The 53,318-nt window shown below is 61.1% G+C and carries 50 protein-coding genes and 4 pseudogenes; 33 read left to right on the forward strand and 21 right to left on the reverse strand.

What is annotated here, in order from left to right:
• Positions 1-639: 639 nt before the first annotated feature.
• Entirely contained in the window at positions 640-1,698 is a 1,059-nt protein-coding gene (locus tag NKI29_RS24825; RefSeq protein WP_352692795.1) for a LacI family DNA-binding transcriptional regulator, read from the reverse strand.
• Between the two features lie 161 nt (positions 1,699-1,859).
• On the opposite strand from NKI29_RS24825, the gene NKI29_RS24830 reads away from it, so the two are divergent.
• The 7 genes from NKI29_RS24830 to NKI29_RS24860 all read left to right on the forward strand — a co-directional run bounded on the left by NKI29_RS24830 (position 1,860) and on the right by NKI29_RS24860 (position 8,764).
• Positions 1,860-2,849: an autoinducer 2 ABC transporter substrate-binding protein gene (locus NKI29_RS24830; protein ID WP_352692793.1), complete on the forward strand. Its 990-nt coding sequence runs from the start codon at positions 1,860-1,862 to the stop codon at positions 2,847-2,849.
• 86 nt (positions 2,850-2,935) lie between these two features.
• Complete coding sequence (locus NKI29_RS24835; protein ID WP_352692791.1) at positions 2,936-4,450, forward strand: sugar ABC transporter ATP-binding protein; 1,515 nt, start codon at positions 2,936-2,938, stop codon at positions 4,448-4,450.
• Positions 4,443-5,444, forward strand: coding sequence for an ABC transporter permease (locus NKI29_RS24840; RefSeq protein WP_352692789.1), 1,002 nt, complete (start codon positions 4,443-4,445; stop codon positions 5,442-5,444). Before NKI29_RS24835 ends, NKI29_RS24840 begins: the two co-directional genes overlap by 8 nt.
• Positions 5,441-6,436, forward strand: coding sequence for an ABC transporter permease (locus NKI29_RS24845; protein WP_352725095.1), 996 nt, complete (start codon positions 5,441-5,443; stop codon positions 6,434-6,436). Before NKI29_RS24840 ends, NKI29_RS24845 begins: the two co-directional genes overlap by 4 nt.
• A 5-nt stretch (positions 6,437-6,441) precedes the next feature.
• Positions 6,442-7,290 (forward strand): sugar phosphate isomerase/epimerase family protein, encoded by an 849-nt coding sequence (locus NKI29_RS24850; RefSeq protein WP_352453096.1) that lies wholly within the window; start codon positions 6,442-6,444, stop codon positions 7,288-7,290.
• 75 nt (positions 7,291-7,365) lie between these two features.
• Positions 7,366-7,950, forward strand: a complete 585-nt coding sequence (locus NKI29_RS24855) for a class I SAM-dependent methyltransferase (RefSeq protein WP_352725093.1) — start codon at positions 7,366-7,368, stop codon at positions 7,948-7,950.
• 139 nt (positions 7,951-8,089) lie between these two features.
• On the forward strand, positions 8,090-8,764 hold the full coding sequence (locus tag NKI29_RS24860) for a protein-L-isoaspartate(D-aspartate) O-methyltransferase (protein WP_352797472.1): 675 nt from the start codon (positions 8,090-8,092) through the stop codon (positions 8,762-8,764).
• 65 nt (positions 8,765-8,829) lie between these two features.
• Here the strand turns inward: NKI29_RS24860 and NKI29_RS24865 are convergent, their stop codons facing one another.
• The 3 genes and pseudogenes from NKI29_RS24865 to NKI29_RS24875 all read right to left on the reverse strand — a co-directional run bounded on the left by NKI29_RS24865 (position 8,830) and on the right by NKI29_RS24875 (position 12,045).
• Positions 8,830-9,264: a ParB/RepB/Spo0J family partition protein gene (locus tag NKI29_RS24865; protein WP_352692856.1), complete on the reverse strand. Its 435-nt coding sequence runs from the start codon at positions 9,262-9,264 to the stop codon at positions 8,830-8,832.
• Positions 9,265-9,410: 146 nt separating this feature from the next.
• Positions 9,411-9,572 (reverse strand): annotated as a pseudogene (locus NKI29_RS24870) (hypothetical protein); the annotation flags it as partial.
• A gap of 727 nt (positions 9,573-10,299) precedes the next feature.
• Positions 10,300-12,045, reverse strand: coding sequence for an adenylate/guanylate cyclase domain-containing protein (locus NKI29_RS24875; protein ID WP_352692781.1), 1,746 nt, complete (start codon positions 12,043-12,045; stop codon positions 10,300-10,302).
• A gap of 1,928 nt (positions 12,046-13,973) precedes the next feature.
• Between NKI29_RS24875 and NKI29_RS24890 the strand changes: the two genes are divergently transcribed.
• Positions 13,974-14,090, forward strand: a complete 117-nt coding sequence (locus NKI29_RS24890) for an SH3 domain-containing protein (RefSeq protein WP_352692850.1) — start codon at positions 13,974-13,976, stop codon at positions 14,088-14,090.
• A gap of 131 nt (positions 14,091-14,221) precedes the next feature.
• Here the strand turns inward: NKI29_RS24890 and NKI29_RS24895 are convergent, their stop codons facing one another.
• The 5 genes from NKI29_RS24895 to NKI29_RS24915 form a co-directional block, all read right to left on the reverse strand.
• Positions 14,222-14,881 (reverse strand): cysteine hydrolase family protein, encoded by a 660-nt coding sequence (locus NKI29_RS24895; RefSeq protein WP_352692779.1) that lies wholly within the window; start codon positions 14,879-14,881, stop codon positions 14,222-14,224.
• A gap of 657 nt (positions 14,882-15,538) precedes the next feature.
• On the reverse strand, positions 15,539-17,866 hold the full coding sequence (locus NKI29_RS24900; RefSeq protein ID WP_352756869.1) for a hybrid sensor histidine kinase/response regulator: 2,328 nt from the start codon (positions 17,864-17,866) through the stop codon (positions 15,539-15,541).
• A 786-nt stretch (positions 17,867-18,652) separates the two neighbouring features.
• Positions 18,653-18,862 carry a hypothetical protein gene (locus NKI29_RS24905; protein WP_352797474.1) on the reverse strand — a complete coding sequence of 70 codons (210 nt, stop codon included), beginning with the start codon at positions 18,860-18,862 and terminating at the stop codon, positions 18,653-18,655.
• A gap of 25 nt (positions 18,863-18,887) precedes the next feature.
• Positions 18,888-19,160, reverse strand: coding sequence for a hypothetical protein (locus tag NKI29_RS24910; RefSeq protein ID WP_352692775.1), 273 nt, complete (start codon positions 19,158-19,160; stop codon positions 18,888-18,890).
• Between the two features lie 265 nt (positions 19,161-19,425).
• Positions 19,426-19,638 carry a DUF982 domain-containing protein gene (locus NKI29_RS24915; protein WP_352797476.1) on the reverse strand — a complete coding sequence of 71 codons (213 nt, stop codon included), beginning with the start codon at positions 19,636-19,638 and terminating at the stop codon, positions 19,426-19,428.
• Positions 19,639-20,662: 1,024 nt separating this feature from the next.
• Here NKI29_RS24915 and NKI29_RS24920 point away from each other — a divergent pair.
• Positions 20,663-21,379: a pentapeptide repeat-containing protein gene (locus NKI29_RS24920; protein WP_502894625.1), complete on the forward strand. Its 717-nt coding sequence runs from the start codon at positions 20,663-20,665 to the stop codon at positions 21,377-21,379.
• 339 nt (positions 21,380-21,718) lie between these two features.
• Here the strand turns inward: NKI29_RS24920 and NKI29_RS24925 are convergent, their stop codons facing one another.
• Positions 21,719-21,955, reverse strand: a complete 237-nt coding sequence (locus NKI29_RS24925; protein WP_352692848.1) for a helix-turn-helix domain-containing protein — start codon at positions 21,953-21,955, stop codon at positions 21,719-21,721.
• Positions 21,956-22,232: 277 nt separating this feature from the next.
• On the opposite strand from NKI29_RS24925, the gene NKI29_RS24930 reads away from it, so the two are divergent.
• The 3 genes and pseudogenes from NKI29_RS24930 to NKI29_RS33505 form a co-directional block, all read left to right on the forward strand.
• Complete coding sequence (locus NKI29_RS24930) at positions 22,233-22,817, forward strand: hypothetical protein (protein WP_352725088.1); 585 nt, start codon at positions 22,233-22,235, stop codon at positions 22,815-22,817.
• Between the two features lie 22 nt (positions 22,818-22,839).
• The gene (locus tag NKI29_RS24935; protein WP_352453311.1) at positions 22,840-23,043 is read left to right on the forward strand and encodes a hypothetical protein; all 204 of its coding nucleotides are present in this window, start codon (positions 22,840-22,842) and stop codon (positions 23,041-23,043) included.
• Between the two features lie 40 nt (positions 23,044-23,083).
• Positions 23,084-23,242 (forward strand): annotated as a pseudogene (locus NKI29_RS33505) (Y4oE-related protein); the annotation flags it as partial.
• 197 nt (positions 23,243-23,439) lie between these two features.
• Here NKI29_RS33505 and NKI29_RS24940 read toward each other — a convergent pair.
• Positions 23,440-23,691, reverse strand: coding sequence for a toxin-antitoxin system HicB family antitoxin (locus NKI29_RS24940; RefSeq protein ID WP_352474558.1), 252 nt, complete (start codon positions 23,689-23,691; stop codon positions 23,440-23,442).
• Positions 23,688-24,116 carry a putative toxin-antitoxin system toxin component, PIN family gene (locus NKI29_RS24945; RefSeq protein WP_352725086.1) on the reverse strand — a complete coding sequence of 143 codons (429 nt, stop codon included), beginning with the start codon at positions 24,114-24,116 and terminating at the stop codon, positions 23,688-23,690. Before NKI29_RS24945 ends, NKI29_RS24940 begins: the two co-directional genes overlap by 4 nt.
• Positions 24,117-24,560: 444 nt before the next feature.
• On the opposite strand from NKI29_RS24945, the gene NKI29_RS24950 reads away from it, so the two are divergent.
• Positions 24,561-25,085 carry a recombinase family protein gene (locus tag NKI29_RS24950; RefSeq protein WP_352692769.1) on the forward strand — a complete coding sequence of 175 codons (525 nt, stop codon included), beginning with the start codon at positions 24,561-24,563 and terminating at the stop codon, positions 25,083-25,085.
• On the forward strand, positions 25,042-26,235 hold the full coding sequence (locus tag NKI29_RS24955; protein WP_352725085.1) for a recombinase family protein: 1,194 nt from the start codon (positions 25,042-25,044) through the stop codon (positions 26,233-26,235). Before NKI29_RS24950 ends, NKI29_RS24955 begins: the two co-directional genes overlap by 44 nt.
• A 57-nt stretch (positions 26,236-26,292) precedes the next feature.
• Here the strand turns inward: NKI29_RS24955 and NKI29_RS24960 are convergent, their stop codons facing one another.
• Entirely contained in the window at positions 26,293-27,195 is a 903-nt protein-coding gene (locus NKI29_RS24960; protein WP_352692767.1) for a LysR substrate-binding domain-containing protein, read from the reverse strand.
• A 100-nt stretch (positions 27,196-27,295) separates the two neighbouring features.
• Between NKI29_RS24960 and NKI29_RS24965 the strand changes: the two genes are divergently transcribed.
• The 8 genes from NKI29_RS24965 (at position 27,296) to NKI29_RS33510 (ending at position 34,917) form a co-directional block, all read left to right on the forward strand.
• Complete coding sequence (locus NKI29_RS24965) at positions 27,296-28,510, forward strand: trans-sulfuration enzyme family protein (protein WP_352692766.1); 1,215 nt, start codon at positions 27,296-27,298, stop codon at positions 28,508-28,510.
• A 24-nt stretch (positions 28,511-28,534) separates the two neighbouring features.
• Positions 28,535-30,133: an ABC transporter substrate-binding protein gene (locus NKI29_RS24970; protein ID WP_352757299.1), complete on the forward strand. Its 1,599-nt coding sequence runs from the start codon at positions 28,535-28,537 to the stop codon at positions 30,131-30,133.
• A 9-nt stretch (positions 30,134-30,142) separates the two neighbouring features.
• Complete coding sequence (locus tag NKI29_RS24975) at positions 30,143-31,078, forward strand: ABC transporter permease (protein WP_352692764.1); 936 nt, start codon at positions 30,143-30,145, stop codon at positions 31,076-31,078.
• Between the two features lie 2 nt (positions 31,079-31,080).
• Positions 31,081-31,974, forward strand: coding sequence for an ABC transporter permease (locus NKI29_RS24980; RefSeq protein WP_023680719.1), 894 nt, complete (start codon positions 31,081-31,083; stop codon positions 31,972-31,974).
• Positions 31,971-32,969: an ABC transporter ATP-binding protein gene (locus NKI29_RS24985; RefSeq protein WP_352797478.1), complete on the forward strand. Its 999-nt coding sequence runs from the start codon at positions 31,971-31,973 to the stop codon at positions 32,967-32,969. The genes NKI29_RS24980 and NKI29_RS24985 overlap by 4 nt, the downstream gene beginning before the upstream one ends.
• A complete protein-coding gene (locus tag NKI29_RS24990) occupies positions 32,969-33,955 on the forward strand; it encodes an ABC transporter ATP-binding protein (protein ID WP_352453304.1) in 987 nt (328 codons plus the stop codon). The genes NKI29_RS24985 and NKI29_RS24990 overlap by 1 nt, the downstream gene beginning before the upstream one ends.
• A 330-nt stretch (positions 33,956-34,285) precedes the next feature.
• Positions 34,286-34,591 carry a hypothetical protein gene (locus tag NKI29_RS24995; protein WP_352797481.1) on the forward strand — a complete coding sequence of 102 codons (306 nt, stop codon included), beginning with the start codon at positions 34,286-34,288 and terminating at the stop codon, positions 34,589-34,591.
• Positions 34,588-34,917, forward strand: a complete 330-nt coding sequence (locus NKI29_RS33510) for a TetR/AcrR family transcriptional regulator C-terminal domain-containing protein (RefSeq protein ID WP_502894623.1) — start codon at positions 34,588-34,590, stop codon at positions 34,915-34,917. The genes NKI29_RS24995 and NKI29_RS33510 overlap by 4 nt, the downstream gene beginning before the upstream one ends.
• Before the next feature lie 151 nt (positions 34,918-35,068).
• Here the strand turns inward: NKI29_RS33510 and NKI29_RS25005 are convergent, their stop codons facing one another.
• Entirely contained in the window at positions 35,069-36,532 is a 1,464-nt protein-coding gene (locus tag NKI29_RS25005; RefSeq protein WP_352797483.1) for a hypothetical protein, read from the reverse strand.
• Between the two features lie 139 nt (positions 36,533-36,671).
• Between NKI29_RS25005 and NKI29_RS25010 the strand changes: the two genes are divergently transcribed.
• A complete protein-coding gene (locus NKI29_RS25010; protein WP_352453299.1) occupies positions 36,672-37,010 on the forward strand; it encodes a hypothetical protein in 339 nt (112 codons plus the stop codon).
• Between the two features lie 48 nt (positions 37,011-37,058).
• On the opposite strand, the gene NKI29_RS25015 is transcribed toward NKI29_RS25010, so the two are convergent.
• The 5 genes from NKI29_RS25015 to NKI29_RS25035 all read right to left on the reverse strand — a co-directional run bounded on the left by NKI29_RS25015 (position 37,059) and on the right by NKI29_RS25035 (position 42,411).
• Positions 37,059-37,808: an amino acid ABC transporter ATP-binding protein gene (locus tag NKI29_RS25015; RefSeq protein WP_502894626.1), complete on the reverse strand. Its 750-nt coding sequence runs from the start codon at positions 37,806-37,808 to the stop codon at positions 37,059-37,061.
• Between the two features lie 44 nt (positions 37,809-37,852).
• The gene (locus NKI29_RS25020) at positions 37,853-38,944 is read right to left on the reverse strand and encodes an amino acid ABC transporter permease (RefSeq protein ID WP_352725073.1); all 1,092 of its coding nucleotides are present in this window, start codon (positions 38,942-38,944) and stop codon (positions 37,853-37,855) included.
• Between the two features lie 3 nt (positions 38,945-38,947).
• The gene (locus NKI29_RS25025) at positions 38,948-40,063 is read right to left on the reverse strand and encodes an amino acid ABC transporter permease (protein WP_352725071.1); all 1,116 of its coding nucleotides are present in this window, start codon (positions 40,061-40,063) and stop codon (positions 38,948-38,950) included.
• Positions 40,064-40,133: 70 nt separating this feature from the next.
• Complete coding sequence (locus NKI29_RS25030; RefSeq protein WP_352797486.1) at positions 40,134-41,168, reverse strand: transporter substrate-binding domain-containing protein; 1,035 nt, start codon at positions 41,166-41,168, stop codon at positions 40,134-40,136.
• A 28-nt stretch (positions 41,169-41,196) separates the two neighbouring features.
• On the reverse strand, positions 41,197-42,411 hold the full coding sequence (locus NKI29_RS25035; protein ID WP_352725067.1) for a trans-sulfuration enzyme family protein: 1,215 nt from the start codon (positions 42,409-42,411) through the stop codon (positions 41,197-41,199).
• 79 nt (positions 42,412-42,490) lie between these two features.
• On the opposite strand from NKI29_RS25035, the gene NKI29_RS25040 reads away from it, so the two are divergent.
• From NKI29_RS25040 to NKI29_RS25050, 3 genes and pseudogenes are all read left to right on the forward strand, one after another.
• Positions 42,491-43,387, forward strand: a complete 897-nt coding sequence (locus tag NKI29_RS25040; RefSeq protein WP_352725065.1) for a LysR family transcriptional regulator — start codon at positions 42,491-42,493, stop codon at positions 43,385-43,387.
• A 52-nt stretch (positions 43,388-43,439) separates the two neighbouring features.
• Positions 43,440-44,144, forward strand: a pseudogene (locus tag NKI29_RS25045) (IS6 family transposase).
• 475 nt (positions 44,145-44,619) lie between these two features.
• Positions 44,620-44,886 carry a hypothetical protein gene (locus NKI29_RS25050; RefSeq protein ID WP_352725063.1) on the forward strand — a complete coding sequence of 89 codons (267 nt, stop codon included), beginning with the start codon at positions 44,620-44,622 and terminating at the stop codon, positions 44,884-44,886.
• 187 nt (positions 44,887-45,073) lie between these two features.
• Here NKI29_RS25050 and NKI29_RS25055 read toward each other — a convergent pair whose 3' ends face one another.
• Positions 45,074-45,364, reverse strand: a complete 291-nt coding sequence (locus tag NKI29_RS25055; protein ID WP_352797488.1) for a hypothetical protein — start codon at positions 45,362-45,364, stop codon at positions 45,074-45,076.
• A 33-nt stretch (positions 45,365-45,397) separates the two neighbouring features.
• Between NKI29_RS25055 and NKI29_RS25060 the strand changes: the two genes are divergently transcribed.
• The 3 genes from NKI29_RS25060 (at position 45,398) to NKI29_RS25070 (ending at position 50,335) form a co-directional block, all read left to right on the forward strand.
• Positions 45,398-46,999 carry a LuxR C-terminal-related transcriptional regulator gene (locus NKI29_RS25060; protein ID WP_352797490.1) on the forward strand — a complete coding sequence of 534 codons (1,602 nt, stop codon included), beginning with the start codon at positions 45,398-45,400 and terminating at the stop codon, positions 46,997-46,999.
• A 563-nt stretch (positions 47,000-47,562) separates the two neighbouring features.
• A complete protein-coding gene (locus NKI29_RS25065) occupies positions 47,563-49,335 on the forward strand; it encodes an adenylate/guanylate cyclase domain-containing protein (protein WP_352797492.1) in 1,773 nt (590 codons plus the stop codon).
• Positions 49,336-49,390: 55 nt separating this feature from the next.
• Positions 49,391-50,335, forward strand: coding sequence for an NAD(P)-dependent oxidoreductase (locus NKI29_RS25070; RefSeq protein ID WP_352457236.1), 945 nt, complete (start codon positions 49,391-49,393; stop codon positions 50,333-50,335).
• Positions 50,336-50,605: 270 nt separating this feature from the next.
• On the opposite strand, the gene NKI29_RS25075 is transcribed toward NKI29_RS25070, so the two are convergent.
• Positions 50,606-50,917: a methyltransferase domain-containing protein gene (locus tag NKI29_RS25075; protein WP_352797495.1), complete on the reverse strand. Its 312-nt coding sequence runs from the start codon at positions 50,915-50,917 to the stop codon at positions 50,606-50,608.
• A 434-nt stretch (positions 50,918-51,351) separates the two neighbouring features.
• Between NKI29_RS25075 and NKI29_RS25080 the strand changes: the two genes are divergently transcribed.
• The 4 genes and pseudogenes from NKI29_RS25080 to NKI29_RS25095 all read left to right on the forward strand — a co-directional run.
• The gene (locus NKI29_RS25080; protein WP_352579813.1) at positions 51,352-51,576 is read left to right on the forward strand and encodes a M15 family metallopeptidase domain-containing protein; all 225 of its coding nucleotides are present in this window, start codon (positions 51,352-51,354) and stop codon (positions 51,574-51,576) included.
• 29 nt (positions 51,577-51,605) lie between these two features.
• Complete coding sequence (locus tag NKI29_RS25085; protein WP_023722474.1) at positions 51,606-51,713, forward strand: M15 family metallopeptidase; 108 nt, start codon at positions 51,606-51,608, stop codon at positions 51,711-51,713.
• Positions 51,714-51,956: 243 nt separating this feature from the next.
• On the forward strand, positions 51,957-52,985 hold the full coding sequence (locus NKI29_RS25090; RefSeq protein WP_352797497.1) for a sulfate ABC transporter substrate-binding protein: 1,029 nt from the start codon (positions 51,957-51,959) through the stop codon (positions 52,983-52,985).
• A 63-nt stretch (positions 52,986-53,048) separates the two neighbouring features.
• A pseudogene (locus NKI29_RS25095) lies at positions 53,049-53,318 on the forward strand (molybdate ABC transporter permease subunit); the annotation flags it as partial.

Raw genomic sequence — 53,318 nt, forward strand, 5'->3', positions numbered from 1 at the left:
CTCTTCTCGGACGGCGAGTTCGACGAGGCTGTTCTTTATGAACGCCTTCGGCTTGTGGCCGGCTCTCTGCCGAGAAAGGACCAAGCATGACTCCCATCATCGGGAAGCCCTAGCGAGCGTTGTCGGTCGATATGACCTCGTCGATCGACACGTGGGCGACAGGACAAGCGATCCCGCAGCAATACTGTGAGGCGAAGGGTTTGCTGCCTTTGCCGAACTTCCCTGCGCGCCGGTGTTCCACCGCGGAAAAAAGCCCGCCGCACGGTTGGGTGCGGCGGGGCCGGACGGGCGCTGTTGCACCAAGCGGGGACTTGGGTGGGCGGGCTTGCCAGGTGCGCGCGAGCCGTAGACAAACTTAGGCGCATGAGTTGGCCATACGTCTAGTAACCGCCAGTTGGACTGGCCCGAAATCAGGTTTCCACTGTCAAGGGACAGGACAGTTCCCGGAGCCCTGCCCGACGGGATCGACGCCGGCTGCATCCGACCGGTTCAGATCAGAGCCGTGCACACGTCATGAACAGGCAAAGCCGCGCACCCCTGTGAGGTACGAACCGCCGCTGGTTTCCATAACGACGCTACACGTCTCGGGTCTTGATACCTGCGTGCGGGGAGCTGTGCAAAGACCCGTTCTCGGGGCGCTCACGCTATATCCTTCAGCGTGTCGAGCGGCCCTTTCAAAGCGGACCTCGGTTGGATCAACTCCGGCGCAATCAGGAAAATCTGCGGGGCCGTCGGCGGTTCATTGATCAGTTCGAACGCTTTCGCAATCATCGCCTCAAAATTCTGCCGCACCATGATTACGGGGAAGGGCAGGAAAGAGGCGAATGGGTCATAGTCGTAGCAACCGACGACAAGCTCGCTAAACATCTCCGCCGGCCGGCCCGCCATGAAACGCAGCAGACCCTCCATATTGATCGACGAATTGATGAACAATGCGCGCGGCAGCTTGCCACGGCGTTGGCAAAATGCCTCGAAGGCACGCAACGTTATGTCGGGCGAATAGCCGGAGGACTGTACTCCGTCATCAGGGTCGGCGCCCAACAGTGCCTTTTTGGTCGCATGGAAAGCGGCGATGCGTTCGCGGCTTGCGTGGTCGTTGCGGCCGCCAAACAGAAACAGCTCGTCCGGCCGCAGGGGGTCATCATTGCCGAATTGGCGGATGATTGCCTCCGTCAGCATCCGCGCGCCCTCATAGTTGTCGCTGATCACCGAATGCGCCTTTGCTCCCGGTAGGTCGATGTTGACATGCCTCAGTCCCGCCGCCTCGCAGACCTCGTGCACGCCGTCCGGATCGGTGGCGCCGACGATGAAGAGCTGGTCGATTGAGTAGGAAATCAGCGTCTCCGCGGTCCGCCGTTCCTCTTCCGGGTCGCGGCTGGCACTGACCACGACCGGGCATTGACCGCGGCTGCGCACATGTCCCTCAAATGTCTGCGCCATGGAGGAGAAGTAGCGATTGTCGTGGATGGGCAGCATCAGGCCGACCAGGCCCGATCGCGACCGTCGCAAGCCTCGCGCCTGCAGATTGGTGGTGTACTGGTGGCGTTCGGCGAGGCTGAGAATTGTTTCCGCCGTGCTTTCTTTGATGCGGCGCTTGCGCCAAGTGCCATTCAGCACCGCGCTCACGGTCGACGGCGAACTGCCCGATAGCACGGACAGATCATAGATCGTCGCCTTCTTCTTGACCTGCTGATCCATGTGGCCCTCCGGAGGGTCTCTTTAGAGCAATATCCCGCTGGAGCAATATCTCCCTTGACGAGCGCATCTTGATGCAAGATAGTTTTTGCACCATCGATTGTGCAAGCGCAAATCGGTGGCGGACGTATGTTCCCTTTGGGAACGCTATGGGAGGAGTACAGATGAAAAAAATCATGATCGCGGCGCTCGCCGCGACCCTTATGGTTGGCGGATCAATCGCTGCCATGGCTCAGCAGGCCGGCAAAGTCGGCGTCGTCGTCAAGATCGGCGGCATTCCCTGGTTCAACGCAATGGAGGCGGGGATCAAGGAGCGCGGCCAGAAGCTCGGCGTCGACGCATTCATGGTTGGCCCGACTAGTGCCGATCCGGCACTGCAAGTTCGCGCCATCGAGGATCTGATCGCACAGGGCGTCAAGGTCATAGGTGTCGTGCCGAATGACGCGAAGGTGCTTGAACCTGTCCTGCAGAAGGCGAAGGACGCCGGCATCATCGTGATCACGCATGAATCGCCCGGCCAGAAGGGCGCCGACTGGGATTTCGAACTCGCGTCCGCGACCGGCTTCGGCGAGGCTCATGCCAAGCTCTTGGCGGACAAGATGGGCGGCAAAGGTGAATATGCAGTCTTCGTTGGTTCGCTGACGGTGCCGCTGCACAATGCCTGGGCCGATGCGGCAATCGCGTATCTGAAGAAGAACCATCCGGACATGAAGCTTGTCGGCGATCGTTATGGCGTCGCCGAGGATGTGGACAAGAGCCGCAGCACTGCACTTGACCTGATTTCCGCCAATCCCGGCTTGAAAGGCTTCCTTGCCTTCGGCAGCCAAGGCCCGATCGGCGCTGGCCGCGCAATCGAAGAGCGCCGGAAGGTGGGCCAGATATTCGTGCTCGGCCCATTCTCGCCGGGGCAGGGACAGAAGCTCATCAAGAGCGACGCGATCTCCGGCGGCTTCATGTGGAATCCGAAGCAGGCGGGTGAGGTTTTCGTCACGCTGGCCGACCAGCTCATGAAGGGCAAAGAAGTCAAGGATGGCGATACGATCGAAGGGCTAGGGACAGTCAAGCCCGACTTCGAAAACCATAACATCATCGTCGATCAGCTGGTCCCGATCAACAAGGACACTGTCGACGGCCTTGCGGCGATGGGCCTGTAAAGCCTCGCAAGGCTGTGGCAGCCGGGCTGGCCTCGAGCCGGCCCGGCTGAGGATGTGTCAACGCGATTAGATCCAGGTTCAACTCGATGGCTGATCAGGCACCCGATGGCTCCGCGTCACGGCCGCTGCTATCGCTCCGAAATGTCAACATGACGTTTGGCGGCGTCAAGGCGCTGAAGAATGTCAGCTTCGAGGTTCTGCCGGGCGAGGTGCATTGCCTCGCCGGCGAGAACGGTTCAGGCAAGAGCACGCTGATCAAGGTCATCACTGGCGTGTACAGGCCCGAGGCCGGCGCCGAGATCGACTATGACGGCCAGAGCTACGCCCATATGTCACCGGTGACGGCGCAGGCCGGCGGAATTCAGGTCATCTGGCAGGACCTCGCCCTGTTCCCCGAGATGACCGTCGCCGAGAACATCGCGTTCCAGACTGTCATCGGCCGCTGGCCGCGACTGGTGAACTATGCCGAAATGCGGCGTGTCGCGACCAACGCCTTGCAACGTCTTGGTGTTACCCTCGATGTCGATCTCGCACTCCACAATTTTCCAATCGCACAGCGGCAGATCGTAGCTATAGCGCGCGCGCTCGTCGGCGAAGCGAAGCTTGTCTTCATGGACGAGCCGACGGCCTCGCTCACCCAATCTGAAACCGACTATCTGCTGGACATTGTGCGCAATCTGTCGGCGTCGGGCGTTGCCGTTGTGTTCGTCAGTCATCGCCTGGCGGAGGTTCTCGAAATCTCCAGCCGTGTGACGGTGCTGCGCGACGGCGCCTTGGTTGGCGTGTATCCGACCAAAGGTCTGACCCAATCGCGCATCACCGAGCTGATGACCGGTAAGACCTTCGACTATTCCGTCCTGCATCGCGATTTGAGCACGAGCCCGGTCATGCTTGAGGTTAAAGGGCTGTCGCGGCCCGGTGAATTCGAGGATGTGTCATTGACGGTCCGGCGCGGCGAGACGCTCGGCGTCACCGGCCTGCTTGGGGCAGGGCGCACCGAGCTGGCGTTGACCTTGTTCGGCATGCGCAAGCCGAGGTCCGGCTCTGTTGTGCTGGATGGCAGGCCCGTTCGCTTCGGTTCCAACCGTGACGCGATCGCCGCCGGCGTCGCCTATCTTTCGGAAGACCGGCTGTCGCTCGGCCTCATTCAGCCCCAATCAATTGCCGACAACATTGTCATTGCCTCGCTGGACAAGGTTCTTTCGGGCGGTTTCATTTCGAGCGATCGCAAAAGGTCCCTGGTCAGTAGCTGGATAAGGGATCTCGGCGTTAGGATCGGAATGCAGGAAGACGCGGTTTCGACCCTGTCGGGGGGAAATCAGCAACGTGTCGCCATTGCAAAATGGCTGGCCACTCAACCGAAACTGCTGATCCTCGACGGACCGACGGTCGGTGTTGATGTTGGCGCGCGTGCCGGCATATTCAATATCGTTTCCAAGCTGGCCGACAGCGGCCTGTCGATTATCCTGATCTCGGACGAGGTACCGGAAGTCTATTTCAACGCGGACCGTGTGCTGCACATGGCTCAGGGGCGCGTTGTCAGCGAATATATTCCCGGCGCCACGTCCCTCCAGGCGATCGAAGAGGCGGTCTATGCGTAGGTTTGTCCGCTCTCATGCAACAGAGCTGGCTTTGCTCGCCGTGATCGCGGTCATCTGCGCCTTTCTGTCGTTTGCGACAGACCGGTTCTTCACCCTCGGCAATGCGTTTGACCTCCTGAACACAAGTTCGGTCAACATCATCTTCGCCGTCGGTCTGCTCGTCGTGCTGATTGCCGGCGGCATTGACATCTCCTTCGCGGTTGCCGCCTCCGTGGTGCAATATCTGACGGCAATAGTCCTTGGCTGGATCGGCGGCGGGAATTGGATTGTCGGCCTCACCATCGCTGGCGCATTGGGCGTCACGTTGGGCTGCATCAATGCTTTCCTGATCCACAGGTTCAGGATCATCTCGATCGTCGCCACGATTTCGACCTTCAACATTTTTTTCGGCTTGCTGATGTTCTTCACAGGCGGCGTTTCGATCTACAATCTGCCGGACTGGCTCACCACCCGCGTGGTGCTGTTCGAGCGCGAGATGGCTGACGGCACCTGGGCGGAGATCACCCTACCCGTGCTCATTATGGCCATGTGCGTATTCGCTACCTGGGGGCTGATCACGCGCACGACCACTGGTCGCCAACTCTACGCTTTTGGCGACAATCCGGAAGGCGCGCGCCGCTTCGGCATCAATGTTGGGGCCATGCAATTTATCGCCTTCGGCTGGCTTGGCCTGATGGCAGGCATCGCCGGTCTCGTCCAAGCGCATTACGCGCAGGAAGTCGTGCCTAACGCCCTATATGGGCGCGAACTCGACGTCCTGGCAGCCGTGGTCCTTGGCGGTGCACGGCTTGGCGGCGGCAAAGGCAGCGTGCTCGGCTGCATTCTTGGCGTTCTGTTGGTCTCGATCACCCAGAACGGACTTAATTTGATGGGCGTGTCGCCTTTCGCGTTCAAGATGATCGTCGGCACCATCATCCTAGCCGCCATTACCCTGTCGAACACCAGCATCGAACGCCTGCTGCCGTTCCTGAAAAGCCGGCGGGTGCCTTCATGACGGCTGTGATTGAACGCGTCCGCAACTTGCTTGGCCCCGAACTGGCAGGTCCGCTTGCTGCGTTCGTGGTAGTCATGATCGTGTTCGGCATTGCCGCACCGAACTTCCTTTCCCGGGCCACTTTTGGCTCCGTCGCCTACCAGCTGCCGGAGCTCGGCCTGCTCACACTCGCCATGCTGCTCCCGATCCTGACCGGCGGCCTGAACCTGGCCATCACCTTCACCGCCAACATCGCCGGGCTGACGCTCGCTTGGATCCTTCAAAGCCAGGGCGGCGTCGACGCGGGCATCGGTGCCTTTGTCCTTGGCGCGATCCTTGCCCTTGCGGTCGGAGCACTTAGTGGACTGATCATGGGGCTCGTCATCGCCAACACCAAGGCTCACCCGATCCTGGTCTCGCTGTCGATGATGATTTTCCTGCGCGGTCTCGGTGAGTTCCTGACGCATGGCGGCGACGTGTCCGGCTTTCCCAGCTTCCTGGCGCCGATCGGCTACGGTTCGATTCTTGGTATCCCGGTTCCGTTGCTCATTTTCATCACCTGTGTGCTGATCTGGCAGCTCCTGCTGACACGCATGAAGCTAGGCTTCAACACCTATATGATCGGCTCCAACATCGAGGCCACGCGCTACTCCGGCATTAATACACGCAAGGTGCAGGTTCTGGTCTACACACTGTCCGGTGCGATGTGCGCGGTCGCCGGTATCATCATGCTGGCGCGCTTCAATTCGGTGCGTGTCGGCCACGGCGAGTCCTACCTGCTGATCACTGTGCTTGCCTGCTTTCTTGGCGGGGTCAATCCGTTCGGCGGCTTCGGTCGCGTGATCCCTGTCTTCGTCGCGCTCGTGGTGCTCCAGCTTCTGTCCTCGGGACTCAATCTGATGGGCGCCAACCAGCATCTGGCGACGGCGGTCTGGGGCATTTTGATGATCACCGTGATGATCCTGCGCTGGCTTGCTGGGCGCCTAAAGTTCCTAAACACAAACAAAGGGTGAGTTAGATGCATGGTTTTGGGGTCCACACCTCGATGTGGACGATGAACTGGGACCGGGCGGGCGCAGAGAAGGCGATCGCCGCTTCCGTCAAATACGGCATGGACTTTATCGAGATCGCGCTTCTGAACGCGCCGGCGGTCGATGCCGCGCATACGCGCGCCTTGCTCGAAAAGCACAATCTTCCAGCTGTTTGCTCGCTTGGCTTGCCGGAGCGGGCCTGGGCCTCGGTGCGGCCGGATGCCGCCATCGAACATCTCAAAGTGGCCATCGACAAGACTGCAGAGATGGGCGCTCTGGCGCTTTCCGGTGTGATTTTCGGTGGTATCGGTGAACGCACCGGCGTGCCACCCACCGACAAGGAATACGACAACATCGCGCATGTGCTGACCGTCGCCGCCAAGCACGCCAAGACGCGCGGCATAGAGCTCGGAATCGAGGCGGTGAACCGCTACGAGAACCACCTGATAAATACCGGGGCGCAGGCCGTCTGGATGCTCGAGAAAGTCGGCGCCGACAACATCTTTGTCCATCTCGACACCTATCACATGAACATCGAGGAGAAGGGGGCCGCCAATGGTATTCTGGCCGCTCGTGAGCACCTGAAATACATTCACTTGTCAGAGAGCGATCGCGGCACCCCGGGCACCGGCAACTGCCCCTGGGACGAGATCTACGCAACGCTCGCGGCGATCGGCTTCAAGGGCGGACTTGCCATGGAAAGCTTCATCAACATGCCGCCGGAAGTCTCCTATGGCCTCTCCGTCTGGCGGCCGGTCGCGAAGGACGAGGCCGAAGTGATGGGCAATGGCTTGCCTTTCCTGCGCAACAAGGCTCGCCAATACGGTCTGATCTGACCCAATGCATGACGGGCAGGAGGCGGACGGCGCGAATATCGCCGTCTTCGACGTTGGCAAAACCAGCTCTCGGCGATGACGTTCGACGGCGTGCTCGCCGAGAGTCTTTCTGTCCGCAACGAGGTTCGGCCCGGTACAACCTTGGCGGGAACCACGACCTCAAGGGCATTAGCGACTGGCTGTTCGGCTCGCTTGCCACTTTGTGCCGACAAGGAAATTCTCGATATTGGCTGCAACATGGGTGTCGTCGCCTATGAGATATCCAAGCTAAGACCCAGTTCGATCCATGGGATCGACATTGCCAAACCTCATATCGAAACGGCAAAAATGTTATTGAGGGGCTCCCCGGTACATGCCCGGTTCGATCGCCTAAATCTTGGCAGCCGGCGCCTCGGCAATATCCTTCTGCCGAAATACGATATCGTCCTGCTGCTGGCCGTCTATCAGCACATGCAGCGCAACATCGGCCCAGGCAAGGCGCGAAGGGTGCTTTCCAATATTGTGAGGCGCACCTCAAACGTCGTTGCCCGCGTTCCGCCTGGAACGGATGGCGAATTCATCGAAACGCTTGCCGATGAGGGCTGCACTCGGCATCTTCCCTCACCTCAACAGTCGTGCGTTCGTCTGAGTTCGTTTCTGCGAACGCGCCGTGGTCGATAACGACCAAAACGCAACGCCCAAATCACCTCCACTTGCCGTTGGGCACCCGCAACTGGAAACGATGGCGGGCGTTTCTGTGACTGAACGGGATATAAGACTACTGTGGCATCAAGCCTGGTTGAGGAAAAGCCCGACTGTCATGAAGCCAATGAACGAAGAGCATCTGGCGATCCTACGCAGGCACATGGTCGAGATGATTGCAATCCATACCGACCTTGCAAGCGAAGAACTCGGCAAGGCGGCGCTCGATGAGCGGGTGATGGCAGCGATGCGGCGAGTGCCGCGGCATCTCTTCGTTCCAGCCTCGGTTGCAGCTTATGCCTACCAGGACATGCCCCTGCCGATCGGCTTCGATAAAACCGTCTCGCAGCCGTTCATCGTCGCTCTCATGACCGATCTCCTTGCGCCGCAACCGCACGAGGCGGTGCTCGAGATCGGCACCGGCCTGGGCTATCAAACCGCAATTCTTGCGGAACTCGCCGGGCAAGTTTGGAGCGTCGAAATCATCGAGGAATTCGCAATCCATGCGAAGGCTCTCCTGCAGGGCCTCGGCTTAGCCAATGTCGGCATTCGTGTCGGAGACGGGTCTCGTGGCTGGCCCGAGCACGCCCCATTCGACAAGATCCTGGTCACGGCGGCGGCTGAGCAGACCCCCCCGGCTTTACTGAAGCAACTCAAGCCGGGGGGACGCCTGATTCTGCCTTTGGGATCTGAAGAAGCACAGTTTCTGACTGTCATCGACAAGGATGCGGCAGGGCAGCTCGGGACCCGGAAACTCATCCCGGTTCGGTTCAGCCGGCTCGAAACGGCCTAATGGAAGGTGCAGACAGCCGCGACGGGCAGCGCTTTCAAGCTTGGCTGCGACAAGGGCGTCCAGCTTCACGACATCGACGGCGAAACCGCCTCGCCTTCCTTGTCATCGAACAGATCGCGCCTGACGCTCCCGCCTGCCGCCTCGTAGGCGTCCAGCCCACCCAGGAAATTTGACCCTCTTGTCGCTTGCCCGAACGCCCCGCCAGCAAGCGCGGAACGAATGTTTTGCGCGTAACGGTTCCACGCCGGCAGTTCATTCCACACCCGTTCCTGCGCCTCGTGATCGTCGCTGATCGTGAAGGCCGAAAGCTGCTCAAAGGTCATGTCCTCGTTGCGGTAGGCTTCCAAGAGGCGCGGCGACACGCGACCAAGGGCAAGGCAGCGGCGCACAATCGTTTCGGCCGCGCCGAACCGTGCGGCAATGTCGGGGACCGACTTGCCTTCGTCCGCCAGATCGCGGAACGCCTCGTACTGGTCGACCGAGTGCATGTCCTCGCGCAAGACGTTTTCGGCAAGACTGGTCGCCTTCGCGTCCCCTCCCGCTCGCTCCTTGCATTCAACGGGGAATCCTTCGCGATCTCTCCCTTCTCGGCCAGCAGATTGAGTGCTGCGCGGCGTCGCCCGCCAGCGCTCACGAAATAGCGGCCCTTCTTGTCGCCCTTCCTGACGACAAGGTTTTGCAGCAGCCTGTAGCCATCGGCCCTGTTGCTCGCTGCCAGCGCCGCGATACCCTCGGCGCTATAGGTTTTGCGGACGTTCTTCGGGTCTACGTCCAGCTTGTTCAATGAAATGGTTATGGTCTCGGTCATGATGCTTTCTCCTGATTTCCCTTTTTCCCGCGAAGCGAAATCCTGCCCGAAGGGGCAGGAGCCCCGCTCCTGCTCCCGAGCTCGTGCGGAACAGCGGCGGAGAGGGGGCAAGACGACAAATCGGACGGGGATCACCCGCCCGAAGGCGAAGCCGGGGGTCGGCGCCGATCCGCGTATGTGGATCCGCGTCGATCCTGCACAGAGCGCGGCCCTGGCCGCGCGGAGGAAGGACGGGGAGACCGATTTTCCCCTTGCAGGGGAGAGGGGGCAGAGCCGCCCTTTCCCCCCTCTTTTCACTACTAACCCTGACCCGGCTGGGCTGGCGGCCGCCGCCCTGTGGAAGCAGGCGCGGCGCCGTCGGTCACGACGGCTGGTTGTCGTTGCCGGATTTGCCCTTGAACTCAACCGCACCCGACCAGGCTGCGCAACCCCGACCAGCTGCGCCTGGCCAGTGCTCTACCTCAGCCAAGTCGTGAGGGACCACGGCAGCAGCTAGCGCCGGTGGCGGGAAAAGTCATGCTCTCCTAAAGGGAGAGACGAGCGCCTTTGTCGGAATGTCGCAGTGGGCTGGAAACCGGAAGTTCGACGCGAACCCAACGGAGAGCTTGCCGGCTGTTCACGGCTGCTCTACGCGCTCAGTCCTCAGACAAGCCGGCCAGAGAACTGTCCTTCCAGAAGCGAAGGGGTCAAGGGAACGTCGCCTCGCCGGGCATTGCAACCGCGACGATCACTCCGGCACGCCGGAGATGCCCAGCGCCTCGACGTAACGCTCGGCGAACACCTCGTCCAGCCACGGGTTGATCTGTCTCTGCAGGGTGAGCGTGTAGGTCGGGAACGCCTTCATAAGCCGCCGCGCCGCCGCCTGCGCTTCGTCCAGCCGGTTGAGTTTGATCAGCGCCATGATCACCACCCGGTGCGAGGAGCCGTAGTTAGGCATCTCGTGCAGCGCACGTTCTCCCCATGCCAGCGCTTCCTCGTAGCGCTCGAGCATCAGGTAGCTCATCCCGATGCCGGAGAGCGCGATGCCCTTTTCGGGGTCGACCGGGCTCAGCCGCATTGCCCTGTGAAAGTGCTCGATGGCGACGAGCGGGCGGCTGGAATGTGCGTTCACCCAGCCGCTGCCCGTATGGCCCTGCGCCGAATTGGGGTTGAGCATCAGGGATCGCTCGATCGCGCCCAGCGCCACCTCGTAGTCCTTCGCGCTGTAGGCGAGCACCTGCGCGGCGAAGCGTAGGCTCGTGGGGTCGTCGCGCGCTTCCGCCAGTACCTCGCGCGCCATGCGCGCGGCGACTCGGGTATCGTCCGGCTCGTGCCAGCACTGGCTCACGGATAGGCTGCGGATATAGGCGCCGAGTGCCTTCGCCAGGATGAAGCCAGGGTCGATGCTGAGCGCCTCGTTGGTGAGCCGGCGCACGTCGGCAAAGCCTTCGCGCGTCATGCTGTAGAAGCGCGGCAGCGCGCGAAGGTAGAGGTCGTAGGCGCTGATGTACTCGGTCGGCTTCATGCGCGCCTGTTTGATCTCTTGCAGCCGGATGCTCGGTTCGACTGCGCCGACGACGCTCTCGGTCACTTTGTCCTGCAGGTCGAAGATGTCGCTCACGTCGCCCTCGAAGCGGTTGGTCCAGACATGGTGCCCGCTGATCGCGTCCACCAACTGCCCACTGATGCGCACCCGCGATCCTGCTCTGCGGATGCTGCCTTCTAGCACGTAGCGGACGCCCAGCTCGCGCCCGACCTGGCGCAGGTCAACCGCCCGGCCCTTGTAGGTGAACGACGAGTTGCGGGCGATCACGAAGAAGGAGTTCACCCGGCTCAATCCCGTGATGATGTCCTCCACCAGCCCGTCGGCGAAGTATTCCTGGTCGGGATCGCCGCTCATGTTTGTGAAAGGCAGAACCGCGATCGAGGGTTTCTCGGGCAAGGGAGGCGGTGCAGCCACCGAGGCGCTGGCGTCGCTCTCGACGCGGTAGGCGCGCACAGGCCGCTCGATGTTCTTGAGGCGCAGGTTGCCGAGCGGCGTGAAGCCGCAGTCGAGCTTGCCCTGAAGGTGGTCGTACGCGGTGCCCGAGACGACCACGGTGCCGGGATCGGCGATGCTTTCGAGGCGGGCGGCGATGTTGACCCCGTCGCCGTAGAGGTCGCCGTCCTCCTCGCAGACCACGTCGCCGAGATTGACGCCGATGCGCAAGCGAATCCGCTCTTCCTCGGGCATCTCCGCCTCGTGTTCTGCCAGGGCCTGCTGGATCGCCATCGCCGAGGCCACCGCGTTGACGACGCTCGCGAACTCACACAACATGCCGTCGCCGGTGAGCTTGACGATCCGACCCCGGTGCTCAGAGACCAGCGGTTCGAGGAGGTCCTTGCGGTACGTCTTCAGCCGCTCGAGCGTGCCGCGCTCGTCCCGCTCCGTCAGGCGCGAATAGCCGACCACGTCGCAAGCCAGGATCGCTGCGAGGTGGCGCTGCGTGGCCATTGCACCACTCAGCCAAGCGCCTGCACGCGGGCCGCCCCGCGTCCATGTCCTGCCAACTTCCTGACTCCCCGTGTGCATGGTATCCATCTCTCCCAGTCGCCGCCCGTCGACGATTCAGAACGCAGAACGCAGCTCGACCTTGCCTTCACGAGATTTCGCTATCCCGCTTGCGAGGCGTGGAGCGTTCCAGTCGCCGCGCTAACAGCCAAGCGACGACACGCCCACGCAGCCTGTAGAGACGCTGACACGCCACTCCCAGAAGGCCGGAGATATTTCCTGCCCTGCGTAACCGATTGATGCCACCGTGGCGGTGCTTTTGTCACCGCGATGTAACAGCGAGATGCCCTACGAACTCGCGCATCGGGCATCACACCAGACGTTCGCGCTTAGAGGTGCTGAGGTTGGCAAGTGGCGCTATCGACTCCTTGCTGAAGGCGCCGCCCGAGTACCGAATCCTGCTGGAGGCGAAAGAATGACCCAAAGCGGACACCACTTTCGCGGCGCGCTTCAGACAGGTACAATATCGCATGCTCGACATCGAAGCGGAAGCAGCAGCATTGGCAGGACTTTTCGGCACGGGCCAATCGGCGCCCGTTGTTGACTGCTACTCATCCATCCCTCGACATGCCCACCGCATACCAGATTGACTGTTCAATCTCGCGATCGACAGCAAGTTGCGGGGTTGCGACCTGGTCACGATCACCGTCGGAGACGTTGGATTGGACCCTCGACCTCTACAAAAGCACACGGAGCTTCTGGTCGGACTACGACGGCATTCCGAAGCGATCGCTTCGGCGAGAAGTCGTCGTTCTCAATCGGGCGACGGGGGATACATCGGCGAAGACGGCATAAGGGAGGATGGGCCAGACCGAGCCGACGGACGTAGCCAAGGCCTTGGAGCGCATAGCGCCTGGCCGGGAGGCCGCCGCCAGCCAGACTTACGCGGCGCGTCGTTGAGCGAGGTGAAGACCCGAACGGGCTCGACGAGGGTCCACGGCGGTCACAATGTGGTGGTGGTGATCGCAGTAGACGCGATCCGGCGAAGTTGGCCCAGCACAAAAACGATAACCGCCGGGTACTGACGGGTCTTCGCTCACCGGGAAGCGGCACTGATAGAGGCCTAGCTGAATGAGGGGGACATCTCTCGAAGTTAATCTGATATTTTCAGGCATGATGGTTTCCTAGTTCACAGCAATTGCCGGCTGACGGCCGCAGTGCGACCCGTCGGGGCGAGCTTGTCTCGTTTTGGAGGGCTATGGATCACCATATGGTGTTGGTAGCACCGTCAATGAAGCCCGACGTCCTGCTTCTGAAGCCAATAGTTTGCGACTTAAGGCCACACGCGCGAACGCATTGGCAATCTACCATCGTGTCCCCGAGGCACCCGCCCGCCGGGGTTTGTCGGCGGGGGGGCACTGGCTTGTGGCCCCCTATGAGACGCGCTCTGCCGACACCCTCGTTCACAGTCCGGACCACCTCATGCCGGGTCGCTCTAGCCGCCAAAACCCAAATCACTCTGAACGACCGAGTTCGACCCTTTGCCGTCATCCAGTTGGGAACGTCGCATGACGCGATCTGACCCGTTGCTGTCATTGGCGTCCGGGATGATGAACGGCTCGATTGAGCGCTTTGCAGCCTTTGCTCCGCCTCAACTGTTTGGTAGCACTGCCCACACGGATATGGCCTTGATGAGAAGGGTTGAGCGCTCAGGCGATGCAATATGAGGTCACAGAAGACTGGACGGCGACGTATCATGCGCCGGTAGTTCTTAGTGCCGGTGAAACGATTGAACTGAGCGGTCGCCAGATATTTGGGATGGCCACATTTGGCTTTGGGCAAAAAGCCCGGCTGGCAAGGAAGGGTGGATACCGGACAGCCTGGTGAAAACGATCAACGGCAAGCACGTCGCAGGAGAAGACTACTCGGCCATGGAACTCACATGTAAGCGGGGACAGATCGTGACGGCGTCGAGGAGGGTTCTATGCCGCGCGGAAGGCCGGACCGGCTGGGTTCCGAAGAACCATCTTGCGGTCCGCACGGCATAGGTTCGGGATCGGCTGGCCGACGTCCGCTCTGTCCGCAATGCGGCTGTTCCCCGTGCCAGCCCTGGGCTTCCGTTCCCCACACGACCGAACCGCCCGAAGGATTCGGCTCTGCTGCACAGCCACGAAGCGTTCTACGTCGCGGTTGGGTGGGGAGCCGTCACTCGCTCCGAGACGGCCGATGAAGCCAGCTTGATCTTGTCGATCATCTGATCGACAGTGAGCACTTGGGCGAAGGCCAGGCCTAGTACTGCGCAGGTCGTCCGCACCAGAACGTCCCGGGGGACGCCATCGATACCGGCGGTGGAGGTACCGTCGCTAAGAAAGAAGACCCGGAAGTCGCGCACGGCGGCTTCGCGGGCGGTGGTTTCGGCGCAGACATTGGTGGCGATGCCGGTGATGATCACGCTGTCGATGCCCCGCGAGCGCAAGGTGACCTCAAGGTCGGTGCCGTGGAAGGCGCCGTAGCGAGGCTTCTTCAGCACGATGTCGCTCGGCTCGATCTTCAGGTCCTTGTGGAACGCGGCGGGGAACGAGCCTTCGGCGAGCATCCCCTCGTGGGTAGGCGGGATAAGTTCGCCCATCACTCCCGCGTTCGAACCGTCGGGCCGGATGACGTGGGCGGTGTGGATGACCAGCACGCCTGCCTGGCGACAGACGGCCGCGAGCTTGTTGACCCGGGCCACCACCTCCGGGCCATCGGGAGCCGCAGCCGGCGTCCCCTCGACGAACACGTTCTGCAAGTCAATGTTGACCAGCGCCAGCTTCAGCGGATTGACCGGAAAGTCCGCCATGATCACCCTCCTATGATGCGTTTGCTGTGTTGCCAGCAACTGGTTCGCTGCATCGCTGGAACGAACGTAGGGCTAGCTCGTCATCGTCTCACCCCCAGAAGGCCCCGACAAGCCTTATCGCACACTGCTCCTGACAGTACTTTGTTAGCAGCCAGGGCATTCCTGACATAGCCGTAGAATTCACCCTGCTCGCCGCACTATGTGACGACCGCTTTGGGGGTCGGATCACGACACTCGCAACGTTGACTGCCAAGGTCGGGAATTGGCGCCACTTGCTCGTTCCCATCGATGAGACGAATGGCAACGTTCCGACCCTTCTCTGCCCTTCGTTCGGAGAACTTCTAAGGCAAGCACTGACCCGAGTCGGCCCTTTGACGCTCACCTCGGCCTTCAGAGCAGCTGAATCGCCCGCCGCCCGGGTAGCGCCAGGAGCTGCCATTCCCGGCGCTTCTCCAAACCTGACCTTCGCGCTACGGCTTGAGTCGACCCGATTGAGACGGAGGACGCTCCATCGCGATATAATCCGAGCCCATGCGCCAACGCAGTGTCGAAGAAAAAGGTTTTATGCGGTATTGCGCGAGCAAGCTGGACTGCGATGCGTGTTCGCTGACGCTGCGGTGTTGTCCGAAGGCGCCAGCGCGCAAAGAGGGTCGTTGGCTAGCGCGGAACGTCTGCCAACGAGCTTAGTGCCCGGCGGATAGAATCGCGCGAAAACGGCTTCTCGACAACTGGTCGACCGGCCCGTTCAACGAAGCGCGCCGCAGCGCCGCCGAGCGTGTCGCCGGTAACGAAAACGAATCGCTCCGCTATGCCCGGGGTTGCCTGACAGGCCCAGTCGAACAAGGCGGGGCCGTCGATGTTCGGCATCCGCAGATCGCAAAAGATCACATCGAAAACAGCACTCATCAGCGCTGCCTTGGCGCCGGCGCCGTCCTCGACAATCCTGACGGCAAAACCTTCAGCCTCTAGTAGTTCTGCCATCGTTTCTCCAACCTCCCGCTCGTCATCGACCACAAGGGCGGTGCAACCGATGCCCGCGACCGAGTGCGCCGCAACACCTTCGACTGAATCTGACGAAGTGCAGGCCTCCACCGGCAACAGCAACCGGAGATGCGCGCCGTCCGCACGGTCAAGCAGGGCCAGCCGTCCATTGTGCGACTGCACCACGCTGAGCGAGAAAGCGAGCCCGATCCCGGTGCCGGCACCCTGAGCCTTGGTGGTAAAAAACGGATCGAAAATGCGATTCCGGATCTCGGCGGGCACACCGGGGCCATTGTCGGCGATCACGATCTGGAGGTCATTGCCTTCAAGCGACGTTTCGATCTCGATCCGCCGCGGTGCGGGTATCTCCTGCAGGGCGTGTTGCGCGTTGACAATCAGGTTGTAGAACACCTGATGCATCTGGTCAGGGTCGACTTCCAGAGGCGGCAGGCCCTCGGCGAGCCGGCATTGCACCTCGATGCCCGCCGTGCGCAAACCGTAGCCGGCGATATCGAGAACTGCGCGGATCAGATCGTTGATGTTGGTACTGCGGCGCTCCGGCTGGCGTTGTCGCGCCATTGCCAGGAAGGTCTTCACGATGCGTGCGCAGCGCTCGGCGGCGAGTCTGATCTTGCCGGCCCGCTGTGCGTGGGCGGTTCCGCCTAGAAATTCTTCCAGCAACTGGGCCTGCGCGACGACGACCGCCAAGGGGTTGTTGAGTTCGTGCGAAACGCCGGCAAGCAGCGAACCAAGTGCGTTGAGCCGCTCGCTCTGAGCCAATGCCTCACGCGACCGCGCCAGTTCGGCTTCAGCCGCCTTGGTTGCGGTGAGATCAAGAATGCTGCCGACGATCACCGGTCGCTCGTCCATCTCGATGTGGCGCCAACTCAGCGACACGGGAAACGCGGAGCCGTCCAGTCGCCGAAGTTGAGCCTCCACGCCGTCGGCGCGCGGCTGCTGACGTGACAGGGTTTTGAGGCGCCGATAGTCTTCCCGTGTGGCGAACCAGCGGTGCTGCCGGAAGCTGTCCTCGTCATCCGGGCCTATACCCATGATCTCGCGGAAGGCGGGATTGGCGTTAATCAGCTGCCTCGTTCGCGAGTCTATGAAAACGACCGGAACCGGATGATAGTGAGTGAGGTCTCGGAAGCGCCGCTCGCTTTGCTGCAGGCGCTCGGCTGCGCGCTTCTGCTCGGTTATGTCGATATCGAAGCCGCCGATGCGCGCCTGCTGCTGATCGGCTCCCAGAACGGGAAAGCGGACGACAAGGCTCCAGGCATAGTCGGCCGCGTTGCTTAGGAATTCCTCAATTGCAATCGCCTGTCCTGATTCCAGGACGCGGCGATCGTTTTCCGCGATCATCGCGGCTTCCTGGGGCCCGAAAATGTCGGCCGCGCTTAATCCGATTGCGCTCTCGGCCGGCCGGCCGAAGACCTTTCCCATTTCCGGATTGGCGACCAGATAGCGACCGTCGGTATCCTTCAGGTACATGCCTACGGGAGCATGCTTCATAAACGCCGCCAATCGGGCTTCGCTGGCACGCAGAGCGGCGTCGGCAGCCTGGCGCTGCGACAGGTCGCGCAAGCTCGCCGTGAAGAAGCGACGTTTGCCGCTCCGGGCTTCGGTGATCGTGAGTTCCACCGGAAACTCGGTGCCGTTCGCTCGCATGGCAGTCTGCTCTGTGCGACGCCCAAGCAACAGCGGGACGCCACCCGCAAGATAGGCCGCAAGCCCATCTGCGTGCGCCTTGCGCAGATGCGGCGGGACGATGAGCTCCGAGATCTGTCTGCCGACCGCTTCAGCGCGCGAATAGCCGAAGGTCTCCTCGGCCGCCGGGTTGAATTCCACAACCAATCCGGCTTCGTCCGTGACGATCACGCAGTCGAGCGATGAGCGAACCACCGAAGCGAGGATCGCCTCTTGGAATGCGTTTCCGGCGTCGTCTTCTTGCAAGGGCGGGCACTCCGTGACGACCGGTCGGAACGCTGGCCGTCGGGCTGGCAAGGATGACGATTATCGTGAGTTCCGGCAAGATGCCTGAATCCGACCGCAGTACGGTGCGGGGGTGGGGAAACGCTTGCACCAGCAGGACAAGGAGCGCCAGTTGCCGACGTTTGGTTACACGCCGGAATGCAGACCTTCGGGAACGACGATGTAAGCGCCAGGACTTCAGGAGCCTTCCGAAAGTTGATAGACTTGCGCAACGCGCCCGCCCGGATACGCCCACCGATCTCCTTGCGTGAAGGTGATCCTCACGTCAGGGTATCGGACGCCGCAGCCGATGCGGGAGGCTGGTGCGATGGAGGACCACTGCTGGCGAAACCTTACGATCACACGCTGCTTGTCAATTGATCAACCGCCTGCTCAGCACGCGGGAGCGTCTTCGAGATAGGGGAGCCGCTTGAGAGCAGTGACTAACGAGCCGGAGGAGTGTGCCCGGCACGAGTAGGGGGTCGGGCGGAGCATCGTGCCGGGCCTGAGCAATCCCCAGCAAGCGCCGGCTCCATGCGCCTATCTCAAAAGGTGACCGTCACAACGACAATATCCGTATAGGTGCCGGACGGCGGCGTCGACCGTCCGCACCGCTATTTGAGACTGTAGTGCACCCTGCCAGAGATATGCTCGATATCAAAAAGCCCGATGGCCAATGCGTTGCTTGCGAATGATCGCTGAATGCCAACCTGATTCTGTTTCATACCCGTCACCTCAACTGACAATAGTGCAGGCTAGATGGGGATACGGCGCGAAACAAGGGAGCGCCTCTTCTTTGGTTCGGCCGATCGCTTCTAGTCAGCAGCCGCGGGCCAGCCGCATCGCCTGCAAAGCCAAATCGTACGTGATAGGCTGATCGCGCAGCCATGGTCCGAACTCGCCATGAGGCACTGACGCCTTGACCGCGAGCATCCTCTTGCCGAATGCGATCAGTTCCTCGCGGCTGCGCTGGCGCTTGGTGAAGCCCTGCCGGCCCTTTTCAGTCTCGCTGGCGTCCGCCTTGGCCATCCGGGACCGAATAGTCTCCTTTGCGTTAGCGAGCTCTCCCGGAGGCGCCGGTAAGGATCCCAGCTAGCGCATGCCCCTGATGAACGCGGCCGCGCAGCTCATTGACGATCGCCATGTATGCGCCGAGCGGGATCGCGTCGAAAATCTCGAGCACGGCGGCCATGCCCTGCTCCACCAGGTCCGGACCGGCCAGCAGCAAGTCAGAGACGACCGTCAGGCTGCTTTCTTCGGTGAGCGCGTGGTTCGCCGCGGCCCTCAGCCAGAACACACAGGACCAACCGTGCATGCTCAGCGCCATGATTGTCGATCAGCCGGCGGATGGAGCCGACGGCGCGCGTCTGGCCTTCTTTCGGATAGCGGCCCTTGGGGACGATCTCTACGTGGAATTCGCCACAGAGCGCGTCAACTCGCGGGTCGACGTAGAGTGCAGCTCCGCGGCTCCAGCCTTCTCGCGCAAGCATTCGGCGTCTCCGCATGATCGACGCACGATGTTTGCACAAATGTAATGGCCGCTGCAAGAGTGATGCACGATGGACAGTGGTGGGGCACGCGTTGACGAGATGTCAAGCAGTCAGGATTTTCGCTTCCTTGGCGGCGTTGAGAAATGCCACGCGCGCTATCTCCGGTGCGCTGCCGCCGCCGAGCACCTTCATGCACGCCATGCGAGCCTGGATGCGGCGCCCGGTTTCTCCAATGGGCCAGTGGTAAAGCAGCATTTCGGCGGCTTCGCGGGTGCTCGAAACACTGACTTTGCCGGAGGACAGCAAAACGGTCACGGGCTCTTCGAACGTGCCGACGTCTCGTTCGCAGGTCATATGCTGGTCTCCTTTCGCAATCTCCCCAAGACCTTACGGGTGAACCATCCGTTCCGTTGCGTCACGTTTGGCCCGGTGGGCGAACATTCTGTGAGGATGGGACCTCGTCCAGAGCGCGGGCTTGATCGCTCAGACTAGACTCGCCAACCCGTTGCGGTCCTCAAATAGCGAGAACCGTCCTTATCGTTACGAGCCCGCTATGCCTTGGTCAGTTGCCGGCGCTGATATCGGAAACGAAGCGCGGAAGGGCACTCTGCCGCCCAGAGTAACCGGCCTGCACGGTGAAGACGAGAAGGACGCTCTTCCAAGCGCGGAGTTCGAATCCTCCCTCACCGCCATAAGTCATTGTTTACATCAATAAAAATACAAGAATAGGTTGGGCGCCCGCCATAAAGCCCGCCTACCGAAAACGGGGTATTCGCGGCACGTCAGCTTACGACACAAATATACGGGGTTGATGGTTCGACCTGGTAGATGGCAGAGATCAACTTCGGCCTCGCTAAGCGAAGTCGTGGGGTTCATGCGACAGCGGAATCAGGATACGCGACGAGCACCCCGTGCGGGGTCAACCTCGCCGTCGGGAAGTACCGATCGGTGCGGAACCAAGCGGATTCACGCTTGTCGGCAGCGGACGCCGGCGGTGGCGATCAGCACCCGAGCAGGCTCCTCATTAGCGACACAAACGTCCAGAGCGGAGGCCAATCTTGGCACGCGACCGCGCCATCCTAACGACCGCTCTCCTCGGCTTAGTCAAGCATACCTGCGGAATGAAGCGCCTGGCCTGTGACAAATGAATCTCTGCTGGACCGCCGATGATATGGGGAGGCGCTCGCAAATCGCGCCCTACGCGCGGGTTGATCGGTTGATCAACATCAAAGCTTGAATATGAGAAATGCGCTAACTGTGACGGCGGTGGTCACCGTGGCTCGAGTGTCAGCAGATGTGGTAAGGTTGAGTGTCGGCGAGTAGCAGAGGTCGAGCAACAATGACTTTGAGGCGAACCAGAGCTTACGGCGCATCCGGCTTGGTTCTAGCGGTTTGCACGGTGTTTGCTTGGCAGAACGCCACTGCTGCTCACAATTGCCAGGCAGCCGCGACGCCTGGCGTCAATTGGCACGAGTGTGACAAGAAGCTTCTCATGCTAGAAGGACAGGACCTGAGCGGGGCGAACCTGTTCGGTGTTGATTTCACTTCGACCGACCTCAGGAACAGCAATCTCCTTGAGGCAAATCTTGAGAAGGCAACGCTTGTGCGTGCTTCCCTGGCCGACTCGACCGCCAAAGGCGCCCGGTTCGACAGAATCGAGGCCTACAGGACCGACTTCAGCCGTATGGACGCGCAGGGCGCTGTGTTTGCGAGCGCGGAAATACAGCGCTCAAATTTCCAGGGCGCCAATCTGACCAATGTTGATTTCACAAAGGCAGAATTGGGGCGTGCGCAGTTCCATGACGCCGATATCAGCGGCAGCCGCTTCTCGTTTGCCAATCTCGCACGGGCGGACTTCCGAGGAGCGACGTTCACCGCGCCGATAGACTTTGACCGCGCCTTTTTCTTTCTGACCCGTATCGAGGGCGTCGATCTTTCCAATTCGGCGGGTCTGTCCCAGTGGCAGCTCAACATGGCTTGCGGAGACGCCCGGACCGAGTTGCCTTCTGGCTTGACGAGGCCTGAAGATTGGCCCTGTCAATTCCAGCAGGAATAGTTGTCGGCAAGCGAACTGTGCAATGCTGCACCCGACAGGATGAAACTGAGAACCCCTATGTCATCGTTTGCGCTATATAACTTTTGCGACAGCCGGGAGCGGATGAATGGAATCGGGCCGTATTTCTCCCACTACCCACGCGGTCCGAGGGGGCAGAAATGGGGCCGAGCAGACCGTCCGCTGCTAGGGTACCCAGCACGCGAGCGGACATGTGAGAGTTCGGTGCGAAGGTCCGGGATCAGGCCCATTGCGGACGTACGTCTTGGTTCGCCTGTTGGCGCTGAAGCGCCCATTTGGGCCGCTAGCCGCACATGTGCGGCGGCTCAAAAAAGCCGATTGTCATTCGCCAGCGGAACGCTGTGACAAGCGAACACCAGCGCCGCCACCGTTCTCTGGAATGAATTCGATCCCGGCCGCTTCGAAGACTGCACGAATTTCGGCGAGGGTTGAATTCTTTAGCTGTTCGCCTCTTTCCAACCGCGCGATGGTATCGGGAGATACGTTTGCCTTTAGGGCTAACTCTCGAGTTCCCCAGCCCAACGCGACACGTGCCATTTTGCACTGAACTGCATTCATTTCGTAACCGTGATACGATTCTTGTTGTAGCCGCTTTTTCAATATCGTACCGCTGATACGATTTTTTCGCTTGAAAGCGGCTGCTGTTGGTGTGCAACCACCCTCAGCAGCCTGACCACAACCCAAGCTGATAGGAGCTCGGATCGTGGCTGATTCCGACAATAGCATGACTCTGGCTTTCGTCACCCGCAGGCGAGTGCTTGCGGGAGGGATGATCACGTCCACCGCTTTGGTGCTTGAGAAAAGTGCGCTTGTCGGCAACACAGCGGCAACGAGTATGCTCCCCGACCCTGCGCTGGCGCTTTGGCGGGAATGGGAGACCGCCCACAAGCTGACCGAGCGGCTTTGCCGCAAGCAGCAGCGCCTGGAGGCGAGGCTTGTCTCGAGCGTCGGCTTTCCTTGTGCGACCGTCTGCGTGCCCGAGGGTGAGGACGTGGCGGTCCACTCGATCGAGGCGCTCAATGAAGTGCTCGGCGAGGGGCCGGATATGGCAGCTCTCCGCGAGAAGGCCGAAGCTGATTTTGCGGCACATCAGGCTCGCTGGGATGCAGCTGCCGAGGAGGCTGGTTACACCGCCGCGCTCAAGGCCGAGTGCGAGGCTGGCGACCGGGCACAGGATCTGCTGGAAGCGTTCTCAACGACCCCCGCTACGACTCTCGCCGGTGTGGCAGGCAAGCTCGATGCCGTGTTGCGCGAGGGCGAAGCCTGGGAGGAATGCTCCGTGTTCCCTTGGCCGCAAATCCGCTCGGCGCTCAGCGATCTGGTGCTCATCGCCGAGCAGACGATGCCGGAACAGTTCATTCGCGGCGAGCAGCGTCGCAAGCTCGGCAAGCGGCGGGCTGGCTGCTGTTTCCGCGCCTGAAAGACGAAGAAGGAGGCGAGCTATGAAGCCCATCCAACCCAACTTCCGGCTTCAGCCGAGAACCCCTCAACTTGCGCGAAGCGTCTGCCTCACGTCACCCTTCAACCGCCAGGAATTGCCAGCACAGAGCACTCTTGCGGCATCTCACCATCCGGCGGTGAGCGATCCCGATCTGCTGGATGCCTTCAACCGCGATGCCGCCGTGCACAAATGGACCGTGGCCTGAAGCTGCAGAGGCAGCGACAGCCCTGTGAGGAAAGACAGCCGCAACCGCAATCGCCTGGGGCGCCGTGTCGGCGCGTTGCGACGGGCGGACACAGGAGTATCGATTCTGGTTTCGGGTATTCGCCCATCTTCAAGCGGGTTCGCCCAATGCCGTGGCGGAAGCAGCGTCCGGCAAGGCTCGTCCAGACTCTTCCCGATAGATGGGGAGATTATGTCCGGCAAGAGAACTGCCCGCTTGTCGAGAGAACGCCGGACCGAAGCCAGCCCGTCAAGGCCAGAGCCGCATCGCTGTGGCGCGTGCTGCGCCAGCCTTGACTGGCAGTCTTCGGCCCGGCGGCCGCTTCGGACGCAGGCAAGGCTGCGATACGAACGATACCGCTCCACCCCTCAGGCTGGGTTACTCCGGCAGTTCGTCGCCCTTGATTGGCGCCTTCCCTTTGCCGGCCCGCTTCAGGATGTGCAGCGCCTTGGGGATGTCGGCACGGGCAGCGCGTTCCTGAAAGTAGCTTTCCGTGCGCAGCGCCGAAAGCTTCTCGGCGACTGCCACGTTAATGAACTGGTTGAGCGGCACGCCCTCGCTCTCCGCCACCTTGCGCGCCTCATCGAGAAGCGAGAGCTGAAGCCGCAGCGCGAAATTGCTTCTCCTCATGTCTTTCCCTCCAATCGTCTCAGCGCCTCGCCCGGCGACAGGACCAAGATACCGAAGCGCTCGGCCACTTTGCCGAAGTCGCGTAGGTTGAACGTCACTATAGCGTCCGCCCGTCCGTTTACCGCAGCTTCCAGCACCATGTCGTCGTCCGGGTCGCGCACGGCGGGTCGCCAGAGGAAGAGAAGGCGAACCGGCTCGGCGACGGCCGCCACGGCATCTAGCAACGCGTTCACATCCTCGGCCGACAGGCCGGAGGCCCCAAGGTGCTCGGGCCTTGTCATCACCGCCTGGTACTCGATCATCAACGTCACCGAAGCGATGAGCGTCAGCCGGCGTTCCAAAGCTGCGACCAACAGTTGGCGCGAGGCGCCAGCGTCACTTCGGATCCCAGCCACCATGGTCGCCGTATCGAGAAGCAGTCTCATGCAGACATATTGGATATCGCGTGCGATATTGCAAGGGGGCCGAGCTTTTGGCAATTTAGTCTGCCTTCGGTATTCCAAATCGCAGCGCTTAAGTATTTGCACGCCACACTACGACGGCGCGACAACTGAACTTGTCTTGCTGATCCATCACGCCGCTCAATGCCCTCGATCTACACAGAAGAGCGGGCATGCCATGGTGGACGAGGCCAAACCTGGGAACGACAGTGCAAGCCACGACTACAGGGCTGACATGTCGGCACGAGACATGGCTGAACGAGCCGTCCTGTCGATCGCCCGCTTGTTGGGTCGGCGGGTTGCTCGGGAGCATTCGAGGAATTGCAGGCGGCCAACGGCAACAAAGTTCATCCTCTTGAGAAAACACCGTCAGAAGGGGAGGATGGGGACGGCGGCGGACAATAGCAACGAGAGGAAGAGGAGCGGTTCATGACCCGTGTCGCGCTGTACGCTCGTTACTCATCCGATAACCAGCGCGAAGCCTCTATCGAGGATCAGCTGCGGCTTTGCCGAGAGCGCGCGGCCAGGGAGAGGTGGACTGTCGTTGGGACCTATGCCGACGCCGCCGTATCCGGTGCAAGCATCATCCGTCGACCAGACATCCAGCGGCTTCTAGCCGATGCTCAAAGCGGGCAATTCGAGATCGTTCTAGCCGAGGCACTCGATCGCCTGTCACGCGACCAGGAAGACGTAGCCGGCCTCTTCAAGCGACTGCGCTTTGCCGGTGTCAGGATCGTCACTCTCTCTGAGGGTGCCGTAGACGAACTGCACGTGGGCCTCAAAGGAACTATGAACGCGTTGTTCCTGCGCGATCTTGCCGCCAAGATCAGGCGGGGCCAAAGCGGCCGCATATTGAACGGCTACAACGCCGGCGGCCTCTCCTACGGCTATCGCGTGGTCAAAAAGCTCGATGAAACGCGGCGAACCGATCCGCGGTCGGCGCGAGATCGATGAGGATCAAGCCAAGGTCGTGCGTCGGATTTTTCGGGAGTTCGCGGCTGGTCAATCGGCACGTACGATAGCTGGAAGCCTCAACAAGGAAGGTATCCCATCACCCTTTGGGGGTGCGTGGGGCGCCTCGACCATCAATGGCAATCTCAAGCGGAGAAGCGGCTTTCTCTACAACGAAGCCTATATCGGGCTGCTCGTCTTCAATCGTCTTCAAATGCGCAAGGATCCCGAGACTGGGAAGCGCATCTCGCGGCCGAATCTGCCGGAAACTTGGCAGGTCGTCGAAGTACCGCATCTGCGTATCATCGACGATGAGCTGTGGGATGCGGTGCAAGTCCGCAAGAAGCTTTATGGAGGCATGAAACTCCATCACCGCCGACGGCCGAAGCACATGTTCTCGGGGCTTGTGCGGTGCGGCTGCTGTGGCGCTTCGTATACGGTGAAGAACAGAGACCAGCTTGCTTGTGCCGCGCACCGTGAGAAAGGCACTTGTGCCAATAACAGGACGATCCGTGTTGGCGAGCGTGAGAAGCGTGTGCTGGAAGGCATCCAGCGGCGCTTGCTGGCGCCAGATGCCATTGCGGGCTTCCTTGCTGAATATCATGCTGAGCATAAGCGACTGAACGCCATGAACCGCGAGCGGCAAAGGGAAGTCGAAAGGCGGCATGCCGGCATCGACAGGCAGATCGCTAACATCGTCGATGCCATCGCTGACGGTGTCGCGACGACCAGCATGAAATCGAAGCTACTGGACCTCGAGCGCGAAAAGGAGAATCTAGCCCGAGAGCTTCAGGCGATGGCGGCCGCGGAAAGCATTGTGGAGTTTCATCCGGCTGCGGTAACGATTTACCGTCGGCAAGTATCCGAGCTCCAGGACGCGTTGCAATCCGACGAGTGTGAGCGGCACGAGGCGGCGAGGATCATCCGCTCACTGGTCACAGGGATCGAGATCATTCCGATGGAGGGTAGGGGACAGGTTGAGCTGAAAGTTCGCGGTGCACTGGCGGAGCTTCTCAACCTGCCAAATCGTAAACCAGGAACAGCGCCTAGCGCTGCAGTGATGGCAGCGGGAGAGCGCTACCGCCTTCCCCACACTCATCGAACTCCCAGTTCCAATTTCGCTGCTGCGGCTGAGCGAGGCGCGCTATCCTAATTGCGGCCTGGCGGGTGACGGCATGGGGCCCAGAAGCCGACGTTCACGAAAGTGAAGTCAAGTTTGGACAGCCCCATCAATTTCCAATGCGATACGCATCAGCTGCTCGATAAACTCGCTAACTACTCTCGATGGACGTCGGTTGGGTGGCAACAACAGAAGGGTTCGGAAGGAGATTCCCGGGAGAAATGGACGGAGGCTGAGGTTTCCGTTGAGATAGGGAAGGGCAGTCAAAGGATTGACCATTCCGCATCCAAGCCCCGCATTGACCATCGAGCAGATGGTGGTGGAATAGGGGGTTTCTAGAACCACTTTGGGCTTGATGCCGTGATCAGCGAAGATGGCCTCTGCTTCCCGTCTCGTAGTGTCCTCCGGAGCCAACGCGATGAAGGCCTGCCCATGGAGATCGGCGGGACGGATCACTTCCCTCCCCTCTAGCGGATGGCCCTTGGGCATGGCGATCGCGACCCGGTAGTTCCGGAATGGGTGGGCTTCGACGCCCGCAAGATCGATCTCGTCCGCCGCCAGGCCGACGTCGAACTGGCCGGAGGCGACGAGTTCTTTGACTTCGGAGGATAGCCTTGCCTGAAAGGTGATCGCAACGTCAGGGTGACGGTGTTGAAATGCCTTTAATGCCTTTGGCATTACATTCGTACTTAATGCGGAGAGACTTGCGATCCGGATTTCCCCCGAACCGAAGTCGCGAATCCGCGCCGCGGCCCCTTTCAAATGGATGAGGCCGGAGAATGAGGTCTCCACTTCCCTGAAAAACAGGTTGCCTTCTGCCGTCGGCGACATCCGTCCTTTGATGCGGTGGAAGAGCGCGAAACCGATGTCGCGCTCCAGTTCTTGGACGGCCTTGCTCACCGCAGGTTGTGAGATGCGTAGTATCTCCGCGGCGCGTGAGGCGGTTCCAATCGTCATCACGGCGTGGAAGACCTCGATCTGGCGAAGATTCATGGCGCACCTATAACCTGAGAGAATAGCACATCCCGATCTTGATATTGGACGGAATAGGTTTTGTCATGCTGTAACTGTCTCGAACACATGAGGAGCAAGCATGAACGATCTCACCCAATGCGTTGTGACCCCCAAAGTCAAAACAGACGGCTTCGAGGCTCTGGGTGCAGCCGTCCATCGGGCTTCGACGATCGTATTCGCGGATGCCGCAGCCTACGCCACTCGCGGCCAGCGAGGGCCTGACGGCTATTCCTACGGCCTCTACGGCACCCCGACGACGCGTACACTGGAGCAAAAGATCACTCAGCTCGAGCAGGGTCACCGGACGCTTCTCGCGCCATCGGGCCAGGCCGCAAACGCAATCGCAATGCTCGCCGTCCTCAATGCCGGAGACAAGGTACTGGTGGCGGACACGGCCTATCCCCCGGTCCGTGATTTTGTGAACACCGATCTGGCAAAGTTTGGCGTCCGAGCGGAGTACTACGATCCCACTTCGCCCGAGGGGCTCGAACGTCGGATCGACGGGAACACGAAACTGGTGTGGTGCGAGTCCCCCGGTTCGACGACCATGGAAGTCCAGGATCTGCCGCGGATTGCCGAGATCGCGCATCGGCACGGCGCGCTCGTCGGATTCGACAACACCTGGGCGACCCCTCTTAACTTCAAGCCCCTCGTACATGGGGCCGACATCGTGACCGAAGCGCTCACCAAATATATCTCGGGCCATTCCGACGTGCTGATGGGGTCGATCACGGTGGCTTCCGAGCAGCTTTTCAACGCGCTCAAGGCGACTATGGGGCGCGCCGGGATCGGTGTTTCCCCCGACGACGCCTCTTTGGTGTTGCGGGGCATGGAGACTCTTGGCGTGCGAATGAAACACGCGCACGACGGCGCGACGGCGATGATCAACTGGTTCCGCGGCCACCCAGCCGTCGAGCGTGTGCTCTACCCCGCCCTGCCGTCTTGTCCCGGGCACGAATTCTGGAAGCGCGACTTCCTCGGCGCGAGCGGAGTGTTCAGCGTGGAATTGGTTCCCGAAGCACTGCCGCACGTGCCGGAGGCGCTCAATACGCTAGAGACGTTCGCCATCGGCGCCTCGTGGGGTGGGACACGCAGCCTCGTTGCCCCCATGCCCGTGAAGAGCAACCGCTCCGCGACGACCTGGAGTGGGCAGGACCTCCTTCTGCGGTTCAGCGTGGGGTTGGAATCGCACGACGATCTCATGGCCGATCTCGAGAAAATGTTGGCCCAAATCCAAGCACGGATCGACGACGAGCGGTTCGGCAAAGAAAACATCCGGCAATCAATGCTGTGAGTGAACACAAAAAGGGGAATGACAATGAACAACAACAACGAATTCATGCGAATAGATAGGCGCTCCTTGCTGGCGGACGTCTCAAAACTGCTGGGAGTTTCGGCGCTATCCTCCATCCTGCCGTCAATCGTTGCGGCATCAGAGGTTAAGGACACGCTTCGCATCGCGATCGCCAAGCCCGCCGGGGATATCAATCCTCACAAATACACCGGCCTGTGGGGCGTTCAGGACCTCGTTTTCGAGCCGCTGGTTAAATACGGCCATGACGGTAAGATCGAGCCAGGGCTGGCGACCGAATGGTCGGTCGAAGACGGGGGCAGGCTGCTTAAGCTCACGTTGCGCAAGGGCGTGACTTTCCACGACGGCACTCCGTTCGACGCCGCGGCGGTGGAATGGAACCTGAAGAGGTGGATCGGACTCGAAGCGAACAACTGGATGAATTCGTCCCGGCTTTACGCCGGAACGGACATCGTCGACGACGATCACGTCAACGTCCGGTTCAAGGAACCGGTCCTCGGCCTGCTCCAGGAGTTCGCTTACGTCCGGCCAGTCAGGCTCCTCAGCCCCAAGTCGGTCTCTGGGGACGGTAGCTATAAGGCACCCGTCGGCACGGGACCGTGGCATCAAGCGACTGCCGGGAATGAGGGCAGTGCCTTCGAGCGCTTCGACGCCTACTGGGGTGACAAACCCTCTTTCAAATATCTTGAGGTAAAAGTCCTTCCGGACTCGCGCGGCCGCATGGCAGCGTTGCGCGCGGGCGACGTGGATCTGATCGGCGGAGCGTTTGTGTCGCCTTTGACCGCAACGGAAGCAGAGACGCTGAAGGGAGCGGGCATCGACGTCGTCATCCATCCCGGCACCACCACAATGATTATGGCCTTCAACACTTCCCGCGTCGAAGCGCTGAGGGACCCGAAAGTCCGCAAGGCGATCAACCTCGGCATCGACCGGGCTGCGATCTCGCAAGTGCTTTACCGCGGTCTGGCGACCTCCACTGGCAACCTGTTCTCCGAAACCGTTCCGTATTCGGGGAAGCGCTTCGATGTGCCTAGGCGGGATACCGAGACCGCAAAGTCGCTGCTCGAGGAGGCAGGCTGGGTCGGGGGGCCTGTCAGGCAGAAGGACGGCAAGGACCTTGCCATTGAACTGGTCGTTAGCGAGGAGCAAGTACCGGGGTCCCGATCCGTCGCGGAAGTGATCCAGTCCGAGCTCCAGGAGATTGGCGTCACGCTCACGATCCGCTCGGTGGATCATGCGTCGCGGCACAGCGACATTCCGGAGCGCAAGTTCGATCTCGCTTTCTTCCAGACGTTCGGCGCGCCATACGAACCTTTCGGGACTGTGGTGGGCCTGTTCCTATCCACCTATGACAACGGCGTGGACGGCAAGCTCTTCATCGACCCCGAGCACCTCGATCCGTTGGTGCTCGCCGCGATGTCCGCGCCCGAAGGCGAGATGGAAGCAGCTCTACAGAAGGTCTATGACTGGCTGCACGACAACGACGCCATCGCGCCGCTGCTCTTCGTTCCGGGCATATGGGCGCATGCCGCTCGGGTGAAGGGCTTCCAGAGCCCCGCGACCGAGTACGACATGCCCTACGAGAATATCACACTGGCGGAGTAGGATACGGCCGTGTTCGCCTTCATCGCTAAAAGGGCCCGCAACGCAGTCTTGTTGCTGTTTCTGGCGTCCGTTCTATGCTTCGCGCTCGTGGTATCCGCTCCGGGCAACGTGGCGATACTCATCGCCGAGCTGCGGACGCCGACGGCCACCAAAGCCGATATCGCCAAGGTCGAGGAGGAATTGGGGCTCAACAAGCCGCTTCTCGAACGCTACGGCTTCTGGCTGAACGGAGCGATCCACGGCGACTTCGGCATTTCCTACAAGACGGGCGAGGCGGTCGGCGCGTCCCTCAAGAGCCGCCTTGCCGCGACCGCCACCCTCGTTGCGGGCGGAGCGGTCGTGGCTTTCTTGCTGAGCCTGTTCGTCGGCTTCGTAGGCGCGCTCTGGGCACATAGGGCGCCAGACGTGGTCACCCGAGGGAGCGCTCTTCTGGGCGCTTCGACTCCGTCCTTCTTCGTCGGAGCACTGCTGGTCTACGCCTTTTCGGTCACGTGGCACGTCTTTCCGACCTTCGGGTTTGCCGGACCCGTCAGTTGGGTGCTTCCATGGCTCACTCTGGGATTTCTTCCCGCAGCAGTTCTGAGCCGCGTCGTCCGAGTTGGCTTCGAGGCGGCGATGGCCAAACCCTATGTCCTAACGGCCATGAGCAAAGGACTGTCAAGGACGAGTATTCTGGTTCGCGACGCGATCCCGAACATCGCGCCGACGTACTTGAACGCCTTGGGAACGCAGATCGGGACGATGGTCGTGGGCGCGGTCGTTGTCGAACCTCTGTTCGCTTGGCAGGGCATCGGCGACCTCTTCCTGACCGGGGTGAGATTCCGCGACTTCATGGTCGTGCAGGCCTGCCTTCTGGTCTTCATCACGTTCTTCATCATCCTGAACGTCGTGGTCGACATCTGCATTACGCTGACCGATCCGCGCCTTAGACTTCAAAGGAGCTGAACATGCAGCCAGTCAGACCACTCCTGAAGGCCATTGGCGCCTTCCCGCGCTCGGCGGTATTTACTATCGGCGCGTTCGTTCTGTTGGGACTGCTCGCACCCTACATCGCGCCACATGATCCCAATGCGCAAGACCTGCTGATCGCTGGCCAGGGCCCGACGCTCGCCCATCCCTTCGGAGTCGACCATCTCGGGCGCGATACATTGAGCAGGTTGATTGTGGCGGCTCGGACGTCGCTGGTCGGAGTCTGTCTCGTCCTTGTGTGCGCGCACGCCATCGGCATCGCCATCGGCACGATTGCCGGATACCGGCGGGGCTGGACGGACGAACTGCTGATGCGCATCGTTGACGTCGGCCAGGCAATCCCCAGCCTCATCGTCTCACTTGCGGTGATCGGCATTGCCGGAGTCAGCTACTGGAACATGATCCTCGCGCTCGCGCTCGCCTGGTGGCCGGGTAGCGCCCGCATTAGCCGGGCCGTGGCTGTCAACACCATGAACAAGCCCCACATGGAGGCCCTAAGAGTATTGGGCGCAAGTCCCGTTCGCATTTACTTTGTCCATCTTCTTCCCACGACGATCGGGGCGGTGCTCGTATATGCCACGGCCGACGCCGGAGCAGTCGCGCTCGCAATCGCAACGTTGAGCTTCCTCGGGCTGGGCATCCAGCCGCCGACGCCTGAATGGGGACAGATGTTGGTCGACGCGCTTCCATATCTCGAGTCCGATCCGCGCCAGGTCATCCTGCCGGGACTGACCCTGACTTTAGCTGTCATCGGATTCAACATCCTCGGTGAAGCGGTCGCCCTCAACAGAGTTCCGAAGCCGCTGACCTCCCGGATGCTCGCGGCCCGCCGCCGGGTAACCGCATTCTGGGCCAAGGAGGCACGGCCATGAGTTCTGAACCGATACTCCGCGTCAAAGATCTGACCATAGACCTGCTGACGGCGCATACCGTGGTCCGCCCAGTCGACGGAGTAGCCTATGAACTGAGCCGCCGAGAGACCCTCGCGATTGTGGGAGAAAGCGGTAGCGGCAAAACGGTCACCTGCTTTGCGCCTCTCGGCCTGATGCCCGTGGGCGTCCAGGCGGATATATCGGGCACCATTTTGTTCGACAGCCGCCAGCTCGTCGGATCGGACAATGAAACGCTTCGCAGCCTGCGCGGAAAATCCATTGGCTTCATTTTCCAGGACCCGATGAGCGCGCTCAATCCCGCCCGCCGGGTCGGACGGCAGATAGCCGAAGTAGCCGAGCTTCACCTCGGCATGACCGCAAGAGCTGCGGAAACCCGGGCGCTTGAACTTATCAAGATGGTCGGGATGTCCGACCCCGAAATACGCCTCAAGCAGTATCCCCATGAGCTTTCGGGCGGTCTCCGACAGCGTGTCATGATCGCAATCGCCATTGCCGCCGAGCCGACACTTCTCGTAGCCGACGAGCCGACCACCGCGCTCGACGTGACGGTCCAGGCGCAAATCCTCCGACTGCTGAAGGAAATCCAGTCCAGAATGGACATGGCCATGATCTTGATCACGCATGACATGGGTGTCGTGGCGGGCGCGGCCGACCGCGTAATGGTGATGTACGCGGGGCGCCACGTCGAAACCGGACCGACCGAGCGTGTACTCTCTCAGCCGCAGCATCCCTATACGATGGGCCTCATCGAGGCAATTCCGAGGAAACAGGACGCAATCGGATCGCGTTTCCGTGGATTGCCGGGCGTTCCGCCCATCCTTGGCGCGCCGATCACAGGGTGCGCTTTCATGCCCCGCTGCGGATGCGCTGTGGATGCCTGCGGCGAGCGGCGACCGCCGTTCTTGCCGACGGCAGTTCCGGGTGTGTCAGCCGCCTGTCCCGTTCTGAATATTCGGGCGAAGGAGTGCGCATAATGAGCGCGGTACTCGAAGTCGAGCATCTGGTCACCAGCTTTCCAAGCGCCAAACGTGGCCAAACGATCAAAGCGGTAAACGACGTCTCAATCCACCTCAATCAAGGCGAGATCGTCGGCTTGGTGGGGGAGTCTGGCTGCGGCAAGTCCACGCTCGGCCGTTCGATCGTCGGCTTGGAAAAACCCCAATCCGGACGTGTCGTTTTTGATGGCATCGACCTCGGCTCCTTGAGTGGACGCCGTCTGCGGGAAGCGCGTCGGGCAGTTCAGTACGTGTTCCAGGACCCCTATGCATCGCTGAATGATCGCCAAACTGTGGGCGAAGCCATAAACGAAGCCCTCATAATTGCAGGTTTGCGTTCGCAAACGGAACGCGAGGGGAGGATCGCTGAGCTCCTCAACCAAGTCGGTCTGGCGACGACGGTCCGGGACAGATTCACCCGTGAACTCTCAGGCGGCCAGAGGCAACGCATCGCGATCGCGCGCTCGCTGGCCGTAGAGCCGCGGGTTTTAATCTGCGACGAACCGGTCAGCGCGCTAGACTTGTCTATACGGGCGCAGGTCATGAACCTATTCCTCGACCTCAGAGAGAAGCTCGGCGTGTCCTGCCTCTTCATCGCGCATGACCTCGCGCTTGTCCGGCAGGCGGCGAGCCGGGTCTACGTGATGTATCTCGGCAAGGTGGTGGAAAGCGGTAGCTCGGAAGAGGTCTACCGGAATCCGAGCCATCCCTACACCCAACTCCTTCTCGCGTCTGTCCCCGAGGCTGATCCTGCCACCGAACGTCGGCGCAACCCTCCGTTGATCACGGGCGAAATCCCAAGTCCGACGAATCCGCCCTCCGGCTGTTTCTTCAGGACGCGGTGTCCCCTTTCAGTGGAAGCTTGTGCGGAGGCTGAGCCTGTGTCGCAAGAAGTAAGCTCAATGCACAAGGCGGCGTGCAGGTTCGCCGGCGACCTATTCGCGAAGCGGGTCTCGGCCGCATGATTAAACGTCAGATCTAGCTGAGCGTGCGGGACCTGATGCGTTGCGCATTCTGGTGGCGAAGCAGAGATTTGCGCTCCTTCCTTCCGGTACCGGGCCGGCAGTGAGTGGGAAAGCGCTCTGTCGGCAGCCCTGGTTACTCAGGCGGGCCGAGAGGAACCTCTTGCCGGTTATTATTCCGCTTCTTGTAGCGTTGGCTTAAGTGCCTGCCATTGCTCGTGAGACATGGTTGGCAGGTCAAACTGGTTGCGAGTGGTCGAATAAGCCGTTATCATTCTGGGCGGCATCGTCTGCCAGATCGTGCAGTTGGTTGTTTCGATCCGCGACCGCGAGATGCTTCGTGTCACCGGCGGTCCCTGGGACGGTCGCACACTGGAATGGTCCACGGCCTCGCCGCCGCCGGCTTGGAACTTTGCCGTCTTGCCGCATGTGGCCGAGCGCGACAGCTACTGGGTCGCGAAGCAACGCGCCAACGCACAGCAAGCTCAACCGGTGCCACCGCGCCCGTACGAGCCGATCGAAGTACCGAAGAACAGTCCAGTCGGGGTCGTCAACGCCTTCTTTGCCGTCGTCATTGGTTTCGCCCTGATCTGGCACATCTGGTGGATGGCCGGGCTGGGGCTGATCGGCACCTTTTGACGATCCTCATCTTCGCGTTTCGGGGTGAGGACCCCGCCAGCGCCGATGCCGGCGCCCTCGTGCTGGCCATCGCGACGCTCAGCTTTCTCGGCCTGGGCGTTGCACCGCCGACGCCGGAATGGGGCCAGATGCTTGTCGACGGCATGAGCTACATCGAGGAGTTTCCGCGCCTCGATGTCGTGCCGAACGAACTGATCGTCCAGTTCGTCGTGGGTGCCTTTCTGTCGGTGCTGATCTGGTGGCTCGACGGCGGCGCCAAATTGCCGCCGCAACAAGTCGACCAGATCTTCCGGCGTCTGGCCACCGAGGGCGTCCCGTCGGCTTAGATATCAGGCCGAAGAACTGTGAAGCAGTCAGTTGTGCTGCCGGCGTTGCCAATTCACCAACCACCGGCTTTGTTCGACGCATGTCCTTGAGGTCGCGATACACCGCCGTGAGGTCTGTCGACCAACGCCTCCGATACGTGGCTTGCGGCCGTCAGACGGCCGTCGGCGTGGACAGCAGCCACAGCCCGAAAACCGTATATCCGACCATAAAAACGGTCAGCGGAAATTGGCTGAGCGCCGCGCGGCTGCGCGCCGGATGCAAACGGAACGCCAGCCCATGCGCGACCAGAACGGCAAGTATATGGCCGCCGATGATCGCCGCCGCCTGAAAGTTCCAGATGATCCACGCTGCATCGGAGCCCATGATCACTCCCGCCCCGACATTCATGTGCGCCGTGCCGAATAGGTTCCATCCCCGATCAAACGGATCCGAAATAGCGACGAGCGCATTCTGGCCGTTCACCAGGAGGGCCGTCAGATAGTGGGAAAAATGATAGGCGAGCGCGATCGGGACGATCGACCAGACAAGGAGCCCGACCGCTTTTCCGAAAGAGATGCTCCCGGCCAACCGCTCACCGACAAACACTGCGGCGAAGAACACCGCGACAAGTGCGATAAACATCAGCACAAGACCGGCGCTGTTGATTCCAACTAATGCCGAGCGCCCCGGAAATTCGAGCGGATTGACACCATTCGCGCCCAGCCAAGAGAAGGTCTTCGACAGACCGTCGAAGGACACCGAGCTCAACGTCAGCAACAGAAAGAGCATACCGCTCGCCGGTAAGGCTTGCGCGCTCCACAATTTCGCTCCAGGCCAGCAGAGTGAGAGGGCGCGCCCCCCGCTTGGGTGGTCCGGCGTCGTTTCGACGATGGCGAAGTGTGACACCATGCGGAAGAACGCGGACAGAAACTCGCCGCGCCGGCTCCAGCCTTCGTAGCCGAAGATGATCATGCAGACGAAGGTCGAGAGCCAGTAGGCCATGAGAGCGAACGCAAGCCGCGCCGGATCTTCGGGCGCCGGATAGATCAGCTCGAACCAGGCGAAGCTTGCAAACAAAATCAACGCCGGCCAGTAAGCCAGTCCTTGTGGCATTGTGCGATCGCGGAATGCCGGGAAGACGCTGGAGAAAATGCGCCACGGCCCGTACCACGGGTTTGTCCACGACCAAACATTGCCGAATACGCCCTGAAGCAATGTCAGTCCGACCCAGACCAGCGTCCACACCGTTAGCGGAAGTGGATTCGACAGCGGATCTCGGCTGCCGAGAATTCCCGCCGCCACGAGTATGGCGAGAACCGCGAAGGCGAGCGTGCTGATCCAAATGCGCGCGGCGTCGCCGAATTGACCAATTGGCAGGCGGGATGCCGAAATGCGTTCGAGCAGCCTGGGCGGGAGGACAGCCAGAACCAGAAAACTCGCGGCTACGGCCACCGCCCCGCCCACGACATAATATCCGGTTGGCAGGAGCATGACATAGCCGCGCTCGGAAGCATGGGCAAAGGCTGGGGTTGTGAAATGCGGCACGAGGGCAGCAGCTGATAATGCGATGCCCAACGCTCTCGCAGAGATGCTTTTATGTTCGCTGTCCGCCACCATCCATCCGTCTTGCCACATGGCATTTGCGAAGGAAAGCGGACTACTGCTCGCGCAAGTGGAGGTGCCAAAGTGGGTGCCCGACTTCGTGCTAGCCCCCAAGCCCGCTTGGTGAACAGGCCATATGATGCAGCTACGACTTCGAGTCGAGAGTTGCGTTGTGGACGACGTTCTCGTCCTCTGCCGTCTGCTGCAATACGTGGCAGCTGTGCCTGCGCCGGCCGGCGGCGCATTATCTTCGAAACAGGACCGGAGCGCCCACCGCCAGGCGCCCGGATCGTCGACGTGCAGAAGTTGTGGGCCGAACATCTACCAATGGCCGGAACTCGCGGCGCTGTCGATCCTGTTTCGCGAACGCCTGGTGTATTCCTTCGAGAGTCGGCCGCGCTTGTTCGACATTATCTCGCGCAGCATCGAAGGCGTCGCCGGCCTGATCCTGGGCCGGCGTCGCGGTCTGGCAGGTCGCTGCGCGCTGACCAGGCCCCGGATGGATTTCTGATTTGCGTCTGCCCATCCGGCCGGCGCATGGGCTGGCGGGAGAGGTTCGCTAGTTCAGGATCTGGGCAAGAAACAGTTTGCTGCGCTGGTGACGCGGATGCGAGAAGAATTCGGAGGGCGTGTTCATCTCGACGATCTCGCCCTGGTCCATGAAGACGACGCGGTCGGCGACCTGGCGGGCAAATCCCATCTCGTGCGTGACACACAGCATGGTCATGCCATCCCCAGCCAGCGCGACCATGGTGTCGAGCACTTCCTTGACCATTTCAGCATCGAGAGCGGAGGTCGGTTCGTCGAAGAGCATGATCTTCGGGCTCATACAGAGCGCACGGGCGATGGCGACGCGCTGCTGCTGGCCGCCGGACAACTGGCCGGGATATTTATGCGCCTGGTCCGGGATCTTCACCCGCTCCAGATAGTGCATGGCGGTCTGCTCGGCTTGCCCGCGCCGGATCCTGCGCACCCAGATCGGCGCCAGTGTCAGGTTTTCCAGAATGGTCAAATGCGGGAACAGGTTGAAGTGCTGGAACACCATGCCGATGTCACTGCGGATTACGTCGATCTGCTTCAAATCGTTGCTGAGTTCGACGCCTTCGACGACGATCTGCCCCTGCTGATGCTCCTCCAGCCGGTTGATGCAGCGGATCATCGTCGACTTGCCCGAGCCGGACGGACCGCAGATCACCAGCTTCTCGCCGCGATGGACGGTCAGGTTGATATTCTTCAGCACATGGAAGTTTCCGTACCACTTATTCATGCCGGTCATTTGGATAGCGGGCGGAGCGCTGGGATCGGGCATGGACGGAACGCGCGTTGGGGCGGACAATAACATCAAGGCATTTCCTAGTGGGCGGTCGGGCCGCGCCGCTCCAGGAAGTCGGCGAAGCGGGCGAACGAGAAGGAGAGCGCGAAGAAGATCGCGCCGATGAACAGGAATGTCTCGGCCGCCGGCGACGGCCAGTCCGGGTCAGCCAGCGCCGCTTTTCCGGAGCTGATCAGGTCGAAGAGACCGACGACCAGGACAAGGCTGGTGTTCTTGATCATGACGATGATGGTGTTGGCCAGCGCCGGGATCGCCATCCGGATCGCCTGCGGCAGGATGACGAGATATTGCGTGCGCCAGAAGGGCAGGCCGAGCGCTGCCGCAGCCTCGTACTGGCCATTCGGGATGGCCTGCAGGCCGCCGCGGATCACCTCGGCGAGATAAGCCGCGGCGAAGATGGTGAGCGCGACCAGCGCGCGCACGAATTTGTCGGGCAACAGGGCCTCGGGCAGGAACAGCGGCATCATGATCGACGCCACGAACAGGATGGACAGCAGCGGTAGTCCGCGCACCGATTCTATCAGGACCACGGCGCCGATGCGTATCGCTGGCATAGTCGAGCGCCTGGCCAGCGCCAAGAGAATGCCGACCGGGAAGGCGACGCCGATGGCAACGACGGTGAGGATGAGCGTCACCGGCAGGCCGCCCCAGGACGAGGTCGGAACCTCGGTCAGGCCGATGCCGCCGCCCATCAGCCAGAAGATCAGCACGAACGCTGCCACCCAGAGCGCCAGCAGCCGCAGGGCCCAACTGGCGGGCCGCACCGACCAGGCAAGCAGCGCCAGGATGAGCAGGCAGACGATCGCCGGGCGCCAGCGCTCGTCGAGCGGATAGATGCCGAACAGCAACTGCCCGGACTTGGCGTAGATGAAGCTCCAGCAGGCTCCGGTGGCAACCCGGCAGGCGCCTGGATTGGGGTCGAACAGCACGGCGTCGATTATTAGCCAGCGCAGCATCGGCGGTACCGTGGCGACGAGCAGAACGCCGAACAACAGCGTCAGGACGGCATTGAGCGGCGTGCCGAACAGGAGCATGGCTGACCGCCGCAAGGCGCCGAAGCGGATCTGTCCTGGCATTGGCTCGGCCGGAAGGGAAAGAGACAGGGCCTTCATGGTTCAGCGCTCCACGATGGCGATGCGACGGTTGTACCAATTGGCCGCGCTCGACAGGCTCAGGTTGAGGGCGAGATAGACGCCGAGGATGATGAAGACGCCCTCGATCGAATGGCTGGACTTGCTGATGATGGTGTTCATCACCGCAAGGAAGTCCGGATAGCCGACCGCGATCGCCAGCGTCGAATTCTTGACGACGTTGATGTATTGGCTGTTGAGCGGCGGGACGATCACCCGCAGCATCTGCGGGATGATGATCAGACGCAATATTTTGCCGCGTGGCAGGCCGAGCGAATGACCTGCATCCCACTGACCGCGGCCGACCGAAAGCACGCCGCCACGCACGATCTCGGCGACGAAGCCGGTGGTGTAGATGGTCAGCCCGATGAGGATGGTGCTGAGTTCGGGCGTCAGGTCCTTGCCGCCTTTGAAGTTCGACCCAGTGAAGGTCGGCCAGTCGACGGAGAACTTCGCATCGGCAAGCCAGAGCCCGGCAATGCCAACCGCGAGGATCGCCGGCGCGGTCAGCGGCGGCAACCATCCTCGTCGCGCCGCCGCCCAGCCAGCGGCCGCCAGTGCCAGGGCGAGAGCAATGACGAGCAATCCCGCGGCGGCGACGTCCATGCTGACTGCCGGCACCACAAAGCCGCGCATGGAGGCGTAAACGCCTGGCAGCGGATTGAGCGCTTCGCCGACCGGCGGCAGCACCTTCCACCACAGCGAGTAGAGAAAGATCAGAAGCACGATCGGCGGTGAATTGCGTGCAACCTCCACCCATACGCGGCAGGTGCCCGCCGCCAGGGGATTGCTGCTCAGCCGGGTGATGCCGACGACGAGGCCGAGCGCGGATGAAAAGACGATGACGAGCGCGGAGATGAAGACCGTATTGGCGAGCCCGGTCACGATCGCCCAGTAATACGGGTCCCGCGACTTATAGGTGAGGATCGCTTCGGAGATGACGATCCTGGATGGCATGGTCAGGAAATCGAAGCCGATCGGGATGCCGCGGGCCCTCAGATTGGCGAAGGTCGTGCTGACGAGCAGGGCAGCGAAAGCGGCAACCGCGGCTGCCAGGGCACACTGGATGATGATCGATCTGGTCTTGGCATCGCTCAGCATGTTGACCTCGAGGGTTCGCGGCGTTGGCAGGGAAGGGGAGCGCCGGGCCCGTTCCCCTCCATCATGCGGCTCAATCCCAGGGGAAAGGATAGTTGAGGCCCCCGTCCTTCCACAACGCGTTCAGACCGCGTTCGACCTTTAGCGGGCTGTCCTTGCCGAGATTGCGGTCCCAGATCTCGGCGTAGTTGCCCATTTGCTTGATGACGTTGTAGGCCCACTTATCGTCCAATCCGAGCGGCTTGCCGAAGCCGGGTTCCTCGCCGAGCACCCGTTTGACTTCCGGACTGCCCGACACAAGCTTTTCATCGATGTTCTGCGAGGTGATGCCGTTGGCCTCGGCCCAGAACAGGGCATTCAATGTCCAGCGCACGACGTCGAAGAGTTGATCGTCGCCGCGGGCGACCGCGACGCCATTGGGTTCGGCGGCTTTGCCGACCTTGATGATGTCGTAGTCGTCGGGGTTCTTGGCCACCGAAGCACGCTGTCCGGCTGCCGCAGTGCCGTCGGTGACGTATGAATCGCAGCGGCCGCCAAAGAAGGCGTCGCGCGCCTGAATGGTCGAGTCGTAATAGACTTTCTCCATCGCGATCCCGAACTCTTCCTCGGTTTCCTCGATCGCTTTCTCGGTCAGGCTGCCACCGCCTTGCAGGCAAACGGTCTTTCCGTCCAGCAGTTTGGGCTCGGTAATATTGTCGGCCTTGCGCACGAGCATGCCGTCCGTGTCGTAGAGATTGATCCAGACGAAGCGGACAACCGTATCGCGACTGTAGGTGATGGTGGATGTGCGCGACAGAACGTCGATCTCTCCGGTCTGCAGCGCAGGAAAACGCTGGCCTGCGTTAAGCGGCACGTAACGGATCTTCTCCTTGTCGCCGAGGATGGCGACCGCGAAAGTGCGGCAGATATCGGAATCGAAGCCGCGATAATACCCCTTCTCGTCGGGCCGGGAGAGACCGGGCACGCCCTGGCTGGCGCCGCAGCTGACATAGCCGCGTTCCTTGATCTGGTTGATAACCGCCTGCGCGCTGGCGTCCACGGCGCCCGAAGTCAGGCTGGCCAATCCTATCGCCAGACCCGTGAGCCATTTCAGACCTTGATGTTTCATAATCATTCCCCTTGTCGTTGAGTTGTCGTCATTCTGCGGCGTTGACGTCGGCCGCGGCGGTTCCGTTGCGCCGGGCTTCAGCAAAGAGTTCGAAGGCCTGGGAAAGGTCGGCCAGAAGATCTTCGAGCGCCTCAAGGCCGATCGACAGGCGCCAGACCGGGCCGGGCTTCAGCCAATCGAGGCTGGCGCGCCCTTTGCGCGGATCGCTGACGGCAATCAGCGAATGCACGCCGCCCCAGCTTGCGCCGAGCCTGAACAGCCGCAGGCTGCGCAGGACATCGGATTGCAGTGGCGCCAGTTCCGGCCGCAGCACGAAGGAGAACACGCCCGCCGATCCGGCGAAGTCACGCTTCCAGACCGCGTGGCCGGGATGGCCAGGCTCCGCGGGATGCAAGATCTGCGCGACTTCCTGGCGTTCCGATAGCCAGGCGAGGATCTTCCGCGCGGTGGCGTCGGCATGACGCATGCGCACCGGCATGGTCATCAGGCCACGCTCGCACAGCGCGCAATCCTCGGGCGAGACGCCATAGCCAAGGAAACGCGCTGTATCCTTCAGGCGCCGGAACAGGGCATGGTCATGCACTGCGAGCGAGCCCATCAAGAGGTCGCCGTGGCCGCCGGCGTGTTTGGAAAGCGCCTGCATCGAGATGTCGACGCCATGAGCGAGCGGCTTGAACAGCAGATGCGAGGCCCAGGTGTTGTCGGCCGCAACGAGCGCGCCGGCCTTGTGGGCCGCGGCCGTGATGGCTGGCACATCCTGAACTTCGAAGGTGGCTGAGCCAGGCGATTCTGCCCAGACCAGCCGCGTTCTGCCGTCGATCATGGCCGCGATACTTGCGTCCAGCCGTGGATCGTAGGAAACCGCCTCGATCCCGAGTGGGCCGAGAAAACGCTCGGCCATGTCGCGCGCCGGGCCATAGAGCGTCTCCGGGATCAGAACGCTTTCGCCGCCACGGCAGACAGCCATGGTCGCCAGCGTCATGGCCGCCATGCCCGACGGGAGGACGAGAGCCCGCGATCCGCATTCCAACACGGCGATATGATCTTCGAGCTGCCGGCTGGTCGGTGTGCCGTAAAGTCCGTAGCTGAACCCGTCGTACAGACGCTCGACGCGAAGCTCGAACGATTCCAGATCGTCAAAGACCACGGTCGAGGCTCGCTCGACCGGCATCGCCACCGCCTGGAACGGTTCCTCGGAGCGCTTGGGAGGATGGACATGTGAAGTGTCATCGCGTCGGTTCATAGGCGCAGCTTAGCCGGCTCACCCATTGCCATCTATGACCGCAGCGATAAAGTTAATTCGCTTTTGATATGGGCTGACTATGAACCTGCGCGACATCGATGTCTTCAACGCGATCATGATCACGCGCGGCGCCGGCGCGGCGGCCGCGCTGCTCGACACCTCGCAGCCGGCCATCAGCCGTTCGCTAGCCAAGCTAGAGGCCGAGCTCGGCTTCAGGCTTTTCGACCGCATTCGTGGCAGGCTGGTGCCGACACGCGAAGGGGAGTTGTTCCATGCCGAGGTGAAAGCCAACCTGGTCGGGCTCGACCGGCTGAAGCTGCGGGCGGCCCAGATCAAGGAGGTCGGCACCGGTACCATCCGCGTCGCCTCCCTGTCGGCACTCGGGCATGGGCTGGTGCCGCGCGCCATCGTAGCGTTCTCGCACCGGCATCCGCAGGTGCGAATCAGCTATCAGGTCCGCACCTCCAATATCGTGCGCGACCTGGTCGCCTCTGGCAGTTTCGATATCGGGCTCGCGGCCGACGAGGTCGACACCAGCGGCGTGCTGCACAGCGTCTTCACCACACCGCGCGCCGTCTGCGTGATGCCGAAGAACCACCGGCTGGCGCGGAAGCAGATAATCACACCGGCCGATCTCGCCGACGAGGCCTTCCTGGCATTGTCGCCGGAAGATACGGCGCGGCTCGCGATGGACAAGATCCTGGCCGCGCATGGGGTGCGACCGCGCATCCTGATCGAAACGCCCTACGGCCTGACCATCGCTATCCTTGCAGCGAAGGGCATGGGAATCGGCTTGGTCAATCCCTCCGTCATTGCGGACGGCATGATCGGCGGTATTTTGGCCAGGCCATTCGAGCCAGCCGTCAATTTCCGCGCGCTACTCCTGCGCCCGCCGGACGGCATCAATTCGACCTTGATCACCGACTTCATTGGCGAACTCTATGCCGCTCGCAATATGCTATCGAGCGAGGCATAGGGGCGTTGTCACGGCAACTGCGTGTCAGGGATCGCTGCGATAGATGCGGGGGATGAACACTTCGCAGATCAGCTACAAACGGCATCGGTTCCCACCCGAGATCATTGCCCACGCGCTGTGGCTGTATTATCGATTTCCGCTGAGCCTGCGTCATGTCGAAGAAATGCTGCTCGAGCGCGGCATCGTCGTTTCCTACGAGACGATCCGTCGCTGGGGCAGGAAGTTCGGGCCGGACTACGCCCGGCACCTGCGCCGCAAGCAGCCCAGTTGAAATGATATCTGGCACCTCGACGAAGTCGCCATCACGATCGCCGGCAAGAAGCATTGGTTATGGCGCGCCGTCGACCAGGACGGCTATGTGTTCGACGAGATCGTCCAGACCCGGCGCAACACCAAGGCCGCCAAGCGCTTGCTGATACGGCTGTTGAAGAAGCAGGGCCAGGTGCTCAAGCGCATGATCACCGACAAGCTCGGCTCCTATGGAGCAGCGCGGCGTCAGGTCATGATGGACATCGAGCACCGGTCGCACAAGGGCTTGAACAACAGAGCGGAGAATTCGCATGTGCCACTGCGAAAACGAGAGCGGATGATGCAAGGTTTTCGATCACCGGGGAGCCTCCAGCGTTTCGTCTCGACCTTCTCTGCAGCCCGCAATCTCTTCGTCCCGCCCCGTTCAAAACGCGCCCCCTTTCAGATCCATCTTCACCGCCTGAATGCCATGGCGCAATGGAAACCTGCTGCCGGCGTGATCGCCTGAAATCATTCCCAAAAGTCACAACCACAGCCCATCTCCGTCTATGTGACATCACCGCCGACGCAGGTCCGCAGCAGTACTTGTGCAAGAGATCATCGATTCAGGGTGGCGGCATCGGCTTGTCACCGAGTGTGCGCAAGTACGCGATCAGGTCGACCCGTTCGGTCTCGTCCGAGACACCAGGTATCTCCATCTTAACGCCCGGCGTGGTGAGCATGGGCCCGAAGAGATATCTGTTCAGGTCCTCTTACCTCCACACGCCTTCCCAGCCGAGCAAAGCGTCGGAGTAACGCATTTTTGCCATGGATGCCTTATCGCGGCCGACGACGCTCCACAAGTTCGGTCCCGTTTTGTTCCCTCCCAGTGGCTCGGCATTGTGGCAACGGTCACACGCGCGGGTGACGTAGGTCCGGCCTTTCTCGACATCGGCAGAAGCCAACTTCGTTGAGATCGGGGCCGGTGTTGGCAAGACGACGCCGTGCGACATGAGATAGTCGGCAACTTCGCGTTGCCCCTGGCGTTTTGCCAGATGGAGTGGTGTCTTGGCGCCGGGCTCGACTGTGCGGTCATGCAGCGCGCGCCAGGGGTATCCGAGGCGCTGCAATTGCTACGCGGCTACCTCTGCACACTCGAAAAGCATCCACTCAACGGTTCTGCGGAAGCCCGTGAGATCATCCGCCGGCACATCTTCGATCTCGTTTTGCTCGCCATCACACGCACGGCTCTTTGGGACAGACCAGTATGAGCGCGGTCGTCGCCGCGCGCCTGGCCGCCATAGTCGACTACATCACGGATTGACGGCAATCGTGGCATTCGCTCGCTCCGCGTCCGGCGGATTGGCGGCAGCGCCAGCTAAAGACGAGTAACGAAGGCCGCGGGGTGCGATTACCGATGAAGGCACGCCGTGATCAAAGACCCGATCCGGAGAAACGTCACTGCGAAGCACTTTCCGATACATCGGGCACGATGATGTAGCCCTGATCGATCAGTTGCAGCCTCGTTTCCTCGAAATGCCGCTTGAAGCCGCTCTTGATTTGCTCGGGTGGGTATCGCCAGCCATTCGCAAAGGCACGGCGCAAGAGATCGGAATAGACGCGGTCGCTGGCAAGCCTTACCGCTTCTATGGAGATTGGCGTTCCCACTGGCGTCGTTTCGCCGGAGAGACTTGGCGCGGTCGAAAGAGCCAGCACCAGCATGCCGGCGACTGCGGATGACTTTCTCATGGATGCCTCCTGACATTTTGCCTGGCCTGGACAGTGAACCGGGCAACGTGTTGTGGATCCGTGGATGCTAGGAGCGGCAACGACTTGGCGGGATCGTACAGATGGAGTGTTTTTGGTGTCGCATCTGTAGTATTTTCGCTGTGTCGCGAAATCGGTACGTTCCCGACCATACGCGCCGCGGATCGGAATGACGCAATGCTTGACGCAGTCGGCAATCCTCTGACCGGGCTTTCGGACCGGGAGCGGGTGGTCGCTGCGAAATTCGCCGAAGGCATGACCTATCGTGAGATCGGCGAGACGCTGTTCATCGCGCCGACCACCGTTCGAACCCATCTGTCGGTGGTCTATCGAAAGCTTGGCGTTAGCAGCAAAGTGGCGTTGGCAAGCCTGCTCTCGAGTGAGAGCCGGCAAGAGTCCGGACAAGCTCGTTTCGAGGGTCTGTCGCCCGGCGGCTCCGGGCCACCGGTCATCGCGGTCCTGCCCTTTGAAAATTTGAGCTCGGACGAGCGTTGGGGAAGGCTGGCCGACGGTTTGTCCGCCGATATTATTGTCGATCTCGCGCGTTACTCCGCCCTTGCGGTGATTGCCCGCCAGACGATGCTGATGTTCAAGGGAAGGCGCGATGATCTGCGCTCCATCGGTCGGGAGTTGAATGCCGACTATTTGCTCGAAGGGAGCCTTCAGGCTACCGGCGAGCAGTTCCGCATTTCGGTGCAGCTTGTCGATGTGAGGAGTGGTGCCGATCTTTGGGCGGCGCGATACGATCAATCGGCCGACAATCTGTTTGCTACGCAAGACATGGTCACCGAGAACGTCGTCAATGTCCTTGTCAGCTGCTGCGGCAAGCTTGCCCACCTTGGACGGGATGTCATCCGGCGCAAGCCGCCCGCCAGCCTGGGTGCCTATGACTACTATCTGCTCGGCGTCGAACAGCACAATGTGTTCACCCGCACCTCGAACGTGGAAGCAATCCGTCTCTTGTCGCGCGCAGTCGAACTCGATCCGGGGCTGGCGCGAGCCTGGTTGACGTTGGGATTTTCTTACGCCGTCGAAGCCTGGTACGCGAGTAATCCATCCGTCTCGCTGGAACGCTGGTACTCGTGCATGGAACAAGCTCTTTTGCTCGATCCGGGAGACAGCATGGCCCGTCAGGGCATGGCCGACATTCGCGCGGCGCGAGGCGACTTGGGAGCCGCTGCCGAGGAACTCGATCGCGCTTTGGCCGCCGCTCCAAACGATGCCGATACGCTGGCGATGATTGCCGGAAGCCGAGCACTGGTGACAGGTGATCCGCAGCAGGGCTGCGTGTTGATCCAGAGGGCTCTACGTCTCAACCCGCTAGCTCCGCTCTGGTACTTCAGCATGCTTGGTCGCACGAATTTCGTGGTCGGGCGCTACCGGGAGAGCGTCGTGGCGTTCCAGCAGAGCCCGCCCGATTCGCCGGCAACCCTGTTGTTCCAGTCGATGGGACATGCGATGCTCGACGAAGTACCACAGGCCGCGAAGATCGCCGCCCGATTGGCGAGCGAATTCCCCGGCTTTACCGTCGAGGGGTTCATCAGAACCTATCCGGTCACCAATCCTCCCGCGCTTGTCGCCATCCGCGAAGGTGCACGGCGGGCCGGATTGAGATAGCTTCTCCGCTAGCGCTTGCGGCCGGAGCCAGTTCTTGGATTGCGCTCCATTTCTTGCCAGCTTTCATCGATGAGTGCAAAATCGCACTCGTCAGAAAGACAGTTCTGAAGGCCGCCTGAAGAAGCACTGGAAATGTGGGTCAGGATCGCGACCTTATCGACCGTTCGTCTGTACGTCAGGATTTGGCGCTCCTTTCTCGTTCCAATCGGCGAGAGGGAAGGCAAAAAACACCCAACCAAGTCGTTTGACGCTCATTTAGGGCGTTCTCGAGGGCGGATGTTCGAACCAGCGGGACGCGCCATTTCGCGCCATTCGAGTCGCGCCTCCTAAGCCGACCTTCACGCACTGGCCGGAGTCGACCCTAAGCAGAAGCTCGCTTGCTCCGGGTCAATTCACGGCCATGACCCAAAGCTGTCATTCCGCCCGTACGTGTCGTAGCTTCTAATGGCTTGCCGATGGGAGGCGTCATATCCGAGCGCCCGATTGCCCTGACATAAGGCGCTGGTATTGTGTAGTTGATTGGGCTCCAAAGCGGAGCCGTCACACGTGGGAGGAGTCCGAGCGTGGTCGAGAGCGCCGTGCAGCGCCGTTTGGCCGCCATACTCGCTGCCGATGTGGTCGGTTACAGCCGGCTCATGGGCCATGACGAGATGGGCACGCTGACTACGCTGAGGGCGCTGCGAGCCGAGCTGGTCGATCCAAAGATCGCCGAACACATGGGTAGGATTTTCAAGGCGACCGGCGATGGGGTTCTGGCTGAGTTCCCCAGCGTTGTTAACGCCGTTGCCTGTGCGGTCGACATCCAGCGGCGGCTGGAGGCGCGCAACGCCGACATGCCAGAGGACCGCGCGATCCGACTGCGGATCGGGGTCAACCTGGGCGATGTCATCGTCGAGGGCGAGGACATCTTCGGAGACGGAGTGAACATTGCGGCTAGGCTTGAGAGCGTCGCCCCGGCCGGTGGCATAGCGGTGTCGGGCACAGTGCGTGACCACCTGGGCAACCGGCTCGATCTGCAGTTCGAGGATATGGGCGAGCAGGCGCTGAAGAACATCGAGCAGCTGGTGCGCGTTTGCCGAGTGCGCCCAGCCGATACCTCTGCCTTGGTGCGTCGCGCACTGTCGCTACCCGATAAGCCGTGGGTCGCCGTCTTGCCGTTTGTCAATATGAGCGGCGATCCAGAGCAGGAGTACTTCTCCGACGGCATCACAGAGGACATCATTACCGAACTTTCGCGCTTTCGGTCGCTGTCCGTCATCGCCCGCAATTCCTCGTTCACCTACAAGGGACGGACGATGAAGATCCCCGACGTGGCGCGCGACTTGGGCGTGACCTATGTACTCGAGGGAAGCGTTCGTCGCGCCGGGAATCGTCTGCGCATAACCGCGCAGCTCATCGACGCTGAGACCGGCAGCCACATCTGGGCGGAGCGCTATGATCGAGAAATTGCCGATATGTTTGCGGTTCAGGACGAGATAACCCAGAGGATCGTGGGCATGCTGGCCGTGGGCCTCGAAGACGATTCCTTGGAACGCGCTAAGCGTAAGCACCCTGAAAACCTCATCGCCTATGACCATTGGTTGCGCGGCAAACATCTCTTGTGGACGGTGGGTCAGAACAATCTTGAAGCGCGCCAACACTTCGAAAAGGCTGCTGCCACAGACCCAAGCTTTTCGCGCGCCTATTCCGGTTTAGCGGTGACCTACCAGATGGAAGCGCTTGATTTGCTAATTGCGGCAGAAGGTAGAGGCGCTTATGACATGGCCTTTGATTGCGCCAAACGGGCCCTCGCGCTCGATGAAGCCGATTATCAAGCCCACATCGCGCTGGCATGGCCTTGCCTCTATCGGGGCGACTATGAGCGCATGAAGAAACATGTGGATCGCGCCATCATGTTCAACCCTAACGATGCCGACAGCCTCGCCAATGCCAGCTACATGCTCGCAATGTATGGAGAAGGGGAAAAGGCGGTTGCCTGCGGCGAAGCGGCAATGCGTCTCAATCCACGATACCCCGATTGGTATATCGCCTTTCAGGCGACTGCCCTATTTACCGCAAGGCGGTATCCCGAGGCCCTAGCCGCGCGGATCAGAGTCCCCGACTACTTTATCGATTCGACTTTTTTCGGCGCAGCTATACTTGCCAAGCTTGATAGGCTTGCCGAGGCAAAGCTATGGGCGGAAAAAGCAGTAGCGAGGCTGAAAGCAAGGCCGGGGGGCGTTGAGCAAGCAGCCAAAGGATGCATCCAGCTTCTGCTCGACAACAACCCATTCCGTCGTCAAGAAGATCGTGATCACTTCGCAGAGGCGATGCGCATGGCTGGCGTGCCCGGATAGCCGCTTCGATCCATTCCGGCTGATGTACGTCGAACAGAGTGTTTAGGAGGTAGTGGTGAAAGCACTCACTTTACTGATGGTGAATGACTACCCCGACTATATCGACGCGGGGGAGTGGGCGCGATCTCTCAAGGCGCGCGTTTCGGGCCTCGACTTCCGGTTATGGCCCCATCACGGCGATCCCGGCGACATTGACTTGGTGCTGATCGATAAGGGTACGCCGCGCAGGTTTTTTGAAGGTATGACGCGATTGCGTGCAGTTGCCTATCTCGGCGCGGGCATAGACGGCTTGCAACTGGGTGAGCTGCCTGCGGGCGTTGGCGTCGTACGTTTGGCGACCCGCGAACTTGCCTCTGAGGTTGTGCAGTACATTGTTCTCAGAGTACTGTGCCGGCAACGCCATGTCGTTGAATATGCTCTCCAACAGACCCAGAAGAGATGGCGCCCGATCGCGCCACGGAAGACCAGCGAGACCCGCATCGTTATCCTTGGGGCTGGGCGTATCGGTGGATGGGCCGCGCGACTCTTCGCCGAGCTGGGATATCGCACGGCGGCATGGTCCCGCAACCCTAAGCAAATCGCCGATGTGGCCTGTTACGCTGGTGCCCCAGCGCTTAAGGAGGCCTTGGCTGAACGAGACTTCGTCGTGTGCGCGCTGCCGCTGACCACCGAAACTCGAGGAATACTTAATTCCGAAACTTTCCGTCTGATGAAGCGCGGCGCCTACCTCGTTAATGTCGGACGCGGAGCACACGTCGACGAGGCTGCACTTCTGCACGCCATTGACGCTGGGCAACTGTCAGGCGCCTGCCTCGATGTTTTTACCTCGGAACCGCTCGACCAGGCGAGTCCGCTATGGGCCCATCCGAAGGTGACCATCACACCACATGTGGCAAGCTATTGGGTCGATTCGGGCATAGCGCAGGTGGCAGGTCTGTGCGAGCAGATCAAGTTGGGCAATGACATCACCAATCTCGTAAATCTTGAGCGGGGCTACTAAGGGCCCGTATGGCAATAACTGCTTCAGTTCCTTGACGGGATTCGGCCAATTGCCGCGGCCTAATAAACCTAATCGATTCGAAAATTTCTGTACGGACCCTAAGTGCGGGCTAAGAATCCACTCTTAGTCCGTTAATGGCGCTGCCTGCTCGTTCCGCTCGACGAGACAGACGGCAGAGAACCACCCAACCAAGCCGTTTGACCCGCACTGGCGGCTGCTGAGTAGGCGAAGTCCGCATCGCCTCGATCGCGCCAAGAGCGGACATGCGCCTTAGTCGTTCGTGAGAGGCAGCCGCCCAGTGGCACGCCGCTCCGCCGCCGCCAGGGCCGCTGGAGCCCGATCTGCGCCAATGACCTGACCTCCGCTGCCAACCATCTCGGAAACCAGGAATGTAACGTCACCCGCGCCACAGCCCACGTCGAGCACGCGCATCCCGGGGCTCATGCCCGCAGAGAGCAAGATTCTTCGCGTGATCGGGTTAATGATGCCCGCCTGATGGCTGAGACGCCTGATCTCGCGATCGGAATGGACGAGAATATACGGGACGTGAACGTCGGCACCAGCGCCACCGGCGACTTCCATGGCCTGCCTCCCCTCATACGACTGTTCCCCAAATGGGGCATCGTGCTGGTCGACGACTATGCGCCGATGCGGCAGCCAGTCAACGAGACTCGCTGTCCACCTCAATGCGAATGTCGCTTCAGGGTCACGACCGCCGGTTCCGCTAAAGGTCAGCTTTCGGGCCGCCAAATCGCCCCGGGAAGGGTGGGTTCGGGTCATGGGCGTGAATTCGCCCTCGACGAACGAACTTCCGCTCGGGGTCGTCTTTGCCCGTTGGCGCGCTGTCGCAAATTTGGGCGCCGCCGCATCACGATTGGACCCTCAATCTTTCGCCATTCAACTCTGCTTGACCCCCCTAGCAACCGCGGCGCAGTGTTGCCATGCGTGCGTAATATGCGCAGTCCAATTGGGGTCGTCCTTGGTGAGTGCAGCGGACGTCAATACGGGCAGCCATCGTGACATCAAGCGCCAAGGATCTCATCGCCAAGGGCTATATCGGCGAACTGTCCACCCATTCGCGCGGCTCGACAGTCGAGGTCGCGATCGCGCGGACCGACCACAAGAGCGCGCCGAAACCGGCCTGCGGCGCGACCGATGTCGATATGCTCGATTTCGGCACTGGCTTCGAGTGTTCGACCCGGCGAGCGAAACGGCTCACCGACCGCTCGCCAGTGAAGTAGCGGCAAACCGCGAAAGACTTGTCGAGGCGATGCGCGCCGGCGGCTTCAACAATTATGCGCGCGAATGGTGGCATTTCACGCTGGAAAACGAGCCGTTTCCAAGAGAACGCTTCAACTTTCCCGTCGGCGCCGAGTAGCTCCGCCGGCCACCGTGGGATGAAACCCTCGTTGCCCCTGCGCGGCCATTGCCGAAGGGCTGGCGGTTTCTAATTATCGCCTCCGGGAGCCCAGGATCCCGAGTCACGCTGTGTGAGGAAAAACATTCCTCCTTTAGAGTAAAATAGGCGAAAAATTGCTTCAATAGGCCAAAAAAGGCAACATTGAATGCATCTAAATTCTATCAATTCGGTAGATTTGGCGCGAGTTCAACGGAGGCGGAAATGACCAAACCTCATTTCAGGAAACTGCTCGGCGCGCTGGTCGCCACATCTGTCCAGTTCGGCACGCTCGGTTTCGCGTTTGCCGACACCACCATTCTCAACGTGTCCTATGACCCGACGCGTGAGCTCTACAAGCAATTCGACGAGGCCTTCGCCGCTCACTGGGAGGGCGAGACGGGCGAGACCGTCACCGTCCAGCAGTCGCATGGCGGGTCGGGCGCGCAGGCTCGCGCCGTGATCGACGGCCTCGACGCCGACGTGGTGACGCTGGGGCTGCAAGGCGACATCGACGCGATCGTCTCGAAAACGAAGAAGATCAATCCCGACTGGCGGACGAAGTTCGAGAACAATTCGGCTCCTTATACCTCGACCATCGTCCTCCTCGTCCGCAAGGGCAACCCGAAGGGCATTCACGATTTTGGCGATCTCACAAAGGACAGCGTCCAGGTGATCACGTCCAATCCCAAGACCTCCGGTGGTGGCCGGTGGGCCTACCTCGCGGCCTGGGCCTGGGCCAACACCAACGATGGCGGCGATGAAGCCAAGACCAAGGAATTCGTCGGCAACCTCTATTCCCATGTTCCGGTGCTTGACACCGGCGCGCGTGGCTCTACCGTGACCTTCGCGCAAAAGGGCCTTGGCGACGTGCTGATCGCCTGGGAAAACGAGGCCTATCTGGCGCTGGACGAGTTCGGCGCCGATCAGTTCGAAATCGTCATCCCGCCGACCTCGATCCTCGCCGAACCGCCGGTCGCCGTTGTCGACGCCAATGTCGATGCCAAGGGCACACGCAAAGTTGCCGAAGCCTATCTGGGCTATCTCTATTCCAAGGAAGGCCAGACGATCATCGCCAAGAACCACTACCGTCCGGCGAAGCCCGACCTGGTGCCTGCGGAGGATTTCGCCAAACTGCCGGAAATCAAGCGGATCAGCATCGACGATCCAATTTTCGGCGGATGGACGAAGGCGCAGCCTTACCATTTCGGCGACGGTGGTATATTCGACCAGATCTACAAGCCAGCGCAGTAAGATAAAATCTAGATCAGGACGACACCCGCCAAGGCGAGGTAGCGATTCAGGCAGCCGAGCGTCATTCCGGGTTTCGGATTGACGCTCGGCTTCTCGCTTGCCTACCTCACGCCATCATCCTCATCCCCCTCTCAGGGTTGGTCTGGCGATCGGCGGCGCTCGGCTGGACCGATTTCTGGGCGATCGTCACCGATCGCCGTACCATCAACGCGCTTGAAATCAGCTTCGGTACCGCCTTCATTGCCGCCGCCGTCAACGTCGTCTTCGGCACGATCGTCGCGTGGGTGCTGGTGCGCTACAGCTTTCCAGGCCGCCGCATCGCCGATGCCATGG

Origin of the sequence: Mesorhizobium sp. M0678 (assembly GCF_040320505.1) — a bacterium.
GTDB lineage: Bacteria > Pseudomonadota > Alphaproteobacteria > Rhizobiales > Rhizobiaceae > Mesorhizobium.

Bases quoted from the DNA above. Each gene is read 5' to 3' on its own strand.
- NKI29_RS24825 (WP_352692795.1), bottom strand. From the start codon at position 1,698: ATGGATCAGCAGGTCAAGAAGAAGGCGACGATCTATGATCTGTCCGTG.
- NKI29_RS24830 (WP_352692793.1), top strand. From the start codon at position 1,860: ATGAAAAAAATCATGATCGCGGCGCTCGCCGCGACCCTTATGGTTGGC.
- NKI29_RS24835 (WP_352692791.1), top strand. From the start codon at position 2,936: ATGGCTGATCAGGCACCCGATGGCTCCGCGTCACGGCCGCTGCTATCG.
- NKI29_RS24840 (WP_352692789.1), top strand. From the start codon at position 4,443: ATGCGTAGGTTTGTCCGCTCTCATGCAACAGAGCTGGCTTTGCTCGCC.
- NKI29_RS24845 (WP_352725095.1), top strand. From the start codon at position 5,441: ATGACGGCTGTGATTGAACGCGTCCGCAACTTGCTTGGCCCCGAACTG.
- NKI29_RS24850 (WP_352453096.1), top strand. From the start codon at position 6,442: ATGCATGGTTTTGGGGTCCACACCTCGATGTGGACGATGAACTGGGAC.
- NKI29_RS24855 (WP_352725093.1), top strand. From the start codon at position 7,366: ATGACGTTCGACGGCGTGCTCGCCGAGAGTCTTTCTGTCCGCAACGAG.
- NKI29_RS24860 (WP_352797472.1), top strand. From the start codon at position 8,090: ATGAAGCCAATGAACGAAGAGCATCTGGCGATCCTACGCAGGCACATG.
- NKI29_RS24875 (WP_352692781.1), bottom strand. From the start codon at position 12,045: ATGGCCACGCAGCGCCACCTCGCAGCGATCCTGGCTTGCGACGTGGTC.
- NKI29_RS24890 (WP_352692850.1), top strand. From the start codon at position 13,974: ATGGAACTCACATGTAAGCGGGGACAGATCGTGACGGCGTCGAGGAGG.
- NKI29_RS24895 (WP_352692779.1), bottom strand. From the start codon at position 14,881: ATGGCGGACTTTCCGGTCAATCCGCTGAAGCTGGCGCTGGTCAACATT.
- NKI29_RS24905 (WP_352797474.1), bottom strand. From the start codon at position 18,862: ATGGCCAAGGCGGACGCCAGCGAGACTGAAAAGGGCCGGCAGGGCTTC.
- NKI29_RS24910 (WP_352692775.1), bottom strand. From the start codon at position 19,160: ATGGCGCTGAGCATGCACGGTTGGTCCTGTGTGTTCTGGCTGAGGGCC.
- NKI29_RS24920 (WP_502894625.1), top strand. From the start codon at position 20,663: ATGACTTTGAGGCGAACCAGAGCTTACGGCGCATCCGGCTTGGTTCTA.
- NKI29_RS24925 (WP_352692848.1), bottom strand. From the start codon at position 21,955: ATGAATGCAGTTCAGTGCAAAATGGCACGTGTCGCGTTGGGCTGGGGA.
- NKI29_RS24930 (WP_352725088.1), top strand. From the start codon at position 22,233: ATGCTCCCCGACCCTGCGCTGGCGCTTTGGCGGGAATGGGAGACCGCC.
- NKI29_RS24935 (WP_352453311.1), top strand. From the start codon at position 22,840: ATGAAGCCCATCCAACCCAACTTCCGGCTTCAGCCGAGAACCCCTCAA.
- NKI29_RS24940 (WP_352474558.1), bottom strand. From the start codon at position 23,691: ATGAGGAGAAGCAATTTCGCGCTGCGGCTTCAGCTCTCGCTTCTCGAT.
- NKI29_RS24945 (WP_352725086.1), bottom strand. From the start codon at position 24,116: ATGAGACTGCTTCTCGATACGGCGACCATGGTGGCTGGGATCCGAAGT.
- NKI29_RS24950 (WP_352692769.1), top strand. From the start codon at position 24,561: ATGACCCGTGTCGCGCTGTACGCTCGTTACTCATCCGATAACCAGCGC.
- NKI29_RS24955 (WP_352725085.1), top strand. From the start codon at position 25,042: ATGAAACGCGGCGAACCGATCCGCGGTCGGCGCGAGATCGATGAGGAT.
- NKI29_RS24960 (WP_352692767.1), bottom strand. From the start codon at position 27,195: ATGAATCTTCGCCAGATCGAGGTCTTCCACGCCGTGATGACGATTGGA.
- NKI29_RS24965 (WP_352692766.1), top strand. From the start codon at position 27,296: ATGAACGATCTCACCCAATGCGTTGTGACCCCCAAAGTCAAAACAGAC.
- NKI29_RS24970 (WP_352757299.1), top strand. From the start codon at position 28,535: ATGAACAACAACAACGAATTCATGCGAATAGATAGGCGCTCCTTGCTG.
- NKI29_RS24980 (WP_023680719.1), top strand. From the start codon at position 31,081: ATGCAGCCAGTCAGACCACTCCTGAAGGCCATTGGCGCCTTCCCGCGC.
- NKI29_RS24985 (WP_352797478.1), top strand. From the start codon at position 31,971: ATGAGTTCTGAACCGATACTCCGCGTCAAAGATCTGACCATAGACCTG.
- NKI29_RS24990 (WP_352453304.1), top strand. From the start codon at position 32,969: ATGAGCGCGGTACTCGAAGTCGAGCATCTGGTCACCAGCTTTCCAAGC.
- NKI29_RS24995 (WP_352797481.1), top strand. From the start codon at position 34,286: ATGCTTCGTGTCACCGGCGGTCCCTGGGACGGTCGCACACTGGAATGG.
- NKI29_RS25005 (WP_352797483.1), bottom strand. From the start codon at position 36,532: ATGTGGCAAGACGGATGGATGGTGGCGGACAGCGAACATAAAAGCATC.
- NKI29_RS25015 (WP_502894626.1), bottom strand. From the start codon at position 37,808: ATGCCCGATCCCAGCGCTCCGCCCGCTATCCAAATGACCGGCATGAAT.
- NKI29_RS25020 (WP_352725073.1), bottom strand. From the start codon at position 38,944: ATGAAGGCCCTGTCTCTTTCCCTTCCGGCCGAGCCAATGCCAGGACAG.
- NKI29_RS25025 (WP_352725071.1), bottom strand. From the start codon at position 40,063: ATGCTGAGCGATGCCAAGACCAGATCGATCATCATCCAGTGTGCCCTG.
- NKI29_RS25030 (WP_352797486.1), bottom strand. From the start codon at position 41,168: ATGAAACATCAAGGTCTGAAATGGCTCACGGGTCTGGCGATAGGATTG.
- NKI29_RS25035 (WP_352725067.1), bottom strand. From the start codon at position 42,411: ATGAACCGACGCGATGACACTTCACATGTCCATCCTCCCAAGCGCTCC.
- NKI29_RS25040 (WP_352725065.1), top strand. From the start codon at position 42,491: ATGAACCTGCGCGACATCGATGTCTTCAACGCGATCATGATCACGCGC.
- NKI29_RS25055 (WP_352797488.1), bottom strand. From the start codon at position 45,364: ATGAGAAAGTCATCCGCAGTCGCCGGCATGCTGGTGCTGGCTCTTTCG.
- NKI29_RS25075 (WP_352797495.1), bottom strand. From the start codon at position 50,917: ATGGAAGTCGCCGGTGGCGCTGGTGCCGACGTTCACGTCCCGTATATT.
- NKI29_RS25085 (WP_023722474.1), top strand. From the start codon at position 51,606: ATGCGCGCCGGCGGCTTCAACAATTATGCGCGCGAATGGTGGCATTTC.
- NKI29_RS25090 (WP_352797497.1), top strand. From the start codon at position 51,957: ATGACCAAACCTCATTTCAGGAAACTGCTCGGCGCGCTGGTCGCCACA.